This window comes from Mycobacterium sp. IDUB_19 (assembly GCF_055419445.1).
Map to the genome: position 1 here is coordinate 84,439 of NZ_JBVAXR010000005.1, position 56,178 is coordinate 140,616.

Below are 56,178 nucleotides of genomic sequence, written 5' to 3' on the forward strand. Positions count from 1 at the left end.
ATTGACGACCCGCTGGTGGGACGCCTGGATCCGGGCCCGGCCGGCCCGGCCAGCCGTGGACTGTTTCTGGTCAACGCCATCTCGGACCTGGTGCGCACCCACACCGCCAGCACCGGAACGACGATTCAGGCATATCTGCGGCTGAATTCCTCCGCCGGCCCGATCAGCTGAACAGGAAGGCGGCCCACCAGGAACCGAAGTTCCCGGCAGGCCGCCTTCGCCCGTCGGTTAGATGCAGACACCCGGGAGGGGGCAGACGGTACCACCGCCGCCGACTACGGGCGCGCCGGTGCCGCCCGCGGCCGTTGAACAGCCCGGTAAGAGCAACACCGCGGCCACGCCCGCGGCGGCTGCAACGGCTTTAACGCTTTTCTTGGTGCTGCTTTTGTTCATGATCGTTCCTTTCAGGCACTATTTGAAACATGTTGAGTAATAAATAGGCAGGGGTGCCACGACCAGTAGTTCCGGTACGGATTTTGGTCGCGGGGGCCATCCCGCAGCGAGAGCGCGCTTGTCCCGTTTGGCTAGATGCAAACGAGGGAGCAGCCGGTGCCACCGGCGGCTGTCGAGCATCCCGTCGGTACCAGCAACACGGCGATCACGCTCGTCGCTGCTGCAACTGCTCTTAGGGTTTTCTTGGTGCGGTTCGACTTCATTGTCTTGCCTTTCCGAGTGAGGGGACAACCTAGCCGTTGATGGCCAATGCGACGGAGCGTATTCCCCCTGTTAAACACGCGTAAACAAGATTTTTCTGATGTTTTTGTCGCCGTATCTTTTGTCATATCTGCACTGGCGCAACGTAATAGAGAACCTGCAGGCTGACGATCTGAATCGGTGCAGTTAATTCACGAAGCCACGCGGCGGCGATCTTCCTCTGCTGCCGCTACCCGCTCCCACGCGGATGACAATCTCGTCGGCACCAACAGCACTTCGATCAGGCCTATCGCAACTGTCGCCGCGTCAAGCGCCTTCTCGGCTGTCGTCGACTTCATTGTCATCGCCTTTCATCTGGGGGGATCGGTAGCCGCTGGCGGCTGAGGCGACGTCGGAGTAACCACTATTCGACACATGTAAACCTATTCGGTCCGGCTGGCCGCCCATCTGGTCCGAGCGTCGTCGCGCGGGCGCTAAAGGAAGTTGCACTCTCGACGGACGGCGTCTAGTGTCGCGCTCGTGCGTCTTCTCAAGAGTGCCGTAGTAGCCAGCACCCGCAGCGGGGTCTGATTCAGACCGACCCCCCGCTGTGGGTCGGAAGCTACTACCGTCGGTCGCTCCTGCTGACCAGAGAAAACCGACGCAATGCCTCTTACACAGCCCCTTTCCAGGCCTCTCTCCCTTGCAGAGCCGAACCCACCTGCCGTTCCGGCGCGCCAGTGCGACGCCAACGCGTGGTTCGGCGATCGCTTCGGGGTCGCATTGCCGCGCGGTCTGCGGGAACAGGCCGGCGCGATGTCCTGGGAGAGCTTCGTCACGAGCTACGGCCACACCGCCGGCCCACTGCGGCTAGGGCACTGGAAGTGTGCGGACACCGAGCGACCCACTGGGCGGCTCGGCGCGCAAGCCCGCAACTTCCGGGCGATGATCACCGTCGGTGATTGCATCAGTACCTCGACCGCTGCCGCCAGCGGGCCGATCGCCGCACTCACCGCGATGCTGCACGAGCGCGGGATCGCCATCGAGACACTGAAGTTCCATCAGATGGCTTCCGACGGGTGCACCGCCACGTTCATCTGCGGTAGCGATGGCATCCGCGCAGAGTGGGCGATGGGCCTATCCAAGGATCCGACTCAGTCGGCGTTGCGCGCGCTGATCGCGTGCGCCAACCGGCTCTTCGGTGAACAAGGCGCCGCCTGACTCGCCGAGATCAGAGCGGGCGCAACACAATTGGCATGCCGTCTTTCGGCACCGGCATGCCGCCGTAGTCCCACTCGGCCTGGTAGCCCGGGCGGGGCAGTTGGAGCTGATACTTGCGCAGCAGGCGATGAAGGATCGTCTTGATCTCCAACTGCCCGAACGTCATTCCGATGCACTTGTGGGCGCCCCCGCCGAACGGTGTGAACGCATAGCGGTGCCGCTTGTGCTCGTTGCGCGGTTCGGTGAACCGCTCCGGGTCGAATTTCAGTGGGTCCGTCCACAATTCGGGCAGCCGGTGATTCATTCCGGGGTAGGCGATGACGTTGGTGCCCTTGGGGATGTAGTAGCCCAGCAGTTCGGTGTCGCGCACCGTCTGCCGCATGGCCCACTGCACCGGGGTCACCAGCCGGATCGACTCGTTCATCACCAGATCGAGTGTCTCCAGCTTCTCCAGCGACTCGATGTCGACCGGCCCGTCGCCGAGCCGGTCCGATTCCTCGCGGCAGCGCTGTTGCCACTCCGGGTGCGCGGCCAGGTTGTAGGCCATCGTCGTCACCGTCGACGTCGACGTGTCGTGCGCGGCCATCATCAGGAAGATCATGTGGTTGACGATGTCTTCGTCGGAGAACTTGTTGCCGTCCTCGTCTTCGGTCTGGCATAGCACCGACAGCAGGTCGGTGCCCTCCTTCGCGCGCTGCTCCTTGACTCGCTCGCGGAAGTAGTTCTCCAGCAGCTCGCGCGCCTTGAGTCCGCGCCACCAGGTGAACGGCGGCACGGGAGTGCGGATGATGGCGTTACCCGCGCGCGTGGTGATCGCGAACGCGTTGTTGACCTTGGTCACCAGCTCGTGGTCGGTGCCCGGCTCGTGGCCCATGAACACCATCGATGCGATGTCGAGCGTGAGCTCCTTCATCGCCGGGTAGAGCAGAAAGCGCGCGTCGTTGGCCACCCAGTCGTTGGCGATCGTCTGCGAAACGACCTTGTCCATCTGCTCGACGTAGCTGACGAGCCGGGAGCGGACGAAGGCTTCCTGCATGATCCGCCGGTGGAACATGTGCTCCTCGAAGTCGAGCAGCATCAGGCCGCGGTGAAAGAACGGGCCGATCACCGGCACCCATCCCTGCTGGGAGTAGTCCTTGTTGCGGTTGGAGTAGATGACCTGCGCGGCATCCGGGCCCAGGGCGGCGATGCCCGGGAGCACGGGTGAGTCCCCGAAGACGACGGGGCCCTGGGTTTGGTAGAGGTGCATCAGATAGTCGGGTCCGCCCCGCAGCATCTCGATGATGTGCCCAATGACCGGTAGTCCCGCGTCGCCGACGGCCGCCTTGAGGCCGCTGCCCGGCGGTGGGTCGGCGAGTTTGCGCTCCGGGAATTGAGTGTTCAGCAGCTTGCGCTCGACCATCCCCATACCGGGAAAGTTGTTGATCGACGGCGTAAGCCGGCGCCGCGCCTGGTCAAGCAGGTAATGCGGCGTGCTGATGGTGGCGGGCATGGACGCTCCTTTGCGGACCCGGGGCTGGTGACATCCGTCACTTGCCACTATCCTTCGATATAAAGTTGACGGCTGTCAAGTTTGTATTTGGAGCGGTGTGGTGCAAGGTCAGGGGATGAGCAGCCACGCGGAGCCGGGCGAGCCGGCCACGCGGCGACGCGGCGACAAGCACCGACTGGCGATCATGGCTGCGGTGCGCGAACTGCTGCAGGAGCGGCCATTCGCGGAGCTGTCGGTCAGCACCATCAGTCTTCGGGCCGGGGTGGGCCGGTCCGGCTTCTACTTCTACTTCGACTCCAAGTACGCGGTGCTCGCGCAGATCGTGGCCGAGGCCACCCAGGAGCTCGAAGAACTCACGCAGTTTTTCGCTCCCCGCCAGCCCGACGAGTCGCCGGAGCAGTTCGCCAAGCGGATGGTGGGCAGCGCCGCCGCCGTCTACGCGCACAACGACCCGGTGATGGCGGCCTGTAATGCCGCGCGCTACACCGATGTCGAGATCCGGGGCATTCTCGACCAGCAGTTCGAGGAGGTCGTGCGCGAGATCGTTGCCATCGTCGACGCGGAGATCAAGGCCGGGACCGCGAATCCGATCAGCGACGACATCCCGACCCTGGTGCGCACCCTGACCGGTACCACCGCGCTGATGCTGACCGGTGACCCGGCCTTCATCGGCGGAGCGGACGACGACATCGACCGCCGCGTTCGCCTTCTCGAGCAGTTGTGGCTGAACTCCTTGTGGGGTGGCGGCCGCGGGTAACGCGGCCCAGCCGTTACCGGCGGTATCGTCACCACCATGGCGCAGAGGGGATCAGCGCGATACTTCGCGGGGAAACGCAGTCTCATCACCGGTGCGGCCAGCGGCATCGGCCGGGCCACCGCGTTGCGGCTGGCGGCGCACGGTGCCGAGCTGTTTCTGACGGATCGCGACGGGGACGGGCTCGCGCAAACCGCGGCCGACGCCCGCGCATTGGGCGCGGAGGTGCCGGAGCACCGGGTGCTCGATATCGCCGACTACGACGAGGTCGCGGCGTTCGGCGCCGACATCCACGCCAAGCACCCGAGCATGGACGTCGTGATGAACATCGCCGGAGTGTCGGCCTGGGGGACCGTCGACCGGCTGACCCACGAACAGTGGAGCAAGGTCATCGCCATCAACCTGATGGGGCCCATCCACGTCATCGAGACGTTCGTCCCGCCGATGATGGCCGCCGACCGGGGTGGGCATGTGGTCAACGTGTCGTCGGCGGCGGGGCTGGTCGGGTTGCCATGGCATGCGGCCTACAGCGCCAGCAAGTACGGATTGCGCGGAATGTCGGAGGTGCTGCGCTTCGACCTGGCCCGGCACCGCATCGGCGTGTCGGTTGTGGTGCCGGGCGCGGTGAAGACGCCGCTGGTCAAGACCGTCGAGATCGCCGGCGTGGACCGCGAGGATCCGACGGTGAGCCGCTGGGTGGACCGCTTCGGTCACCACGCCGTGTCGCCGGAAACGGCGGCCGAGAAGATCTTGGCCGGCGTCGCGAAAAACAGATACCTGATCTACACGTCGCAAGACATTCGGGCGCTCTACGCATTCAAACGGCTGGCGTGGTGGCCCTACAGCGTGGCGATGCGGCAGGTGAACCTCATCTTCACGCGGGCACTTCGGCCCAGCCCGGCCCAACTAGGCCGGCATTACCAACTCGAGCCGGACCCCGAGTAACCGGACCGGACGGTCGAGTTCGAACAGATCCAAGACGTTGCGCGCCGCGGCGACGATGACGTCGGGATCGGTGCTGGGCGCCGGCAGCTTGCGAATTTTGGTGCGGGTGTAGAACGTCGCGGTGCGCACGGTGACCGCTACCCGGTTCACGATGCGTGCCGACGCCACGACTTCATCCAGGGCTCGCCGCGCCAATTCCGTGACAGTCGAGTCCATTTCGGAGCGGTCGATGAGGTCGCGCGGGAACGTGACGACGTGGCTGCGAGAGCGCGGTATCCACGGCTGCGCGCTGACCTCCGCGTCGCCACCGCCCTTGGCGAGCAGCAGCAGCCACAGGCCCGTGCGGGGTCCGAAGGTGGACGTCAGTAGCTCGGCATCGCTATGGGCCAGCTCTCGTACCGTGGTGATGTCCAGCACTGCAAGCTTTTTCGCGGTCTTGGGACCGACGCCCCACAGTGCGTCGACCGGGTGATCGGTCATCACGTTCATCCAGTTCTCGTCGGTGAGCACAAACACGCCACCCGGTTTGGCGAAGCCGGTGGCCACCTTGGCGCGCTGCTTGTTGTCGCTGATGCCGACCGAACAGGACAGCCCGGTTTCCGAAAAGACAACGGCGCGAATCTGTTCCGCGACTTCGGTGGGATCGGCTGCCGTCACCGACACATAGGCTTCGTCCCAGCCCCATACCTCGACCGGGCGCCCCAGGTCGCGCAGCAACCCCATCACCTGGTCGGACGCCTCGTCGTAGGCGGCCGGATCCGATGGCAAGAAGGTGGCCTCGGGGCAGCGCCGAGCGGCGGTACGCAATGGCATGCCCGCGTGCACCCCGAACTCGCGAGCCTCATACGAGGCGCAGGTGACGACCTTTCGCGGTTCGGTGGGATCCCCGCTGCCGCCGACGATGACGGGCAGTCCGGCCAGGTCCGGATGACGGCGCAGCTCGACCGAGGCCAGAAATTGGTCGAGATCGACATGCAGGACCCAGCTCGACGTCGGCGCGACCATGGCGGTCAGGTCACCGCCCGCATAGCTTGCGCGCCAGGCTCTCCCAGGCATCGCCCAGGGTCTCCAGGGTGTGTCCGCCGTAATTCAGTTGGTGCTCAACGTAATCCACGTCGAGCAGGGCCAGCAGCGCGTCGGTCTGCACATCCAGATCACCGCTGGTGTGGGCCGCCGCCAACAGCACCCGCACATGGGTGCGCTGCACCGCCGCGGCCCCGACGTGGCGGGTGGGCGGCTCGCCTTTGGCCGCCGACAGCAGTGCGTGATGGGTGTGTGCGAAGCACAGGCGATCGCGGCCGAACGCAGCCAGTCGATCCATCGGCGGCGCGTCGGGACCCAGCGGCGGCGGCCCGAACAGGAAGGCCTGCTGACTGGCGCGCTCGTCCTCGTCCAGCAGCACCATCATCAGCCCGGCCCGACTGCCGAACCGACGGAACAGTGTGCCCTTGCCGACGCCGGCGGCCGCCGCGACGTCGTCCATGGTGACCGCGTCGGCGCCGCGCTTAGCGACCAAATGGCGGGCCGCCTGCAGCAACAGCTCCCGGTTGCGCGCCGCGTCCCCCCGCTCCTGGGGCGGCTCGCGCGGCGCCGACACCGGCAACTCGCCCAACCGACCTACACCGCTCACCACTGCACTTTAACGCGGCCGGAATAAAACGGACTATAGTCCGGTTAACCCGTGCGAAGATGTAGACAAGACCGGAGGGAAACGAAACAGTGAGCGATATCAAAGTCTTGGCGTTGGTGGGCAGCCTGCGCGCGGCATCGATAAACCGCAAGATCGCGGAACTGGCGGCTGACGTGGCACCCGACAATGTCACCGTCACCGTGTTCGAGGGGCTCGGCGAGCTTCCGTTCTACAACGAGGAGATCGACGACTCGATGAACCCCGAGGCCGCCGCGCTGGCTCCCGTGCAGGCGCTACGCGCCGCGGCGGCCGCAGCAGACGCGGCCCTGGTGGTCACCCCCGAGTACAACGGCAGCATTCCGGCCGTCGTCAAGAACGCGATCGACTGGTTGTCTCGCCCATTCGGCGACGGCGCGTTGAAGGACAAGCCGCTGGCGGTCGTTGGCGGGGCGTTCGGGCGGTACGGCGGCGTCTGGGCGCACGACGAGACGCGCAAGTCGTTCGGCATCGCCGGCGCGCGGGTCGTGGAGGCGATCAAACTGTCGGTGCCGTTCGGGACGTTGGAGGGCAAGGCCCCCGCCGAGCACGCCGAATTGGTGGCCAATGTGCGCGACGCCGTCGGCAAGCTCACGGCCGAAGTCGGCTGAATTTAGCGGTATTCAACAAGCCGCTCACTGGGTGACCAGCAGCATTCCGGAAAGTTAATAGCTAAAGCCGCCAGCTAGTGCTGGCGGCTTTGCTAGCGGCGGCCGGGCGAGCAGTGAGCGCCGCCGTTGTCGGTGGCCGCTGCTATACCAATACGCATGGACGTCCGGGACGGGGTTTGTGATCTGCGACACGCCGGGGCACGGATGCGTGTCAGCCCTTACGACCAGGGAATTTCAGAATTGTTATTCAGAACATCTTGTATCTGGAGATCTTGTCAGCCACTAGGTGTAGTGTTTCGAAAGCCGGCAGATCCCAGGTTCACCAAGCCAGTCCGGCCGAGTGAACCTCCCGGAATCGGTTCGAACATGTCGAAGCCAGGGCTTCGAAGTGACAGCCGCAGGACGGGAATCTGGGGCCTTGACGGATCGCTGAACATAGCGGCGATGTAGTGCCCCAAGCAGTTGCCAGTCCGTAACAAAATTTCCGACCTTCCTTCCCCGCAGAGGAGCGGCTTCCATGAGCATCACCGTGTACACCAAGCCGGCATGTGTGCAGTGCAGCGCCACCTACAAGGCTCTCGACAAACAGGGCCTTGCTTACGAGAAGGTCGACATCAGCTTGGACGCCGAGGCGCGCGATTACGTGATGGCATTGGGATATCTGCAGGCTCCCGTGGTGGTGGCAGGAAACGACCACTGGTCGGGCTTCCGGCCCGATCGCATCAAGGCGCTTGCCGGGGCCGCGCTGAGCGCTTAGTGCAATAGATGAACAAGTAAGGAGGTTGCGGTGCCATGGACAGCACGCAGCGCAACCTGGTCTATTTCTCGTCGGTGTCGGAGAACACCCACCGCTTCGTTGAGAAGCTGGGTGTTCCCGCCACGCGAATCCCGCTGCATGGCCGCATCGAGGTCGACGATCCGTACGTATTGATATTGCCCACGTACGGCGGCGGCCGGGCCACACCGGATATCAACGACGGTGGATACGTCCCCAAGCAGGTCATCGCCTTTTTGAACAACGAGCACAACAGGTCGTTGATCCGCGGCGTCATCGCCGCGGGCAACAACAACTTCGGTACCGAATTCGCCTACGCGGGCAACGTGGTTTCCCGCAAGTGTGGCGTCCCCTACCTCTACCGCTTTGAACTGATGGGAACCCCGGACGACGTGGAAGCCGTTCGCGTGGGCCTTATCGAATTCTGGAAGGAACAGACGTGCCACCAACCGTCACAGCTGCAGAGCCTGTAGCCGCCCCGCACGCCCTTCCGGGCGAGACGGACTACCACGCGCTCAACGCGATGCTGAACCTGTACGACAAGGACGGCAAGATCCAGTTCGACAAGGACCGGGAAGCCGCGCATCAGTACTTCCTGCAGCACGTCAACCAGAACACGGTGTTCTTCCACAATCAGGACGAGAAGCTCGACTACCTGATCAAGGAGAACTACTACGAACGCGAGGTGCTCGACCAGTACTCGCGCAACTTCGTCAAGACGCTGCTGGATCGGGCCTACGCCAAGAAGTTCCGGTTCCCGACGTTCCTCGGCGCGTTCAAGTACTACACCTCGTACACACTGAAGACCTTCGACGGCAAGCGCTACCTGGAGCGCTTCGAGGACCGCGTCGTCATGGTGGCGCTGACCCTGGCCTCCGGCGACACGGTGCTGGCCGAGAAGCTCGTCGACGAGATCATCGACGGCCGGTTCCAGCCGGCCACCCCGACGTTCCTGAACTCGGGCAAAAAGCAGCGCGGCGAGCCGGTGAGCTGCTTCTTGCTGCGCATCGAAGACAACATGGAGTCCATCGGGCGGTCGATCAACTCCGCTCTGCAGCTGTCCAAGCGCGGCGGCGGAGTTGCGTTGCTGCTGAGCAACATTCGCGAGCACGGCGCGCCCATCAAGAACATCGAGAACCAGAGCTCGGGCGTCATCCCGATCATGAAGCTGCTCGAGGACTCGTTCTCCTACGCCAACCAGCTCGGCGCGCGCCAAGGTGCGGGCGCGGTTTACCTGCAGGCGCACCACCCCGACATCTACCGGTTCCTGGACACCAAGCGGGAGAACGCCGACGAGAAGATCCGCATCAAGACGCTGAGCCTGGGCGTGGTGATCCCCGACATCACCTTCGAGCTGGCCAAGAAGAACGAGGACATGTACCTGTTCTCGCCGTACGACGTCGAGCGCGTCTACGGTGTTCCGTTCGCCGACATCTCGATCACCGAGAAGTACTACGAGATGGTCGACGACGCGCGCATCCGCAAGACAAAAATCAAGGCGCGCGAGTTCTTCCAGACGCTGGCCGAGCTGCAGTTCGAGTCGGGCTACCCGTACATCATGTACGAGGACACGGTGAACCGGGCCAATCCCATCGAGGGCAAGATCACCCACAGCAACCTGTGCTCGGAGATCCTGCAGGTGTCGACGCCGTCGCTGTTCAACGAGGACCTGTCGTATGCCAAAGTGGGCAAGGACATTTCGTGCAACCTCGGCTCACTGAACATCGCCAAGGCGATGGACTCGCCGGACTTCGCCCAGACCATCGAGGTGTCGATCCGGGCGCTGACCGCGGTGAGCGACCAGACGCACATCTGGTCGGTGCCCTCAATTGAGCAAGGCAACAACGACTCTCACGCCATCGGTCTCGGCCAGATGAACCTGCACGGCTACTTGGCCCGGGAGCGGATTCTCTACGGCTCCGAAGAGGGCATCGACTTCACCAACATGTACTTCTACACCGTGCTGTATCACGCGTTGCGGGCATCGAATCGCATTGCGATCGAACGGGGTAGGGCGTTCGGCGGGTTCGAGCGCTCGAAGTACAAGTCGGGGGAGTTCTTCGACAAGTACACCGAGCAGGTGTGGGAGCCGGCCACCGCGCGGGTGCGGGAGTTGTTCGCCGAGGCCGAGATTCGGATTCCGACGCAGGACGACTGGAAGCGGTTGAAGGAGTCGGTGCAGGCGCACGGCATCTACAACCAGAACCTGCAGGCCGTCCCGCCGACGGGGTCGATCTCCTACATCAACCACTCGACGAGCTCGATCCACCCGGTGGCGAGCAAGATCGAGATCCGTAAGGAAGGCAAGATCGGGCGGGTTTACTACCCGGCGCCGTACCTGACCAACGACAACCTGGAGTACTACCAGGACGCGTACGAGATCGGCTACGAGAAGATCATCGACACCTACGCCGCGGCCACTCAGCACGTGGACCAGGGGCTGAGCCTGACGCTGTTCTTCAAGGACACCGCCAACACCCGCGACGTCAACAAGGCGCAGATTTACGCCTGGCGTAAGGGAATCAAGACGCTGTACTACATCCGGTTGCGGCAGATGGCGCTGGAAGGAACCGAGGTCGAGGGCTGCGTGTCCTGCATGCTGTAGCCGCCGACGGGCAGTCTGCGCAGGTCAGCGCCTACAACGGGGTAAGGTGCTTTAGGTGGTGAGAATTCCTCGACCCCACCCGAGCGTGAAGCCCGGGGCGAAGGTCGATGCGCGCAGCGAACGTTGGCGTGAGCACCGCAAGAAAGTGCGCAGCGAAATCGTCGATGCGGCATTCCGCGCGATCGACCGCCTGGGGCCTGAGCTCAGTGTGCGGGAGATCGCCGAAGAGGCCGGCACCGCCAAGCCGAAGATCTACCGTCATTTCCACGACAAGTCCGACCTGTTCCAGGCGATCGGCGAGCATCTGCGCGACATGCTGTGGGCGGCGATCTTCCCGTCGATCAACCTGGCCACCGACTCGGCCCGCGAGATCGTCCGGCGCAGTGTCGACGAGTACGTGACGCTGGTCGACGAGCATCCCAATGTGTTGCGCGTTTTCATTTCGGCGCGCTCCGGAGCGACCACCGAGTCGACGGTGCGCACCCTCAACGAGGGTCGTCAGATCACGTTGGCGATGGCGGACATGTTCGACAACGAGCTCAAGGAGATGAAGCTGGACCACGCAGCCTTCGAACTGGCCGCACACGCGGCCTTCGGATCGGCCGCGTCGTCCACCGAATGGTGGTTGGGCGAACCCGACAGCCCGCGACGCATGCCGCGCGACCAGTTCGTCGCCCATCTGACCACCATCATGATGGGAGTCATCGTCGGCACCGCCGAGGCGCTGGGCATCGCAATAGACCCCGACCAGCCCGTCCACAGCGCCGTGCGAAGCAATCCTGCCGCCAGCTGAGCAGCGGCGACGGCGTTGACACCGCCTGGGCATCGATAACACTCGTCGTATCCGATACCCTGGGTACTGGGTATTTGCGTGAGCTAGACGGGGTGTCTAGTAGATGCGCGAGCTGACAGGCCGATAGAAAGACCGATCCACTGTGACCGACGCATTGACACAAGCCGAGCCGACAACTGACGCGCAGGAACCGGTGCATACCCGTGCCCTGATCATCGGGACCGGATTCTCCGGCCTGGGTATGGGGATCAAGCTGCAGCAGCAGGGCGTGGATTTCGTGATCCTCGAGAAAGCCGACGACGTCGGCGGCACCTGGCGCGACAATAGCTACCCGGGGTGCGCCTGCGACATCCCGTCGCACCTGTACTCGTTCTCGTTTGAGCCCAAGCCGGACTGGAAGAACCCGTTCTCCTATCAGCCCGAGATCTGGGACTACCTCAAGGGAGTGACCGAGAAGTACGGGCTGCGCCGCTACATCGAGTTCAACTCGCTGGTAGACCGCGGCCACTGGGACGACGAGGAGAACCGCTGGCATGTGTTCACCACCGACGGACGCGAATACGTCGCGCAATTCCTGATCTCGGGCGCGGGCGCGCTGCACATCCCGTCGATCCCGGAGATCGAGGGCCGCGACGAATTCCGTGGTCCCGCTTTCCATTCCGCCCAGTGGGACCACAGCGTCGACCTGACCGGCAAGCGGGTGGCGATGATCGGCACCGGCGCCAGCGCGATCCAGATCGTGCCGGAGATCGTCGGGCAGGTTGGTGAACTGCAGCTCTACCAACGCACTCCGCCGTGGGTGGTCCCGCGGTCGAATCCGGATCTCCCGCTTGCGGTGCGCCGGGCCATGGAGAACGTGCCCGGGCTGCGTGCCTTGGTGCGTGCGGTGATCTATTGGGGGCAGGAGGCGCTGGCGATCGGCATGACCAAGCGGCCGAACCTGCTGAAATTCATTGAGGCGTACTGCAAATACAACATCCGCCGCTCGGTGAAGGATCGCGAGCTGCGCCGCAAGCTGATCCCGAACTACCGCATCGGCTGCAAGCGAATCCTGAACTCCTCCACCTACTACGCGGCCGTGGCGGACCCGAAAACCGAACTGATCACCGATCACATCACCCGGATCACGCCCGACGGCATCGTCACCGCCGACGGCACCGAGCACAAGGCCGACGTGATCGTCTACGGCACCGGCTTCCACGTCACCGATTCCTACACCTACGTCCAGATCAAGGGACGCCATGGCGAGGACCTGGTCGACCGCTGGAACCGGGAGGGCATAGGTGCGCACCGCGGCATCACCGTCGCCGATATGCCCAACCTGTTCTTCCTGCTCGGCCCCAACACCGGGCTGGGGCACAACTCGGTGGTGTTCATGATCGAGTCCCAGATCCGCTACGTCGCCGACGCGATCAAGACCTGTGACAAATTCGGCGCTCAGGCTCTGGCTCCGACCCGTGCCGCGCAGGACAAGTTCAACGACGAGCTGCAGGAGATGCTGAAGGACTCGGTGTGGAACAGCGGGGGGTGCAGCAGCTGGTACCTCGACGAGCACGGCAGGAACACCGTGCTGTGGGGCGGCTACACCTGGCAATACTGGCGGACGACCCGCTCGATCAAGCCCGACGAGTACCAGTTCTTCGGTGTGCGTAGCGGCTCACGCGCCAAGCGCGCCGCGGTGGCCGCTCAAGGCTGACGCCCGCCCGGTAGGCAAACCCCAGGCTATTCACCAATTCGTGTTCGTCTGGGACACTAGGAGGGAAATGAGCGCCTATCAGACCGTCGTGGTCGGCACCGATGGCTCGGACTCGTCGCTGCGCGCAGTGGACCGCGCAGCTGCGATCGCTGCGGGTAACGGCGCGAAATTGATCGTTGCGACGGCGCATACCCCCGTCCCCGAGGAACGCGGTCGCTACGCCATCCCGCCGGGGAGCGACCACGGCCAGGACTATCGGACGGTGGGCGAGGCCCCCTTCTACGCGATCCTGCACAACGCCAGGGAGCGGGCGCACCAAGCCGGGGCCCAGAACGTGGAGGAGAAGGCGATCGTCGGTGCCCCCATCAACGCTCTGGTGCAGCTCGCCGAGGAGGTCCATGCCGACCTGCTGGTCGTCGGCAACGTCGGGCTCGCCAGCGTCGCCGGGCGGCTGCTGGGATCAGTCCCGTCCGAAGTCTCCCGCAGGGCCAAGATGGACGTCCTGATCGTCCACACCGCCGACTGAAGGCTCTTTGTCGGTTATGCTCCGGGCTGATCGCCTAGACATCGGCCGAAGCCGTTGCAGCGCTCGGCTTTTCACTTGGCTGCGAGCCCTTCGCAAAGGACCGAAGGTTGCGGCGCACGATCCGGTCGAGTACCCGGTCGGAGACGAGGCGGCTGATCCGCACGAGGATCGCTGCGTCACGCCCGATCGTGTAGCGAGTCCGGGGATGAGATGCGGTCGCGGCCTTGGCGATCACTTTTGCGGCGTGCTCGGATGAAACACCAGTCTCGGTGAAGGACTGAGCTTGCGCCGTAACGGCCTCCGTGAGGTCGCCGTAGCGTGCGAGTTGGGCAGCGGTCATGTTGGCCTTCAGTCCCTCCGCGGTGGCGATTCCCCGTTCGACCATCTCGGTTTTGACTGCGCCGGGTTCGATGACGACCACCTTGATGCCGAGCTCAGCGACCTCACGCCGCAAGGCGTCGCTGACGGCCTCGAGGGCGAACTTCGAACCGGCGTACGCGCCATAGGTCGGCAAGACCACCTTGCCGCCGACGGAACTGATGTTGACGACGGTGCCCGAGCTGGTTAGTAGCGCCGGCAACAGCGCCTGGGTCATCGCGACGTGGCCGAACAGATTGACCTCGAACTGCTGGCGCCACTGCGCCAGTGGCAGGGCTTCGATCGGTGCATTGATCGCGGTCCCGGCGTTGTTGATCAGCGCGCGCAGGGGACGACGCAGCGGATCGCGGACGACACGCTCGGCGATCGCGGCCACGTCTGATTCGACGGTGATGTCGAGGATGTGCGGTTCGATGCCCTCGGCCCGCAGCGCTTCGGCGTCGGCCTCGCGGCGGACACCGGCGAGCACGTGAAAACCCTTCCGGGCCAATTCCTTAGCCGTTGCCGCGCCCATCCCTGTGGAGGCGCCGGTCACGACGATCAGCTCCTGACGGTCGGCGCGATTCGAGGAATTCATGGCGGTCTCCGTCCGGTGGTGGGCCTTTGAGTTGACGTTGTCAACTGAAGTTAGGCGCTTGAGTTGACATTGTCAACTGAAACGCTGACTTATGCTCGGCGGGTGACGACACGAGCGGAGAGTGCTGCGGCGACACGCCGCTCGCTGCTCCAGGCGGCCGAGGTCTTACTCGACCTCGGCGGAGTCGAAGCGGTCACGCTGCGCGAGGTAGGCGCTCGGGTCGGTGTTTCGCACTCTGCGGCGTATCGCCACTTTGCCGACAAAGAATCGCTGCTCGCGGTCCTGGCCACGAACGCGTTGAGCGAATTGGGCGATCTACTCGAGGCTTTGGTCAATAGCGACGATTCACCCGAGGAGTCGTTGCGCTCCGGTCTACTTTCGCTGATCACCCTCGGCCGCACCCGGCCCCATCTGTACCGGCTGATGTTCACCCCGCCGGCGGGGGACCCGACCGAAGCTATGCGGGTAGCCGAACGCGCGCAGGATTTGTTTCTCGACGTCGTGGGTCGCATTACGGGTCCTGCGCAGGCGCGACGGTATGGAGCGCTGCTGTTGACCAGCGCCCACGGGATCACGGGTTTGGATTTGAGCGGCCACATGGATCTGGACAAGTGGCACACCAACGCCGAGGAACTCGTCGACACGTTGATTTCGGTGTTGCCCAAGGCGAAGTGACTAGTCGCGCGACGCGGCCTTGAGCAAGTCGATGAAGGCATTCGCGGCCGCGTCGACGCCGGCCTCGTCGTTGGTGGCGACGAGATCCAGCAGCAGACCGCGGGTGACGGCCAGCCCGAGTCGTGCCATCGCACCGTCGTATGCAACGCCGGCCGCCGATGTCTCGACCTGGCGAAGCCAGCCGTCGACGGCACCGGGAACCATTCGCGTGAAAGGCTTTTCGCCTTGGGCGGCGCGGGCGTAGCACTCGAAGAAGAGCCGTTCCAGTCGGCGTAGCTCGGGCCGGTGCAGATCCGCCCACATTGCGGCGAAGCCTTCGGCGGGATCGGTCGGCAAGTCGGGGACGAGCGCCATCTGTCGGCGTTCGGCCTCCTCGACGATGGCAATCAGCAGGTCTTCACGAGAGCCGAAGTGATGCAACAACATTCGATGACTGGTTCCGACCGCGGCGGCGACGTCGCGCAGCGAGCGGTCTCCGATGCCGCCCGCGGCGAACTCCTCGAATAGCGCATCCAGTAGTTGCCGGCGCCGCGCAAGGTCAGGGGTGCGGACCATTGGCTCGGCTGAGCTGCTCCGATCGGGCCTTGAGTCCTTGGGCTTCCAGTTCGAGAAAGCGCTTGGTCTTCTTCACCATCAGCCGCCCGACGAGAGCGCCGAGGAAGCCGCCCTGGTCGAGTTCCTGGCGCACGCGGGTGCCGCCGCCGGGCTGGGCGGTCACATGGTGGCGTGCGATCACGTTCACGCCGGGGGAGCGTTGCACCCACGTCCAGGACGAGCCGGGATCGATCTCGGTGACCGTCCATACCAGCTTCTGCATGCCGGGCTGCTTGATCGCGAACCGTCGGCCCACGGCGAGGACGGGTGCATCCAGCCCTACCAGTGACGTCACCGAAGAGGTCCACTCGGGCCAGTGCTCGACGTCGCTGAAGACATCCCATACCAATTGCGGCGCGGCATCGATCTCGATGCTGTCTTCGGTAACCATGTACCAAATGGTACATGGTGCGGAGTGTGCTGAAAAGAGGCCGCGGCCGCCGTAGCCCTAGCCCTACGCTTGCGCGACGCGTGCGTTGAGATGCTCGAGCGCAGCCTCGGCGCCGTTCCACCCCGGGATGCCGGTGACTCCCGGACCGGGGTGGGTGCACTGGCCGCACAGGTACAGTCCGTCGACCGGGGTGGCGAACTTGTCGGCTCCCTCGACGACGCGGCCGGTCCACAGTTGGTTGGGCTGCAGCAGGCCATGCGAGTAGTCACCGGCGTGCGCGCTGAAGGTGCTGCCGAAGTACCGGTTGGAGAACACGACGCGGTTGGTGACCGAGTCGGCGAACCCGGGCGCATACTTGTCGAAGATTCCCACGCAGGTATCCGCGTATTGCTCTTTCCAGCTTCGGTTTTCGTCGGCGTCCAGCCCGGTCGGGAAGTAGGGCGTGAAAATCGTTGCGCTGTGCTTACCTTCGGGCGCCAGCGACGAATCGACCATGCTGGGTATGTAGAGGTACGTGGGAGGTGCATCGGGTAACTGGCCCTTGCGGTATTGCTCCCACGCATCGCTGATGTATTCCGGCGACGGTGCGTAGGCGACGGTCGGACACCACTGGCCGTTGTCCTGCATATAGGGCTGCAGGCGCTCGATCCATTGCGGCGCTTGATCAATGGTGAGATGCGCCTGGATGTAGCCCAGGTTGAAATTGATCTCCTTGATCTTGCGGATGTAGTCGGGCGGAAAGTTCCGCGCGCCGGCCAGATTCACGAAGGTGGTGTACGGGTCGAGCGAGGACAGCACGGCGTCGGCGGAAATCGTTGTGCCATCGCGCAACTGGACCCCGGTGGCGCGCCCGCCCTCGACCAGGATCTCCTTGACGTGCTGCTTGAGCTGTACCTCGGCGCCCAGCGACTCGGCGCGCCGGCACAGCGCGGCGCTCAGTGCGCCGATGCCGCCGCGCGGCATGATGTATTCGACGTTGCCGCCACCGATCAGGTAGTGGTACAGCGTCGACGCATTCGAGCCCGGAGTCCAGGGACCGCCGTCGAACGCGTCAATGGACATCGCGGCCAGCGAGCCCTGGATGCAGCGGCCCTGATCGGGCGCCAAGAAGCGGCGGACCGTGTCCATCGTGCTGCCGTACCACATCTGGGCGAAGTCGTGACGGTCCGCAGCCGTGGGCTGGGAGGCGATCACCTCGATGATGTCGAGCGGTGGCCCGAAAGCCGAGTCGACGAAATACGGTGCGAATCGCCCGATGTGCGCGAACAGGCCGCCGAGGCCCGCCGCGACGTCGGCTCCGTGATCCTCGAGCAGATGACGCCCCATCCGTTCCAGGTCGTTGTACATCACGAACGGGGTGTCGGCCGCATCGCCGAAGGTGCACGTCGACGTCCACTGATCCATCAGCTCGAAGCCCCACTTGGTCAGCTCCAGGCGTTCGGTCATCTCCTGGCGCCAGATCAGCACGGCCCACGCGCCGACGCTGTGCTTGTAGCCGTCGAAGAGTTCCCGGGTCGCGGCCATCCCGCCGAGGAAGTGCGCACGCTCCAGAACGAGGACTTTCGCGCCGCCCTTCGCCAGCACATTCGCGGCGACTAAACCATTGTGACCTGCTCCGATGATGATCGCGTCATAGTCGGCCATGCTGACTCCTCCGGTGAAGATCGCTCGACAGAGGCACAATGTCATATCTGACATATTTGCGTCAATGGTGACATTTGGTGTCTGCTTACAGCGTGGAATCTCGTAGTCGGCGCACGCGTCAGGCGTTGTTGCAGGCGGCGATGAAGCGCTTCGTCGCCGATGGCGTGCACCAAACCAGCGTGTCCGACATCGCCGCCGACGTCGGGGTGACCGAGCGAACGTTCTATCGGCACTTCCCGTCCAAGCACGCGGTGATCTTTGCCGACTACGACATCGGCTTCGAATGGTTCGCTCGCGCGCTGGCGTTGCGCCCGCACGGGGAACCCATCACCGCGTCGGTGCGAAAAGCGGTGGACGCGTTTCCTTTTGACTTCGCGATGGTCCGTGAAGCGGCCACCATCCGGTCGCGCGACCTCGATCAGGACATCATCACCACGCACATTCGGCGGATGCGCGATCAGGTCGCCGACGAGATCGCCCGCTTCATCCACGAACGGTCCAAGCCGACCGCCGACGGCGCGATGATCGCTGACATCGCGGCGCACAGCCTGGCGACCGCGGTGTTCGTCGCCCTGGAAGCGTGGATGGGCAAGGGCGGGGAGGATATCGACGAACTGAGCCGCCTCACCGACATTGCGTTGAGCGCGCTGGAAGACGGGCTCACGCACACTTTGCGCGACGCCGGATTGGACTAAACTCGGATGAGACGCCGCGACACGTAGACACAACTACTTGTGTTGCCACGGGTTGTCGTACCCCAGGGGTAGTGTCTGGAGCCTGACATCCCTCAGGCAAAACGGCGTGTGAAGTGGGGTTCTGGTGACCGAAAACATGAAGCTGATCGACCGCGCTTCGGCGATCAACTGGAACCGGGTGCAAGACGAGAAGGACGCCGAGGTCTGGGACCGGCTGACCGGAAACTTCTGGCTGCCCGAGAAGGTGCCGGTGTCCAACGACATCCCGTCCTGGGGAACGCTGACCGCCAACGAGAAGCAGCTCACGATGCGCGTCTTCACCGGGCTGACGTTGCTGGACACCATCCAGGGCACCGTCGGTGCGGTCAGCCTGATTCCCGATGCGCTGACGCCGCACGAGCAGGCCGTCTACACCAACATCGCGTTCATGGAGTCGGTGCACGCCAAGAGCTACAGCTCGATCTTCTCCACGCTGTGCTCGACGGGCGAGATCGACGACGCGTTTCGCTGGTCGGAGGAGAACCCGAACCTGCAGCGCAAGGCCGAGATCGTCATGCAGTACTACCGGGGCGACGAGCCGCTCAAGCGCAAGGTGGCCTCCACGCTGTTGGAAAGCTTCCTGTTCTACTCGGGCTTCTACCTGCCCATGTACTGGTCGAGCCGGGCCAAGCTGACCAACACCGCCGACATGATCCGGTTGATCATCCGCGACGAGGCCGTGCACGGTTACTACATCGGCTACAAGTTCCAGAAGGGCCTGGCGCTGGTCGACGAGGTCAAGCGCGCCGAGCTCAAGGACTACACCTACGAATTGCTCTTCGAGCTCTACGACAACGAGGTGGAGTACACCCAGGATCTCTACGACGAGGTCGGGCTGACCGAGGACGTCAAGAAGTTCTTGCGCTACAACGCAAACAAGGCGCTGATGAACCTGGGTTACGAGGCGCTGTTCCCGCGTGACGAGACCGACGTGAACCCGGCGATCCTTTCCGCGCTCTCGCCCAACGCCGACGAGAACCACGACTTCTTCTCCGGCTCCGGGTCGTCGTACGTGATCGGCAAGGCCGTCAACACCACCGACGAGGACTGGGACTTCTAACGCCGCAGGTCGCCAGCCGGTGCGGAATCTGTTTTCCTGCAGGCTGATTGACGTTGCCCCGGGCAGGATGCCTGTATGCAGAGCAGTGAGAACAGCGTGGGCGCGGCAGACTTCCGTCGCGCCTTGGCGCTCATTCAGCACGGCGAGCGCGGCGACGAAGCGGGCATGCGCGTCATCATCGACGATGAAGTCATTCCGGCTGACCGGCTTCCGCAGCTGATCCGCGCTGCCGTGTCGATCCTGTGGCAACTGGTGGCGCAGCTGTGCGAGCCGGAAGAAGTCGCGGAGATCGGCGAAACCCTGACGCTGGCGTCTGCCTCCGACGAGGTCGATCTCGACCGCGACAACCGGCTGGTGGCCCGGATCGCCATGGCACAGCACTTGGAAGATCAGGGCGCCGAGTATGACGTGCTCCGCGACGCAGCCTCGGAGCCTGACGGTCTGGTCCAGCTCGCGCTCACCGCAGCCGGTGTCGTCTCCGCGCTTTTGCCCCAGCTACGCACCGATGTTGGCCGGCAACTGCTCAACAACTTGGCGATGCAAGCCCTGCGCGACGAGAACAGCTGATCGGCAATGCGGGCTTAGCTAATACCGCAGACCCCGGCGCCGGCCGGGCAGTCGATAGTGCACCCAGCGGTCGCGGAGGCGGCGAAGGCGAGAACCAGGGCGACGACGAGTTTGCTCGTGAGACCAGACATGACCACTCCGTTCTTCCGGGCCGGGCCCGGGCCCCCGTTGTCGGCTCGCTCATCGTAAATCGCTTCACCAGCAAACACGGCGGATTTCGAGGGAAGGCCCGCGGCGCCCCTTCCGATCGGTCCGCGCCGCGAATTTCAAGGGCCAGATGTTCAGGTCGTGAACGGCATATGAATAGTGACCATGGTGTGCCGCCACGGCGGCGCACCTACCGTGAGACTGAGTGGGTGTCGGAAACTCACTCTCACAAGCACGCGAAATTTCTCAAGTCAGTGATCCGCTGGCTTGACGTCGGCTACCCCCAAGGCGTTCCCGGCCCGGACCAGGTGGCGTTGTTCGCCCTGCTGCGGAGCACACCCCTTACCCAGGACCAGCTCGAAGAGGTCGCTCACAAGATCGCTGCGAAAGAGTCGCAGCCAGGAGCTGACGGCGTCGTCAGCCGCGAGGAGATCGCCCAGTTCATCACCAAGACCACCAACCACGACGCCGGCCGAGAGAACATTGCGCGCGTGGCCGCGACGCTGGCCGCCGCCGGCTGGCCGCTGGCCGGCATCGACGTCAGCGAGGTGATTCCCGGTGACGAGCACGGGGAGGCGGCTGAAGAGATCGCCTGCCGCCGCGACGACGTTCCCGAGGGCGTCTCACAGGGTTGAGATGTCGATGACGAAGCGGTAGCGCACGTCACTGGCAAGCACCCGCTCGTAGGCCTCGTTGACGTAATCCGCTTTGATGACCTCGATTTCGGGGGTCACATCGTGCTCGGCGCAGAAGTCGAGCATCTCCTGGGTTTCGGCGATGCCGCCGATGTTCGACCCGGACAGGCTGCGGCGTGCCAGCGCCAGCGGGAACGCCCCCACCTCCATGGGGTGCTCGGGGATGCCCAGCTCGACGAGCGTGCCGTCGACGTCGAGCAGGTTCACATAGTCATTGAGGTTCAGGTTCACCGAGACGGTGTTCAGGATCAGATCGAAGCTGCTGCGCAACTTCTTGAAGGTGTCGCGGTCGGCGGTCGCGTAGTAATTGCTGGCGCCCAACCGCAGCCCGTCTTCCATCTTCTTCAGTGACTGCGAGAGCACGCTCACCTCGGCACCCATCGCCGCGCCCAGCTTGACGCCCACGTGCCCGAGGCCACCTAGGCCGATGATCGCCAGCCGCGTGCCCGGGCCCGCTTTCCAGTGCCGAAGCGGCGAGAACAGCGTGATGCCCGCGCACAGCAGGGGTGCCGCTTTGTCGAGCGGGAGCGAGTCGGGGATGTGCAGCACGAAGTTTTCGTCGACGACGATCGCCTGGCTGTAGCCGCCCAGCGTCGGGGTGCCGTCCTTGTCGACGGAGTTGTAGGTGAAGGTCGCGCCCCGTTTGCAGTACTGCTCGAGGCCGGCCTTGCAGCTACTGCACTTGCCGCAGGAGTTCACCATGCACCCCACGCCGACGTGGTCGCCCACCTCGTGCTTGGTCACCTCGGAGCCGACGGCGGTCACCACGCCGGCAATCTCGTGGCCGACGACGACGGGGTAGTTCGGCATGCCCCACTCGCCTTTGGCGGTGTGGATGTCGGAGTGGCAGATCCCGGCGAACTTGATGTCGATCACGACGTCGTGCGGGCCCGGGTCGCGGCGGGTGATGGTGGTCTTGGTCAACGGTTCCGTCGCCGACGTGGCGGCATACGCGGAAACAGTGCTCATGGAAATCCCTCTTCGATTCGATTGCGTCCTAGAAAAGCTTAGCTAAGGTAAAGGTTTCAGGCCAATCGTGCCCGACCCGCATGTGAGCGTATGACGATGTGTGCGTACCTGACCTGCGGCGTTAGTTGATCGCGGCGTTGACCAGACGCAGGTCATCCACGATGCCGCGGGCGGCGATAACGCCCTCACCGGTCTGCCATACCTCGTCGTTGACGATGTAAACCCGGTTGTCGCGGTTGGCCGAGAGCTTGCGCCACGGGGCGCTGTCCAAGATCGTGGCGGCGCGGTCGGCGGCGGCGCGGGTGGCGCACGACATGTAGATGACGTCGGCATCGGCCGCCGAGAAATCCGGCGCCTTCGCCAGATCGGCGTCGGTGGCGCCGATCTCGATGTACGGCTTGTCGGTGAACCGCTGGGAAGCCGGCCGGTCCACCCCGACCGCGCTCAGCACACTGGCCGGAAAGTTGTTGGCGCCGTAGATCCGCAGGCTGTTGACGGTCAGCTGGACAACCGACGCCTGGAAATGGGCGGCGTCGTGACTGGCCCCGATCTGGCCGGCCCGTTGGGTGAAGCTACCGATCAACCCGTCGACGGCACCGCTGCGCGCCGTCGCGGAACCGACAATGCGCAGGTTGTCCTCCCACGCCGCACCGGGTGCCCCGGTGAACACCGTCGGGGCGATCGCGGCCAGCTTCGGATACGTCCGCGGCGTCAGCGCGACCGAGCCCAGGATCAGATCCGGGTGAAGCGCGGCGATCCCGCGCAGGTCGGGATTGTCCCGGGGGCCGACGCCGGGCAGCGCGTGCACGACGTCACCCAGATAGGACGGCTGACTCGACGAGTCGTCGGGCAGTGCCGCGGCGATCACTCGCGATTGCAGGCCAAGTGCGCACAACGCGTCGAGCTGGTCGCCGGAGAGGACCACGATGCGCTGCGCTTCCGCGGGCACCTGGACCGAGTCCGGAGTGACCCCGGCGACGTTGTGGGCCTGGTGAGTCGCCGACCCCGAATCGGCCGGCGCCGCGTCACGCGCGCACGACTCGTCGGGCTTGCGGTCGTTGCCCAGCACCCCCGCGCCGGCGATCTGCGTGGTGGGCGTTACCAGCGGTCGAGTCGACGGCCCTTTGGAACCGGACTGCCCGGACCCGCAACCGCTGCATGCCAGGACCGCGGCTGCCGCGATCGCGGCGACGGCCGCCAGTCGTCGTGTGATGGGTCCTTCGATGGGGCTCTGGGTGGGTCGCGTACCGCCGGATTGCACGCGTTCGACGCTAACATCTGACCAGCTGGGAACCGGTCCGCCGACGCGGCCGGCCGCCTGCGATGAGCCAATTACGACAGTTTGTAGGACCAGCACTGCCCGCGGCCAGATCGGGGGCTAAGATTCGAGGGAACCCCTGTCTGGGATGGATGTTTGGAGGAGCTGTTGACAGCCGAAGCGCCCCCGTTGGGAGAACTTGAGGCCGTTCGGCCGTACCCGGCCCGCACCGGTCCCAAAGGGAACCTGATCTACAAACTGATCACGACCACCGATCACAAGCTGATCGGCATCATGTACTGCGTCGCGTGCTTCATCTTCTTCTTCATCGGTGGGCTGCTCGCGCTGCTGATGCGTACCGAGTTGGCCGCGCCGGGTCTGCAGTTCTTGTCGAACGAACAGTTCAACCAGCTGTTCACCATGCACGGCACGATCATGCTGCTGTTCTATGCCACCCCGATCGTGTTCGGTTTCGCCAACCTGGTGCTGCCGCTGCAGATTGGCGCGCCTGACGTGGCATTCCCGCGGCTGAACGCCTTCTCGTTCTGGTTGTTCCTGTTCGGCGCCACCATCGCGATGGCCGGTTTCATCACGCCGGGCGGGGCCGCCGACTTCGGCTGGACCGCCTACACGCCGTTGACCGACGCGATCCACTCACCCGGGGCCGGCGGTGACCTGTGGATCATGGGCCTGGCCGTCGCGGGTCTGGGCACGATCCTCGGTGCGGTCAACATGATCACCACCGTGGTCTGCATGCGTGCCCCCGGGATGACGATGTTCCGGATGCCGATCTTCACCTGGAACATCCTGGTGACCTCGATCCTGGTGCTGATCGCCTTCCCGCTGCTGACCGCGGCGCTGTTCGGACTGGCCGCCGACCGCCACCTAGGCGCCCACATCTATGACTCGGCCAACGGCGGAGTTCTGTTGTGGCAGCACCTGTTCTGGTTCTTCGGCCACCCCGAGGTGTACATCATCGCGCTGCCGTTCTTCGGCATCGTCTCGGAGATCTTCCCGGTGTTCTCCCGCAAGCCGATCTTCGGTTACACCACGCTGGTGTATGCGACGCTGTCGATCGCCGCGCTCTCGGTCGCGGTGTGGGCGCATCACATGTTCGCCACCGGAGCCGTTCTGCTGCCGTTCTTCTCGTTCATGACCTATCTGATCGCGGTGCCGACCGGGATCAAGTTCTTCAACTGGGTCGGCACGATGTGGAAGGGCCAGTTGACCTTTGAGACGCCGATGCTGTTCTCGGTCGGCTTCATGATCACCTTCCTGCTGGGTGGACTGACCGGGGTGCTGCTGGCCAGCCCGCCGCTGGACTTCCACGTCACCGACAGCTACTTCGTGGTCGCGCACTTCCACTACGTGCTGTTCGGCACCATCGTGTTCGCCACCTACGCCGGCATCTACTTCTGGTTCCCCAAGATGACCGGGCGGCTGCTCGACGAGCGGCTGGGCAAGCTGCACTTCTGGCTGACGTTCATCGGTTTCCACACCACGTTCCTGGTGCAGCACTGGCTGGGTGACGAGGGCATGCCGCGCCGCTACGCCGACTACCTGCCCACCGACGGCTTCCAGGGGCTGAACATCGTCTCGACGGTCGGGGCCTTCATCCTCGGCGCCTCGATGTTCCCGTTCGTCTGGAACATCTTCAAGAGCTGGCGCTACGGCGAAGTGGTCACCGTCGACGACCCGTGGGGCTACGGCAACTCGCTGGAGTGGGCAACGAGTTGCCCGCCGCCGCGGCACAACTTCACCGAGCTGCCCCGAATCCGTTCGGAGCGACCGGCTTTCGAGCTGCACTACCCGCACATGGTGGAGCGCATGCGAGCCGAGTCGCACGTCGGTCGAAACCATGGCAGAGAAGGTCACGACGTCACCCGACTCGACGACGTAGACGTCCGCAGCTAATGGCCCATCGCGGGGGCAATCGCGAGTGAATACACCACCCAAGGTGTCGGTGCTGATCACCGTCACCGGCGTGGATCAACCGGGTGTGACGTCGGCGCTCTTTGACGCGCTGTCCGGGCACGGAATCGACCTGCTCAACGTCGAGCAGGTGGTGATCCGGGGCCGGCTGACGCTGGGTGTGCTGCTGTGCTGTCCACCGGACGTCGCCGACAGCATCGTGTCCGGCGACGATGTCGAGGACGCGATCCACGGGGTGGGCCTCGACGTCACGATCGAGCGCAGCGAGGCCGTGCCGATCATCCGCGAGCCCTCTACCCACACCATCTTCGTGCTGGGCCGGCCGATCACCGCCGGGGCGTTCGGCGCGGTGGCCCGGGAAGTGGCGGCGCTGGGTGTGAACATCGACCTGATCCGCGGCGTCTCCGACTACCCGGTGACCGGCCTGGAGTTGCGGGTCTCGGTGCCGTCGGGAGCCGACGGCCAGCTGCGGACCGCGCTGAACAAGGTGTCCTCCAACGAGGGCGTCGACGTGGCGGTCGAGGACTACAGCCTGGAGCGGCGGGCCAAACGGCTCATCGTGTTCGACGTCGACTCGACGCTGGTTCAGGGCGAGGTCATCGAGATGCTGGCGGCCAAGGCCGGCGCCGAAGGCAAGGTCGCCGCGATCACCGAGGCCGCGATGCGCGGTGACCTGGATTTCGCGGAATCGCTGCAGCAGCGGGTGGCGACCCTGGCGGGCCTGCCCGCCACGGTGATCGACGAGGTCGCCGACCAGCTGGAGCTGATGCCCGGCGCCCGGACCACCCTGCGGACACTGCGGCGCCTGGGCTATCACTGCGGCGTGGTGTCCGGCGGGTTCCGGCGGATCATCGAACCGCTTGCCGAGGAGCTGATGCTGGACTTCGTCGCCGCCAACGAGCTCGAGATCGTCGACGGCAAACTCACCGGCCGGGTGGTCGGCCAGATCATCGACCGCCCCGGCAAGGCCAAGGCGCTTCGCGACTTCGCCCATCAGGCGGGGGTGCCGATGGCGCAGACCGTTGCCGTCGGAGACGGCGCCAATGACATCGACATGCTGTCCGCGGCCGGGCTGGGGGTGGCGTTCAACGCGAAGCCGGCGCTACGGGCCGTCGCCGACGCGTCGCTGAGCAGTCCGTACCTGGACACGGTGCTGTTTCTGCTCGGCGTGACCCGCGGCGAGATCGAGGCCGCCGACGCCGTCGACGGCGAAGTGCGCCGCGTCGAGATTCCCCCCGAGTAGATGAGCTCTGAACCGACCCGGCAGCCGTCGCACTCGCGCGGTACGGCACGATAATCGGGTGCTCGAAACCGGCACTGCCGCAGCCGACCCCGATCTGTTGATCGACTTCAGGAACATCTCGCTGCGTCGCGGCGAGCACGTGATGGTCGGGCCGCTGGATTGGGCAGTCGAACTCGACGAGCGCTGGGTGATCATCGGTCCCAACGGGGCCGGCAAGACGTCACTGCTGCGCATCGCCGCGGCGGCCGAGCACCCGTCGTCCGGCATCGCCTTCGTGCTCGGCGAGCAGCTGGGCCGGGTCGACGTGTCGGAATTGCGGGCCCGGATCGGGCTCAGCTCATCGGCTTTGGCGCAGCGGATCCCCACCGATGAAGTCGTGCGGGATTTGGTCATCTCGGCCGGCTATGCGGTGCTGGGCCGCTGGCGGGAGCGCTACGAGGAGGTCGACCAGCAGCGGGCGCTCGACATGCTGGAGAGCCTGGGCGCCGAGCACCTCGCCGACCGCACCTACGGGACGCTGTCCGAAGGGGAACGCAAACGGGTGCTGATCGCGCGGGCGCTGATGACCGATCCCGAGCTGCTGCTGCTCGACGAACCCGCCGCCGGCCTGGATCTGGGCGGCCGCGAGGAATTGGTGTCCCGGCTGACCGACCTCGCCGCCGATCCCGACGCGCCCGCCCTGGTACTGGTCACCCATCACGTCGAAGAGGTTCCGCCCGGCTTCAGCCATTGCATGCTGCTGTCGGAGGGACGGGTAGTGGCGGCGGGATTGCTGCCCGACGTGCTGACCGCCGAAAACCTGTCCGCCGCATTCGGTCAGTCGATTGCCCTCGACGTCATCGACGGCCGGTACTTCGCGCGGCGCATCCGCACTCGCGCGGCTCACCGCAGGAGGCAGGAATGAGCACCACCCCCGAGCCGCTGCCGACCCGACCGGCCGCCACCGTGATGCTGGTCCGCGATGTACCCGGCGGCTTGAAGATCTTTCTGATGCGCCGCCATTCGAAGATGGAGTTCGCCCCGGGCACGATGGTTTTCCCCGGCGGCGGGGTGGACGACCGCGACCGCAATGCCGATATCGCGTGGGCCGGTCCGCCGCCGAGTTGGTGGGCAGAGCGGTTCGGCATCGAGACCGACCTGGCGGCGGCGCTGGTGTGCGCGGCGGCCCGGGAGACCTTCGAAGAATCCGGGGTGTTGTTCGCCGGCCCGGCCGGCCAGTCCCTTTCTGCACCGGACGGGATCGTCCGCGACGCCTCGGTCTATGCCGATGCCCGCCGTGCCCTGGACGACCGGACGCTGTCGTTCGCGGACTTCCTGCGCACCGAAAACCTGGTGCTGCGCTCCGACCTGCTGCGGCCGTGGGCCAACTGGGTCACCCCGGAGGCCGAACGCACCCGCCGCTACGACACCTACTTCTTTGTTGCGGCGCTGCCCGAGGGTCAGCGCGCCGACGGGGAGAACACCGAATCCGACCGGTCCGGCTGGGCGTTGCCGCAGGATGCCATCGACGACTTCGAGGCCGGTCGCAACATCCTGTTGCCGCCGACCTGGACCCAGCTGGACTCGCTGGCCGGCCGCAGCGTCGCCGACGTGCTGGCCGTCGAACGCCAGATCGTCACCGTGCAGCCGCTACTCGAGAAGCGGGGCGACAACTGGGTCTTCGAGTTCTTCGATTCCGACCGCTACCACCAGGCCCGCAAATCGGGCGGATCCATGGAGTGGCCGCTTTGAGCGAGTTCGTCCACGTCGTGGTCAGCGACGGCACGCAGGACGCCGGCCTTGCCGTCCTGCTGCTCTCGCGCCCGCCCACCAACACGCTGACCCGCCAGGTCTATCGGGAGATCGCGGCCGCGGCCGCCGAGGTGGGGCGCCGCGACGACGTCGCCGCGGTGATTCTCTTCGGCGGCCACCAGATCTTCTCCGCCGGCGACGACATGCCCGAGCTGGCGACACTGACCGCGGCCGAGGCCGACATCGCCGACCGGGTGCGCGCGGAGGCCGTCGATGCCGTCGCGGCCATACCGAAGCCCACCGTCGCCGCGGTCACCGGCTACGCCTTGGGTGCGGGCCTGACGCTGGCGTTGGCCGCCGATTGGCGGATCAGCGGCGACAACGTGAAGTTCGGCGCGACCGAGATCCTGTCCGGCCTGATCCCCGGTGGCGGCGGGATGACCCGCCTGACCCATGCGGCCGGGGTGAGTACGGCCAAGGAGTTGGTGTTCAGCGGGCGCGTCGTCGACGCCGAGGAGGCCCTGGAGCTGGGCCTGATCGACGAGATGGTGGCGCCGGACGACGTGTACGACGCCGCCGCGAATTGGGCGCGGCGCTTCCTCGACGGCCCGCGAGGCGCGCTGGCCGCCGCGAAAGCCGGCATCAATGCCGTTTTCGAACCTCGGGCCGACGACTTCGCCCCTTAGAGCCTCGGCATTGGGTCGGGATTTCTCAGGGCGACTTAATCGCTCACCGATTTCTCTTCGGACCCCGCCTGCGTCAGACCGACGGCGCCTCCGCACGGCAGTTCAGAATTAACTGGAAACCTTTCAATCAGTCCTGCCTTGGCCACGCCGAATAGTAAGCCCCTATTGCATTTTCGATGGCTCGCCCACGCTCATTAGGCTGCCAATCTGGCCCAAAATTGTTCACCATCTCGTTGATGAGGACGTCCACCACGGCGCGAGTCTGTTCGCTGCTCGGCTCTTGTGTCGCGCGAAGTTCAGTCAGCATTGTCGGGTTCAGGCGTGTCAATTCGTCGATGATCACCGCGCGATGCTCCGGTGAGGTGGCGTCCAGAACATTTCTCACGGGTGTCTGTATCCGTTTCGGTTCTTAGCCCAGGCGGTCACCACTTGGCCGTCCTTATTCGGCACGACAACCGCGTCTGGGCCTTCGCATACGTACGAACCGCGGCCCTGGTCGTCCAGCTTAAATCTCGGTGGATTGACGGGGTGCTGGACTGCATCGTTGAGCGCGCCGTCGTTGACGCGAATTGGGCGCGGCGCTTCCTGGACGGCCCGCGCCACGTGCTGGCCGCCGCGAAGGCCGGGGTTTCTGAGACCAACCTCTGAGACGGTGCGGCCCGAAAAAGATGGCGAGGGTTGTCAACGCTGGCTGGGTGTCTCGAATGTGGTCTGTTCCGAGACGTGACTGCGCTACGACGGCCGTCTCAACGATGGTTCAGCGAAATTAACCCAATGAGGGAGGCGAGTAGTCCCGGAATTCGGTCATTAGCCCGGCGACGATGTCTTGCACTTCGTTCTCTTCGTCCTGACTCAACTGGACCCGTCCGTCATCAAGCACTAAAGCATAAATGATTTCAAGCTGACCCCACTGTCGGAGTAATGACTTCGTCCAGGATGGGTCCGCGATATCACCGAGCGTTCGGATTATCGACTTGAGGTCTCGATCCAATTGTTCGAGTTGTGCGAAACCGCCGCTGTAATTGTTTAGACACTCTATCGCCAGTTGTCGGAGTAGGGCGACGCGGTCTTCTGGACTCTCGTCAGTCGTCATCGCAGGTCTCCATAACTTACCGTGACGATTGATCCACTCGGAGCTTGCACGACACTGATGTTGTTGGCGGGATCATAAAAAACCGTTGTGCCTCCTCTGCTAGGCGCCGACAGTCCGGTTCGAAGAACATTGTTCACGACACTCGCGGGAATACCGTCACTTTGCATTTCGTCGAGTGCGTGTCCGCTAAACGATCTCCCATCAATTACCGCGGGAGCGTTTGTTCCGCGTGGGACATCCATTGGGCTGCCGCGCTTGCCGGTCGGCGCGGACGGCTGCGGTGGGCCCTTTCCTCCGATCGGACCGCCGCCGCCCTGGACCGTTCCGGTTTTCGGATCGAACTGGGTGGGACCCGGCGTGACCGGCTCGAATGGCCCATGCGCGGGTTGATCGGTGTAGGGGTCCCACTCGTGGTCCAGCTTGAAACCGGCGCCGAGCGCCCGAGCCATGGGTGGCGCTTGCGGTTCAGCGAAAGAGACACTGTTCAAAGGTGCGCTGGCGGTGGTGATCTTGGCGGCGATTGCTTCGTCGTGGGCGACGAGTTGTGCGGCGCGTTGTTGGATGTCGGCGGCGTACTGCTGCGCTTGGGCCTGAGCTGCCACACCGGATCGCGTCGGCGTTACCGAAAGGTCTTCGCCCACAACGTATCCGGCGCTGCTGGCTTCCTCGACCGCATCCAGCACGCTGCGCTTGGCGGAATCGAGCGTCTCAGCTCCACGGCGAGCTATCGCTGCGGATTCGTGCAGGACATCAGCCAGCCCTCGTACCTTCACAAGATCGGCGAATGCTCGTTCCTGAGCCGCCTCGGCAGCGACACCCTCCCACACCGTCCCACCCGGCGACACAGTAGCCCGATGAATCGAAGTGAATGAGGACTCCCAATGCCCGGCAGTAGCTTTCCAGTCCGTGGCTGCACTTTCTAAGTGCGCGACATCCCAGGCTTGGATCTCGGCGAAGGACGGCACTCCCACGCCACCGACCCCCGACACTGGTCACACCTGGGGTATCGAGGTACCGATAGCGGCGGCTCGCTGTGCACCGGCAGCGTCCGTCATTGCAAACTCGGCGCCCGCCACGGCCGACTTGATTGCGCTTGTTTGCGCTCGTCGGGCTAAGACGGTGATGGCTCCGTGAAGGGCCGCATGAGCAGCACCGACGGCTCCAGACGTCGCCTGGATTGGCAGCCCAACTCTGGGCAGCGGAGTCGCCGCCACCAACTCCGCCGACACCATCTCACAATGCGCAGCCAATACCTCCAGCCCCGCATCACTGACCCGAAAAACCTCGGCCACATCGTTGAGTTTAGGCCGACACCGCCGCTTGGCACTTCACCTCATGCCGGGGCGGATTCCGCCGGCGTCATCGCCGGGGCCAGATACCCCGAATCCGCCAGGCAGTTAGGCTGCCCTGCATGACGAGCAGTTCGAAGACCGACCCTGACGCGGCTCCCAACCCGCATGCCACGGCCGAGCAGGTGGCCGCCGCGAGGCTCGACAGCAAACTCGCGCAGGTGCTCTACCACGACTGGGAAGCGGAGAGCTACGACGACAAGTGGTCGATCTCCTACGACCAGCGTTGCGTCGACTACGCGCGGGGCCGGTTCGACGCGATCGTGCCCGACGAGGTCATCGCGGAGCTGCCCTATGACCGCGCCCTCGAACTGGGCTGTGGGACCGGGTTTTTCCTGCTCAACCTGATCCAGTCCGGTGTCGCGCGGCGCGGATCGGTCACCGACCTGTCACCCGGCATGGTGAAGGTCGCCACCCGCAACGGGCAATCGCTGGGACTCGACATCGACGGCCGGGTCGCCGACGCCGAGGGCATCCCGTACGACGACAACACCTTCGACCTGGTGGTCGGGCATGCCGTGCTGCACCACATTCCCGATGTCGAGCTGTCGCTGCGTGAGGTGATCCGGGTGCTCAAGCCCGGCGGCCGGTTCGTGTTCGCCGGCGAGCCGAGCACCGTCGGCAATGGCTACGCCCGCGGGCTGGCCGACCTGACGTGGAACATCACCATCCGAGCCGTGAAGCTGCCGGGACTGGGCGGCTGGCGGCGGCCGCAGGCCGAGATCGACGAGAACTCACGAGCGGCGGCCCTGGAGTGGGTGGTCGATCTGCACACCTTCGAGCCGAAAGACCTGGAGCGGATGGCGTCCAGCGCCGGCGCCGTGCAGGTTCGCACCGCCAGCGAGGAGTTCACCGCCGCGATGTTCGGCTGGCCGGTGCGCACCTTCGAAGCGACCGTACCGCCCGGGCGGCTGGGCTGGGGTTGGGCGAAATTCGCCTTTACCGGCTGGAAGGCGCTGAGCTGGGTCGATGCCAACATTTGGCGGCACGTGGCGCCCAAGGGCTGGTTCTACAACGTGATGGTCACCGGGGTCAAACCCTCCTGAGCGCTGGCCTGCGCTTCACCACCGCCGACGTCGTCTACCTGCGGTCGGAACCGGGTGTCGCGGCGCTTGCCGCGGTCGCCGAATTCCCGTTGACGGACGCCACCCGGATCGCCGATATCGCCGCAGCGCGCGCCCGCTTCGGCGACCGGGCCCGGGTGCTGGTGGAAACCACGCTGCTGCGCCGGCGTGCCACCGAGAAGCTGGGCCAGTTGAGTGACGTGTCGTGCTGGCTCTTCACCGACGAGGCACTGCAGCAAGCCACCGCGGCGCCGGTGGCGGCGCACCGGGCACGAAGGCTCGCGGCGGCCGGCGCTCTCGTGCACGACGCGACCTGTTCGATCGGTACCGAAGTGGCGGCGCTGCGCGACGCCGGCGCTGACGCGGTGGGCAGCGATATCGACCCGGTGCGGCTGGCGATGGCTGCCCACAACCTGGGCGCCGGCGCGCGTCTGTGCCGCGCCGACGCCCTGCACCCGGTGACCCGCGACGCGGTGGTCGTCGTCGACCCGGCGCGCCGTCGCGGTGGGCAGCGCCGGTTCAATCCCGCTGACTACCAGCCCGGCCTCGCCGAGCTGATCGACTGCTACCGGGGCCGCGATCTCGTCGTAAAGTGTGCTCCCGGAATCGATTTCGACCACGTAGCACGCCTCGGTTTCGACGGCGAGATCGAGGTAACGTCCCATCGCGGGTCGGTGCGCGAAGCGTGCCTGTGGTCGGGTCGGCTGGCCGAGCCCGGGGTTCGCCGGCGGGCGAGTGTCCTCGATCGCGGCGAAAAGCTGACCGACGCCGAGCCCGACGACTGTCCGGTGCGGCCGGCCGGGCGCTGGATCGTCGACCCGGACGGCGCCGTGGTGCGGGCCGGCCTGGTGCGCCACTACGGCGCGCGGCACGGGCTGTGGCAACTCGATCCCGACATCGCCTACCTGTCCGGCGACCGGTTGCCGGCGGGCGTCCGCGGCTTCGAGGTGCTCGAGCAGTTGGAGTTCGATGAGCGCCGGCTCCGCCACGCCCTGTCCGCGGCCGATTGCGGGGCGCTGGAGATTCTGGTGCGCGGTGTGCAGGTCGATCCCGACGCGTTGCGGCGCCGGCTGCGGCCCCGCGGCGGCCAGTCCTTGTCGGTGGTGATCACCCGCATCGGCACCGGGCCCGCCGCCCGTGCGACGGCCTATGTCTGCCGTCCGTCGCGGTAGCGCCCTGTACGCTGTCGGCGGTCACTTTCCGGGGGACCTCGCCAGTTGAAGTCGACGAGGACAATTCGAGTTATGCGTTATCTGATCGCGGCCGCGGTGCTGATTACCGCGGCTCTGCTGGGCTGGCCGGCAGCTGCCGAGCCGCCAACCTGCGCCAGTCTGGGCGGAACCGTCGAGGCCGGGCAGCTGTGCCACGTGCGCGGCACTGGCCCGATGTACACGCTCACCATGACCTTTCCGGCCGACTACCCCGACCAGCAGCCGCTGGACGACTACATCACCCAAAACCGCGACGGTTTCATCGCGGTCGCGCAGACGTCCGGGCCGCGTGACCAGCCCTATCAAATGGAGGCGACGACCGAGCAACACAGCGCCGGTGAACCGCCGCACAACACCCGCAGCGTGGTGCTCAAGTTCTTCCAGGACGTCGGCGGATCGCACACGTCCACCTGGTACAAGGCGTTCAATTACAACCTCGGGACCAAGCAGCCCATCACGTTTGACAACCTGTTCGCCCCGAACACGTCGCCGCTGGACGCGATCTTCCCGCTGGTCCAGCGCGAGCTGGAACGGCAGAACGCGCTGGGTGCCGCGATATTGCCCTCGTCGGGCCGCGACCCCTCGCACTATCAGAACTTCGCCATCACCGACGACCAGCTGATCTTCTATTTCGCTCCGGGGGAGATGCTGCCGGCCTTCGCCGGCCCGTGCCAAGCCTCGGTGGCCCGCAACGCGATCCCGCCGCTGGCCATTTAGGCCGGGGCGAAGCCGTATACCTGACCGTCACTGGTCGCGGCCACCACCCGGCGATCGTTGCCGACCGCTAGTCCGAGGGGGTAGCCGGTGGCCGCTGGAAGCGGATAGCTGTTGATCGTGTGGCCGTTGCCCGGATCGAACGCCAGCAGCGACATCCCCGCAGCGTCGGGGCCGCCGGCGACCGCGTAGCCGACGCCGCTGCCGGCCAGGGCCGGTGACGACAACGGGGTGACGTCGTCGCGGCGCCAGGCCTGATCGGCATGATCGCCGCCGTCTTTGAAGGCCACCAGCCGGGTGTCGGGCCCACCGCCGGACACGATCAGTCCCTGCGGGGTGACCGCGGGCGGCGTCTGGGCCAAAAACCCCAACGGCACCGACCACTTCGGTTTCCCGTCGGCGGCGGCCAGGGCCCACAAGCGTTGGTCGCGGCCGTTGACGTAGACGGTCGATCCGTTGGCGGACAGCACCGGGCTGGCAATGACGCCGGCGCCGACGGCGTCGCTGGTCCACTCGCGGGTCAGCAGCGGAGTCTGGCCGCGGTGGTATTTGAGCCCGACCAGTCCGGCCGCCGGAGCGCCCGGCTGCCAGACACCGAGCACCGCCATCCCACTGGCCGCCGAGAAGGCGGGTGCGGCAGCGACCGGGCAGCCTTGGCGCGCCGGGGCGCAATCGGCCAGCCCGCGCGTCGCATCCGTCGGGTCGATCCCGTCCACCAGGTCCAGCGGACTGCCGACCACCATGCCGCGATGCGCGTCGAAAACCAGCACCTGCCCCAGGTGTGTGCTGACCAGTAGTTGACCATCCCCGAGAAACCTTGGGGTGGAAGGCATTCCGATCACCGGCTGACGCCACCGGGTCCACTGTGTCACCGGGAAGGACAGGAAAGCTCCCGGCTGGCCGACATACAGATTGTCGAAACCGTCGAACAGGGGACCGCCGAAGCCGCCGCCTTGGAACAGCCGCACGCACCAGCGTTGCCGCCCCTTGTCGTTGTTCTCCCACTCCATCAGCGAACATCCGGCCGGGGTTTGCGCGTTCAGGGCGAGGTAATTGCTCGAGCTGAGCGCGGCTCCGGCGCCCAGGCTGCCCTTGACCGACCGGGTCCATTGCAGTGACAGCTTGTTGGCGCCGCCCGTCGTCGTGTAGCTGCTGTTGGCCGCGTCGCCGTACTGCGCCGACCAGCCTTGCGCGGCCGCGGCCTGCACCCACGAGTCGGTGTTGCCGCAACCGCCGAGCCCTACCGCGAGCACGGCCGTCAGTACTACGGATGAGCAACGCCGAAGCCCACTGACGAGTTGTCGGGCAAGCACCTTCGGTTTCCCAGATCCTTCTTTCAGCGCGGGCCGCTCGAGGGCGGACCCGGCTGTTCGGCAGCGATTGAGTACAGGTGAGGGTAACCCGTGGCGGTTCGCGTGCTCGTCATTGACCGCGTTAGGCTTTCGGGCTGTGACGAGCATGTGGGGTGCCCCCGTCCATCGCCGCTGGCGGGGCCACCGGCTGCGTGACCCACGCCAGGCTAAGTTCTTGACGCTGGCTTCGCTGAGGTGGGTGCTGAGGAACCGTGCCTACACGCCGTGGTACCTGGTGCGCTATTGGCGGCTGCTGAAATTCAAGCTAGCCAACCCGCACATCATCACCCGCGGAATGGTGTTCATCGGTAAGGGCGTCGAGATCCACGCGACCCCCGAGCTGGCGCAGCTGGAGATCGGCCGCTGGGTGCACATCGGCGACAAGAACACGATCCGCGCGCACGAGGGCTCGCTGCGGTTCGGCGACAAGGTGGTGCTGGGTCGCGACAACGTGATCAACTGCTACCTCGACATCGAACTCGGCGATTCGGTGCTGATGGCGGACTGGTGCTACGTCTGCGATTTCGACCACCGGATGGATGACATCACGCTGCCCATCAAGGATCAGGGCATCATCAAGTCGCCGGTCCGGATCGGGCCGGACACGTGGGTCGGGGTGAAGGCGACGGTGCTGCGCGGAACGTCGATCGGGCGCGGCTGCGTGCTCGGTTCACACGCGGTGGTTCGCGGCGTCGTCCCCGACTACTCGATCGCGGTCGGTGCGCCGGCCAAGGTGGTCAAGAACCGGCAGCTGTCCTGGGAGAGCTCGGCCGCGCAGCGCGCCGAATTGGCCGCTGCCCTGGCCGATATCGAACGCAAGAAGGCGGCCCACTGACCCCGCCGGGCACGGGTACCAGGCCGGCACGTCCCGGGTGGGATGTGGCGCTGTCCATCGTGCTGATGGTGGTTGCGGTCGTCGGCTGGGGCGTGGCCGCGGGCATGGAGTTCATGTTCCTGGCCTTCACGGACTACTGCCCGCCCGAGCATTGCAGCGCGGACCGCGCCGCCACGTCCGTCTTGGTGTCCGTATCGGTGGCGGCCGCGTGTGTGGTCATCGGGTGTATCGCGACGGTCGTCCAACTGGTTCGCCGACGGTGGGCCTGGCCCTACGCTGTCGCGACGTTAGGCACGTCCGGCCTGGCCGAACTGCTTGGCATCGTGGGTTACTTTGCGGCGGTTGGCCATTGATCGTTGTGGGCGGGTGTTACGGCGCTGACGGCTGGTCGTCGACGACGAAGTGGTAGTCGACCGTGCCGGCGTCGACGCCCGTGACGGACACGTTCACCCCGTAGGTCTTGCCGTCGGTGACCAGCTTGCAGCGCAGCGTCGCGCCCGCCACGCCCTTCAGGTTGTCGGGGCACTTCACCGATTCGGGCTTGCTTCCCACCTGCTGCGTGAGGTTGTCGCTGATCGCCTGCTCGACCTGGCTCTTGTCCACCGTTTCCACCATGTCGAACTTGACGTCGCTGCCGTTGACGCTGGTCACAGTCACATTGACGTTGTAGGGGGAGCCTTTGACCTTCATCGAGCAGTTCAGCTGAGCGCCGACGTTCGCGGGCAGATCGCCCGGGCAGTCGACCGACTCGGGCTTGTTGCCCTGGGCATCGGTCATCTTCTGGGTGATCTGGCTCGCGACATCGCTCTTGGCGACCGCGTGCGACGACGATCCGATCGAACACGAGCAGGCGCCGGCGCTGGCCATCAGCCCCGCGGCAGCCCCTGACACCAGCAACGTCCGAACGATCGAGTGGGCCATATCGCCTCCCTGGCGCATTGACAACTGTGAATCGGCTGATAATTACATGCCAAACAGCTTCGGTAGGTGATTTCGGCAAAAGATTGTTTCGGTACCGCACCACGCTGTGCTCCGACGGCGGCGCCCGCTCCGGCGAGCCGCCGGGCTAGGAACTGATGTCCTGATAGCGCTTCAGCGCTTCGGCCCGCTCGGCGCCGTGGTCGACGATGAAATCCGGATACCCGTGCGGACGTTCGCCTTTGCGTAGATGGACGTCAGCGGTGTCATTCAGCTCGGGGACCCAGCGCCGGACGTAATCGCCTGCAGGGTCGAACTTTTCACCCTGGGTGATCGGGTTGAACACCCGAAAGTACGGCGCGGCGTCCGTGCCACACCCCGCGCACCACTGCCAGCCGTGTTGGTTGCTGGCCATGTCGCCGTCGGTGAGTTGATCCAGGAACCATTCGGCACCCCACTGCCACGGCAGGTGAAGGTCCTTGACCAGAAACGATGCGACGATCATCCGCACCCGGTTGTGCATGAAGCCGGTCTCGCGCAGTTGGCGCATGCCCGCATCGACGATCGGAAATCCGGTTTTGCCCGCCTTCCACGCCTCGAAGCGACGTCTGGCCTCGGCGCCGGTGTCGGTCGAGATGGCGTCGAAGTCGCTGTTCCAGTTTCGCCAGATGCTGGCCGGCCAGTGATGCAGCACCCCGGCGTAGAAGTCACGAAAGGCCAACTCCCGCAAATATGTTTGCGCTCCGGCAGTACGCAGGTTCATCGCCGCGAGCATGGTTCGGGGGTGGATGGTGCCGAACTTCAGGTGTGCCGACATCCGGCTGGTGCCCATCAGGTCCGGCCGGTCGCGGTCTTGGGCGTAGCGGTCCAGCGCGTCGTCGACGAAATCCTCCCATTGCGAAAGTGCGGCCGCCTCACCGGCATCGACGTCGAGCTCGATGCCAGGGTCGGGGATCTTGCACTGCTTGACCACATGGGCCGGATCGAGCCAGCGTGCGGAATCGGCACTCGATTGCGCGGGCTGGCGCCATCCGACTTCCCGCCACTTCCGCAGAAACGGCGTGAATACCTTGTAGGGTTCGCCATCGTCCTTGGTGACGCGGCCGGGCGACACCAGATAGGGCGATCCGGTCGCCACCAGGGGCACCGAACCCAGTGCCGCACGCACCTTTTCGTCGCGGCGCTTTCCGTATGGCGCAAAGTCTTCGGAGATGTGTACCGCGGACGCGCCGATCTTCTCGGCAATGCGGGGAATCTGTTCTTCGGCCGTCCCGCGGGTCACCAGCAACCGCCCATCCAGGTCGTCGCGCAGTTGTCGCAATGTGTCGCCCAAGAATTGCAGGCGGCGCCGGCCCGACGACTTCTCGAGACGTGGATCGACGACGAAGCAGGCGAGCACGTCCTCGGTTTCGGCGGCGGCGAGCAGCGCGGGATGATCGCACAAGCGCAGGTCGCGGCGAAACCACAAGAGCGCGGGCATTATTGAACGCGGCGGTTGAGTCGCCAGATATGGGTGGACAGCACGGTAGCAAACGCGCACCACAGCGGGTAGGGCGAGAGCGCCGCGCCGGCGCGTGGGTCCGCCGCGGCGGCCCGGCGGGCAAGGTCGGCGCTGCTGACCGTCAGTGCGGCCGCGCCCAGCACGGATGCCCCGAGTTTGTGGAAGCGGAAGAAGAGCCAACTCCATCCGGCGTTGAGCAGCAGGTTGACGCTCAGTGCCGCGGCATAGCCGCGCGCCTTGTCGTGCTGTCCCGCCGCGCGAAACTTGTCGATTGTCACCGCGGAGGTGGTGGCGATGTCGGCGTAGAGGGTCGTCCAGACGATGGGGAAAGCGGCACCGGGTGGCTGGTAAGCAGGTTTGCGCAGCCGCGAGTACCAGGCGGGAACGCGACGTGGGCTGGCGATGCTACCGGTGCCTGCGGCCACCGCGACGGCGAGTGTCGTCGCGGCCAGGGTCGATCGCTTCACAGTCTGCTCCGCTCTTCTTGTAGGGAATTCATTTGCCGGTCAACGGTTTTGGTATGGGTCGGGTCGGCGGGCCACCAGATGCGATCGCCGATCAGGGCGAACAGCGCGGGGATGACGAGCGTGCGCACCACGAAGGTATCCAGCAGGATCCCCAAGCCCACGATGATGCCGAGCTGGGTCAGCACGATCAGCGGCAATACTCCGAGCACGCAGAAGACCGCCGCCAAAACGATTCCCGCGCTGGTGATCACGCCGCCGGTGGCCGACACCGCGCGGATCATGCCCTCGCGCGCTCCGTGCTGCGCGGCCTCTTCGCGGGCGCGGGTGACCAGGAAGATGGTGTAGTCCACCCCGAGGGCCGCCAGGAACAGGAACGCGAACAGCGGGGTGCTGTTGTCCAGCGCCGGAAATCCGAAGACGTGCATGCTCGTCCAGCCGCCGAGACCGAGCGCGGCCAGCGCGCCGAGGATCGTCGCGGACAGCAGGCTGGGTGGCGCGAGTGCCGAGCGCAGCAGTACGAACAGGACGATCAGAATCACGGCCAGGATCGCCGGGATCAGCATCAGCCGGTCGTGGACCGCCGCGTCGCGAACGTCAAGGGCCGCAGCGTCGGCACCGCCGACCAGCGCGCCGGGGGAGACGGATTTGGTCGAATTGCGCAGTGCGGCAATGGTTGTGAATGCGCGATCCGACGACGGCGGGGAATCGGTGACCACCGACCAATTCGTCAAGCCGGATGTCGACTGACCCGCGTCGGTTGCCGACACCACACCGGGAGTCGCGACGATCGCGGCCCGCACCTGCGTTGCCTGGGCGGTGGGAGCGACGACCAGTGTGGGGTTGGCCAGGCCGGCGGGAAAGTGCGCGGCCACCACGTTGTAACCGGACACCGAGTCTGCCTGGACCCGGAACTGCTGGGTCTGCGACAAGCCGATTCGGGTTCCCAGTAGGCCGCCGGCCAGGGCCGCCAGCACCGCGATCGAGACGGCGGCGACGACGCCGGGACGGCGGGCGACCTGTTCGGCGACCCGGTGCCAGGCTCCGGTGTCGAGGGTGGCCGCGCCGTCGGGCGGGGGGACCAGCGGCCAAAACAGTCGCCGGCCGCACAGCGCGAGCAGCGGCGGCAGCACCACCAATACCGAGAGGGCCGCGACTACCAGTCCGCAGGCCGCCAGCGCTCCCAGGCTGCGGGTGCTGGGCGTCGACGCGAAGAGCAGGGTGAGCAGCGCCAGGACCACGGTGGCATTGCTGGCGACAATGGCCGGCCCGGCCCGGCGCACCGCGCGGCGCAACGCGGCGCGATGCTCGGCGTGGCTCCGAAGTTCTTGCCGGTAGCGGGAAATCAGCAACAGCGCGTAGTTGGTGCCCGCGCCGAACACCAGCACGCTGGTGATGCCGGACGTCGCGCCGTCGAAGCTCAATCCGGTCAGCGACGCCACCGCGGTGCCCACCGCCGCCGCGACCCGGTCGGCGAATCCGATCACCAGCAGCGGTGCCAGCCACAGCACCGGCGAGCGGTAGGTGGCGATCAGCAACAGCGCGACCACCGACGCCGTCACCGCCAGCAGAGTGATGTTGGCGTCGGTGAACGCGTTGGCGATATCGGCGCCGAAGGCCGGGCCCCCGGTGACGTGGGCCCGCAGGTCCGCGGGCAAGCCGGCGTCGGCGGCGGTGCGCAGCGCGGCGACCCCCTCGTTGAGCACCATGCCCGACAAGTCGGCGCGGATGGGCACCACGGCGATGGCCGCCTTGCCGTCCGCCGACACGATCGGTGGCTGCGGGCTGGCGGCGCCGAAGGGCGCCACGACGGCCTGCATCCGGTCGCGGGCCGCCCCGACCGCGGTCACGTCGGCGGCGTTCAGCGGCGCGCCGTCGGCGCGATTGACGACCAGCAGCAGGGGAACCCGATCGCCGCCGGGAAATTGCCGGGCTGCGGCGTCGACCTGCGCGGAGTCCGAGTCGACGGGCACCGACAGCGGTGCCTGGCCGGCTGCCGCGTTCCCGCCGATGACCACCATGAAGCCGATACCCAGCAGGACCGCGGCCAAGCCCAGGCGCCATGAACGCCGGCCTGTCACGGCCGCCGCCAAAGCATTCCACATCACGACACCAACTTTTCCACCATTTCAGTCAATTAAACATTAATGAACTGAAATGACCAGCCCGTGAAGATATGCTGCTGTCGGATATGAACGCTGACGAAGTCCGCTGGAGCCGCGAGGCGCTGGAGTCGCTGATGTCGGCCGATCTGCGTGAGATGTCAACCGAATCCGACCAGATCGGCCGCTTGTTCGCGACGTCTCAAGACGTGCGCCCCACCGATTTCCGTGCCCTGCTGCACATCATGGTCGCCGAATCCAGCGGGCGGCCGATGACGTCGGGAGACCTCAGCCAGCGGATGGGGCTGTCGGGTGCCGCGATCACCTACCTGGTCGACCGGCTGATCGAGTCCGGCCACATCTGGCGCGACTCGCATCCCAAGGACCGGCGCAAGGTCATCCTGCGTTTTTCCGAGCCTGGCCTCGACACGGCCCGGTCGTTCTTCACCCCCCTGGGCGCACACACCCGCGCGGCGCTGCAAGGCCTGCCCGACGCCGATCTCGCGGCCGCCCACCGCGTCTTTGCCGCGCTGATCGCGGCGATGCAATGCTTCCAGGGTGAATTGGGCGCTCCCCAGCCCTGATTCGCGCGGTATTTCGTGCGGTTCACCGCTGGGTGCGCCCGAGTAGGTGACGCAAGGCCTGGTCCAGGTCGGGTTGGCGGAACCGGTGCCCCGCCTGGCTGAGCCGCTGCGGGACGACGTGTTGACTGGCACAGGCCAACTCGCGGGCGCCCTGCCTGCCGAGCAACAGCCGGGGCCCGAGCGACGGAACGGGCAATACCGCGGGCCGGCGCAGCACGCGGGCCAGGGTGCGGGTGTACTCGGCGTTGCGAACCGGTTGCGGGGCAACGGCATTCACCGGCCCGGACAGCTCGGTGTCCCAGAGTGCGCGGTGATACACGTCGAGCAGATCGTCAATCCCTATCCAGGACAACCACTGTCGGCCGTCACCGAGGCGGCCGCCCAGCCCGGCGCTGAACAACGGACGCATCAGCTTCAGCGTGCCGCCGCGGGGGGATTGCACGATGCCGGTGCGGACCTGCACCACCCGCACCCCGGCCTGTGCGGCCGGCGCGGTCGCGTCCTCCCAGTCGGCGACGACGTCGGCAAGGAACCCGTCGCCGCGCCCGCTTGCCTCGGTGAGTTCCTCTTCGCCGCGGTCGTATCCGTAATAGCCGACCGCCGAGGCCGAGATCAGGACCGTCGGGCGGACGGCGGTGCGCGCCACCAGTTCGGCCAGTCGGCGGGTTGGGCCAATCCTGCTGTCGCGCACCGCCTTGCGGTGGCCCTCGGTGAACCGGCCGGCGATCGAGGCACCGGCCAGGTGAATGACCGCATCGACCCCGGCCAGCAGATCTGGGTCGGGGTCGTCGGGATTCCACTGGCGTTCGTCGCCGCCGCCTGCGGCATGGCGAACCAGCTGGATGACGCGATGCCCGCCGGTACACAAAAACGCGGACAGTGCCGAACCGACCAGTCCCGACGACCCGGTGATCGCGACGGTCAGCGGAGCCAGACCGTGCTCGGCCGCCAGCCGGTGCGCGGCCAAATCATCGGCCAGTTGCCGGTGCCGATAGATGAACATCGGACGCAACGCCGCGCCGGGCACCGGCGTTTGGACCCGGTCGATCACCCGGGTGCGGTTGTCGCCGAGGTCGTCGAATTCGTGGATATGTCGCCACCGCACGGCGATGCGGGCCGGCAGCGAGGTGAGCCCGTCACTGCCGATGCTGTCGACGAAGCGGCGCGGCGGGTCGTAGCCGTCGGCCTGGTGCTCGGCTATCCAGCGCAGGCCGCCGGGCAGGGCGAGTTCGGCGCGCCCGTCCCGCAGCGATGAGGCCTCGGTGACCAGCCGCATCGGCGCCCACGGCGGCGACAGCCGTTCGAAGGCACCCGGTCGGGTGTACCAGGCGAACACGTCTTCCCGCGGCGCGTCGACCACGCTCGAATATTCCAGTCCCATGGTTTCCAAAGTTACCCACGACGGGAGCATGCCTTGCGCCATCGTGGGTAACAGGGATGCATGAGTATTCACAGCGGACTGCGGTCCCTGCTCGACACCGCCCTGGATCGGACGATCGTCGGGGGGTATACCCGCATCGGCTATCAAGTGCGCCAGTGGGGGTGGCCCGACGACCGGCAGCCGAATGCGTTGAAGGGGCGAACGGCGCTGGTCACCGGTGCGAATCGGGGAATCGGCAAAGCGATCGCCACGGGCCTGGCGCAGCTGGGCGCGACCGTGCTGCTGACCGTCCGCGACGAGGCGAGCGGCGAGGAGGCCCGAAAAGAGATCGTCGACGCCAACCCCGACGCCGATGTGCAGGTCGAGGTCTGCGACGTGTCCGACCTCTCCGCGGTCCGTGCGTTCGCGGCCGACTTGTCCGCCCGGGTGTGGGGATTGGATGTGTTGATCCACAACGCCGGGGTGTTGCCGTCCGAGCGGACCGAGACCGCTGACCGGCACGAGGTCACCCTGGCCACGCATGTGCTGGGTCCGGTGCTGTTGACCGAGTGCTTGCTGCCGGTTCTGCGCGGCGCCGAGGACCCGCGGGTGATCTTGATGTCCTCGGGTGGGATGTACACCCAGTCGCTGCCCGCCGACGACCCCGAATACTTCGACGAGCCGTATAGCGGCGTCACCGCCTATGCGCGCACCAAACGAATGCAGGTGGCGCTGACGCCGATTCTGGCCCGCCACTGGGCCGACGACAACATCCGCGTCTACGCCATGCACCCCGGCTGGGCCGATACCCCGGGGGTGGCCACGTCGCTTCCGGCGTTCCGCTCACTCACCGGCCCGCTGTTGCGCACTCCCGAGCAGGCGGCCGACACCGCCATCTGGCTGGCCGCGACCGAGCCGCCGCCACCGAGCGGCGGCTTCTGGCACGACCGGCGGCCCCGCCCGGAGCACTATCTGCCGTTGACGAGGTACGGCGTGGGCGAGCGCGAACGGCTCTGGCGGTACTGCGCCTATTCGGTCGGCATCGACGATGCGTGAGGCTCAGCGGTCGGGCAGCGCGTGCTCGACGATGGGCAGTCGGGGCAGTTGCTGACGCTCACCGCGCTTGGCCGCCAGATACACCTGTGCGGTCTGGCCGGCCACCGTCTGCCAATCGAAGTCTGAGGTGAGCCGTTCGCGGGCGGCGCGAGCGCGGAGCTGCGCGGCGTCCGGATCGTCGAGCACCGTGCGCACCGCCGCGGCCAGTCCGGCCACGTCGCGGGGCGGACACGACACCCCGGTCTGCCCGTTGATCACCGCTTCACCCAGGCCGCCGATGTTGGACGTCACCAACGGGGTACCGGCCGCGGCGGCTTCCAGCGCTACGAGCCCGAACGGCTCGTAGTGGCTGGGGAACACCGCGGCGTCGGCCCGATGCAGCGCCGCCAGCAGTTCGTCGTGGTGCAGATGCCCGACGAACCGAGTTGCCTTGACTACCCGGTGTTTACGAGCCTGCTCGACCAGCCAGTCCTGCTGAGTGCCGTCACCGGCGATGGTCAACGTGGTACCCGGGTTGGTGCGCCTGATCCGCGGCAGCGCGGCGATGAGGTCGTGCACGCCCTTCTCGTACTCCAGGCGCCCGACGTAGAGCAGTTCGGCGGGCCCGGTGCGTGCGCGCCGCGGCGCGAACGGCCAGCGCGCCGCGTCGATCCCGTTGCGGATCACGGTGGTTTCGGCCAGGCCGGGGCCGAACAGTTCGGTGATCTCGTCGCTCATCGACGCCGAACATGTGATCAGCGAATCGGATTCACGCACCAGCCACGACTCGACCGCGTGCACCTGGCGGCTGATCGCTCCGGACACCCAGCCCGAATGCCTGCCCGCCTCGGTCGCGTGGATCGTGGAAACGATTGGCACGTCATAGTATTGGGCCAGCGCAACGGCGGGGTGGGCGACCAGCCAATCGTGTGCGTGCACCACGTCGGGACGCCAGGACCGGTCGGTGCCGTATTTCTTGAGCGGCAGACCGGCGCGGATCATCGCGTGGCCCATCGCCAGCGTCCAGGCCATCATGTCTGTGCCGAAGGCGAATTCGTGCGGATCCTGCGCGGCCGCGATCACCCGGACGCCCTCACTGATCTCGTCGGACGACGGGTGCGTGCTCGGATCGGTGCCCGACGGGCGCCGCGACAGCACGACCACGTCGTGGCCGGCAGCTGCCAGCGCGGTGGACAGGTGATGCACGTGGCGGCCCAGCCCGCCGATCACGACCGGCGGGTACTCCCAGGACACCATCAGGATTTTCATCGGGGCAGCCTTCGGGCATCCAGGGCGCCGAACACGCTGTCGGCGCGGTTCCATCCGTCGGCCAGTCGTTGCGCGGTGTCGCGCCGGCCCGAGGCCAGTGCGCCGGCGATCTCGCGGGTGGCGTGTGCGTGCAGGTGTGCGCGGTAGCGGGCGTAGTCGGCGGCCGAGTCCTTGCTGACCATGAACGGCCAGTCGCTGGACACGGTCAGCAGGGTCTCGCGCAGGATCTGGTCGGCGACGCGATCGCGGGGGGTCGGCCCGTCCGAGGTCTGTGACAGCGCCTTGTCGACCGTGCTCAGCGCGGTGTCGACCACCTCGGTGTTGAGCTGGACGAGGTCGGCGACCTTGTCGCCGGCCCACACCTGCCAGTCCTTGCCCGAGCCCCACGAACTGGGCGGCAGCGCCACCGGCTCGCCGACGAATCCGCCCGCGAGCGCGTCGCGCAGCGTGCCCACCTGCACACCGGCGGCGGGCAGTGCCCGCAGCACCCGCGCCAGCCAGGTCGGTCCCTCGTACCACCAGTGGCCGAACAGTTCGGTGTCGAAGGCCGCGATCACGTGAGCGGGACGCCCGATGCGCTCGGACTCGCTGCGCAGCCGGTTGCGGACCACGTCGACGAAGTCGGCGACATGGACGTCGACGGCGCGGTCGGCGCGCTCGGGGTCATACGGCGACTTGGCGTCCGAGGACACGTTGCGGCCGGTGACCCGCGCCGGCTTGAGCCCGGTCAGGTGGTCGTAGGTGTGGAAGTCGCGGTAGGCGGCATGCCCGGGGTAGCCGGATTTCGGCGACCACACCCGGTAACTGACCTGCAAATCGCGCCCGAAGGCCACCACGTCGCTGTCGCCGACGGTCCGGCCCAGCGCGGTGTCGCCATGCAGCGACGGGCCGTCGACCATGAAGTGCGTGATCCCGGCGGCGGCGTAGTCGTGTTCCATGCCGGGGGCGTAGGCGCACTCGGGCGCCCAGATGCCGCCGGGGCTTTGCCCTTTTCGCATCCCTAGGCGATGCTGGGCGTCGGCCAGGCCTTCACGCAACGCGAACTCGCGCAGCCGGGGCGCGAGCAGCGGCTGGAACGGGTGGGCCAGCGGGCCGCCGAGCAGCTCCACGGTCCCGGCATCGATCAGGCTGCGCAGCAGCGGGCTTCCGCCGTGCCGCCACCGGGTCGCGAACTCGTCCAGCGCTTGGTCGGCCTCCGCGCATTCACGAATCCCGAACTCCCGCAACGCTTCCGGTGTGCAGGATTGGTAGCCGGCCGACTTCGATTTGGGTATCGACCGCACGCTGGCGGCTTCGGCCGCGCGCAGCCGCCAGTTGGCCAGCCAGTGATGCATGCCGTCGAGGCAGTACGGGTCATCGAGCTGGGCGTTGACCACCGGGGTGACGCCGAGCGTGATCAACCGGTGGCGATCCTCGTCGGCCAGCGTGCGCAGCACCCGCAACAGCGGAAGGTAGGAGGCTGCCCAGGACTGGTAGAGCCATTCCTCGCCGACCGGCCAGCGGCCATGGTGGGCCAGCCACGGCAGGTGCGTGTGCAGCACCAGCGTGAACATGCCGGGCACCGGCGTGCCGGATGTGCTCACGGCCGCACCGCGATTGCGATCAGATCCAGGCTGTCATCAATAGGGCGGACGTTGCGGTCGCCGGCGGCCACCAGGTCGAAGTCGTCGATGGTGACCGCGGCGACGTCGGCGGCCAGCTCGGGCGGCCACGGCACTCCCTCGTCGCTGGCCACCGCCAGTGCGATCTGCGCGTCGATGATCGAACCGCCGTGGCGGGCATCCATCTCCCGCAGGCGCGCACCGTGGAACAGTCCGCTGACCGCCACCTGGGAGAAGCCCGCGCCGACCAGCAGTTCCGTCAGCTCGTCGGCGTTCAATTCCCTGGTGTGAAAAGGGTTGATCGGGGTGTCACGGCCCGGGGAGAAGGTGATCCGGTTGGGCGTGGACATCATCAGCAACCCCGAGGGACGCAGTACCCGGGCGCATTCCTTGACGAACTGGGTCTGGTCCCATAGGTGCTCGATGACCTGGAAATTCACCACAACGTCCATCGACGCATCCGGCAGTGGCAGCTCGGCCAGGTTGGCCTGCATGACTTCCACCCGGGGATAGCGGCCGCGGACGTGGGCCACCGCCGCCTCGTCGTAATCCACCGCGACGACCCGCCGAGCGCGCTCGGCGATCAAATCGGCGCCGTAACCTTCGCCACATCCGGCCTCGAGCACGTCGCGGCCCACACAGTGCGTTGCCAGCCGCTGGTACACCACTTGATGGCGGCGGAACCAGTAGTTCTCGATGTCCAGGTCAGGGATGGTGCGCTCGCCCGTCAGCGTCAACACCGCTGGGGTCGCAGGCAAGACCGCCGGTGAGGTGCCGTCGGGGATGCCGAGGGGAACGTCGGGGACGAATGCGCTCATTGCATAGGGAGGCTAACGCGAAGTATCGGATTCGCGAACCGTCCCGCGGGGTAGCCCCCGGTCGCAGGAGAGGCAGGCCGCAAGAACCTGCAGTACGACCCGCTATGGTGTGATGGCAGGCCGCACAAAGTTACCGAGTAGTAACACGACCGTGCGCTGCAAAACGCGTACTGAAAGTCTCGTAGCTGGCTGCTGCGAGACTCCTTCAAGGAGGACGAACCACACTCATGACGAACATCGTGGTCCTGATCAAGCAGGTCCCAGACACCTGGTCGGAGCGCAAGCTGACTGACGGCGACTGGACGCTCGACCGCGAGGCCGCCGACGCGGTCTTGGACGAGATCAACGAGCGCGCCGTCGAAGAAGCCCTGCAGATCCGTGAGCGAGAAGGCGGCGAGGGCTCGGTGACCGTGTTGACCGCGGGTCCCGAGCGCGCCACCGAGGCTATCCGCAAGGCGCTGTCGATGGGGGCCGACAAGGCCGTTCACCTCAAGGACGACGGCCTGCACGGCTCGGACGTGATCCAGACCGGATGGGCGCTGGCGCGCGCGCTGGGCACCATCGAGGGCACCGAGCTGGTCATCGCCGGTAACGAGGCCACCGACGGCACCGGCGGTGCGGTCCCGGCGATCATCGCCGAGTACCTGGGGCTGCCGCAGCTGACTCACCTGCGCAAGCTGTCGCTCGAGGGTGACAAGGTCACCGGCGAGCGCGAGACCGATGACGGCTTGTTCACCCTGGAGGCCACACTGCCCGCGGTGGTCAGCGTCACCGAGAAGATCAACGAGCCGCGCTTCCCGTCCTTCAAGGGCATCATGGCCGCCAAGAAGAAGGAAGTCACGGTGCTGACCCTGGCCGAGATCGGCGTTGAGGGCGACGAGGTCGGTCTGGCCAACGCCGGATCGACCGTGCTGGCGTCGACCCCGAAGCCGCCGAAGACCGCGGGTGAGAAGGTCACCGACGAGGGCGAGGGCGGCAACGAAATCGCCAAGTACCTGGTCGGCCAGAAAATCATCTAACCCACATTCCCTTAAGACGAGAAGAGCGAGATAACGCATGGCTGAAGTACTGGTGCTCGTCGAGCACGCTGAAGGCGCGGTGAAAAAGGTCACCGCCGAATTGATCACCGCCGCACGCGCTTTGGGCGAGCCGTCCGCCGTCGTCGTCGGTGCGCCGGGCACGGCCGCGCCGCTGGCCGACGCACTGAAGGAAGCCGGCGCCGCCAAGATCTACGTCGCCGAGTCCGACGATGTCGACAAGTACCTGGTCACCCCGGTCGTCGACGTGCTGGCCTCGCTGGTCGAATCTGCTTCTCCGGCAGCGGTTTTGCTGGCTGCCAACGCGGACGGCAAAGAGGTCGGCGGCCGGCTCGCGGCCCGGCTCGGTTCCGGTCTGCTGGTCGACGTGGTCGACGTCAAAGAGGGCAACAAGGCCATCCACTCCATCTTCGGTGGCGCGTTCACCGTCGAGGCGCAGGCCAACGGCGACACCCCGGTGATCACCGTGCGCGCCGGTGCGATCGACGCGGAGCCGTCGGCGGGTGCGGGTGAGCAGGTCACTGTCGAGGTGCCGGCCGCCGCCGAGAACGCCACCAAGATCACCGCTCGCGAGCCCGCGGTCGCCGGCGACCGCCCGGAGCTCACCGAGGCCAGCATCGTGGTCTCCGGTGGCCGTGGCGTCGGCAGCGCGGAGAACTTCAACGTGGTTGAGGCGCTGGCGGACTCGCTGGGCGCGGCCGTCGGTGCCTCGCGTGCCGCCGTCGACTCCGGCTACTACCCGGGCCAGTTCCAGGTCGGCCAGACCGGCAAGACGGTCTCGCCCCAGCTCTACATCGCGCTGGGCATCTCCGGTGCGATCCAGCACCGGGCGGGCATGCAGACCTCGAAGACCATCGTCGCGGTCAACAAGGACGAAGAGGCGCCGATTTTCGAGATCGCCGACTACGGCGTGGTGGGCGACCTGTTCAAGGTTGCGCCTCAGCTGACCGACGCGATCAAGACCCGCAAGGGCTGATCTCCGCCTTACCCAAAAGCCCCCGCGCGCATGTCGCGTGGGGGCTTTTGGCGTGATTTTCGCCACTGCGCGCGGGTGCGGACCACTACTCGGTCGCTGAATCCGACATCGCGGGTGATATCGCTTTCGAAAGTCGCCGGTAGGTACGGCTCGACTAGTCACGCATCACCGCGCGGCACGAAGAATCGTTCGCCCCGAACATGATTCGGGTTTCCGCCGATGGCGCACCCCGCTCCGGGCGACCGCCGCCAAATTGGCGAGAACGTTAACTGCGAGAAACGCGCGGGTGTTTATCACGTTGCCGCTCTTACGAATACGCGGGCCAAACTCGCTCGCCACACTTGCGCCCTGCAACACATTTCGTCATCTTGCGTGCACCAACACGTCATAGCGCCGATGCCGATTAGCTCCTCGATTGCGTCACGTTGTTTCTCATGAGCATTGCTTCTGTCCTGATACCGAGCGATAAACCGGACGGAGCGGCGACCAGCTCTTCTGGTCCGCGGTACTCGCTGTTGTTGTCCACCGACCCCAGCCTGGTCGAGGCGGCGCAGCGGCTCCGATACGACGTATTCACCAGCACACCCGGCTTCGCGCTGCCGGCATCCGGTGCCGGGGAGCGCGATGTGGACCGCTTTGACGAGTTCTGCGACCACCTGCTGGTCCGTGACGACGACACCGGCGAGCTGGTGGGTTGCTACCGGATGTTGGCACCGGCGGGTGCGATTGCGGCCGGGGGCCTGTACACGGCGACGGAATTCGACCTGCGCGCGCTCGACCCGCTGCGGCCGTCGCTGGTGGAGATGGGCCGTGCCGTGGTCCGCGACGGCCACCGCAACGGTGGCGTCGTGCTGCTGATGTGGGCGGGGATCCTGGCCTACCTGGACCGCTACGGCTACGACTACGTCACCGGGTGTGTCTCGGTGCCGATCGGCGGCGACCCGGGGCCGGAATCGGACCGGGACGCGCCGGGCAGCCAGCTGCGCGGCGTGCGCGACTTCGTCCGGAGCCGGCACGCCGCGCCGCCGCAGTACCAGGTGTTCCCGCACCACCCGGTGGTCGTAAACGGCCGGACTCTCGACGAGATCGCGCCGCCGCCGCGGCCCACGGTTCCGGCGCTGATGCGCGGCTATCTGCGGCTGGGGGCCAAATGTTGCGGCGAGCCCGCCCTGGACTTGGACTTCGGGGTCGGCGACTTCTGCGTGCTGCTGGACAAAGGCCAGGCCGATACCCGATATCTGCGAAGACTGCGGTCGGTATCGGCGGCTTCCGATATGAGCCGCGAGATGGTGGGCGGCGCCCGATGAGCGCTCCCGCAGTCGTCACCGACCACGCCTGGCTACCGCGCGCGACATGCGACAGCACCTGCGTGGGTGTCGGCGCCGCGTCGGCGCGGTGGCTGGTGGCGCTGCGGGTAACGCTCCGCATCATGCTGGCGCTGCTGCTGTTGCTGGTGGCGCCGTTGGCGCTGGTGCCCGGGCCGGGCCAGATGCGCGTGCGACGGTTCTGCTGCGGGATGGTGCTGCGGGTTTTCGGGGTCCGGATCAGCGCGTCGGGCGCTCCGATCCGCAACCTGCGCGGGGTCTTGGTGGTCAGCCCGCACATGTCCTGGTTGGACGTCTTCGCCATCGGTGCGGTGGTGCCCGGGTGGTACGTGGCCCGCGCTGACATGTTCGGCGAGCTCACGGCGCGTCTGCTGAAGATCATTCCGATCGACCGAGCCAGCCTGCGGCGGCTACCCGCGGTGGTGGACACCGTCGCGGACCGGCTGGCTACGGGTCAGACCGTGGTGGCCTTTCCCGAGGGCACCACGTGGTGCGGCGTGGCCTGCGGTTCGTTCTACCCGGCGATGTTCCAGGCCGCAATCGACTCGGGCCGCCCGGTGCAGCCACTCCGGTTGACCTACCACCACGTCAACGGCCTGATCTCGACCGCTCCGGCCTTCGTCGGGGATGACACCCTGTGGGCGGCGATGTGCCGGCTGATCGCCCAGCGCCGCACCCTGGCGCATGTTCACGTGGAATCTCTGCAGCTGCCGGGCACCGACCGGAAGGCGCTGGCACGCCGCAGCCAGTCGGCGGTGGGCGTCGGAGTGGCGCAGCGCCCAGGTCAACGCCACGTGCTGGTCGCTTAGGGGTCTCGGCCGGCCCGGTATCCTGGGGCGCGTCATGGTCTACCTCGATCACGCTGCCACCACCCCGATGCACCCTGTCGCCATCGAGGCGATGACGGCCGTGCTCGGCACCGTGGGCAACGCCTCGTCGCTGCACACCAGCGGCCGCACGGCGCGGCGCCGGATCGAGGAGTCTCGTGAGCTGATCGCGGACAAGCTGGGGGCGCGCCCGTCGGAGGTGATTTTCACCGCGGGCGGCACCGAGAGCGACAACCTGGCCGTCAAGGGGATCTACCGTGCCCGCCGCGACGCCGATCCGCGCCATCGCCGCATCATCACCAGTGCGGTCGAGCACCACGCGGTGCTGGACTCGGTGGACTGGCTCGTCGAGCACGAGGGCGCCCAGCTGACCTGGCTGCCCACCGCCGCCGACGGATCGGTGTCGGCTGCCGCGCTGCGCGATGCGCTGCGCAGCCATGACGACGTCGCGCTGGTTTCGGTGATGTGGGCCAACAACGAGGTCGGCACCGTCATGCCCATCGCCGAACTCGCGGCCGTCGCCGCCGAATTCGGCGTCCCGATGCACAGCGACGCCGTCCAGGCGGTCGGGCAGCTGCCCGTCGACTTCAGCGCCAGCGGGCTGTCGGCGATGAGCGTTGCGGCGCACAAGTTCGGCGGTCCGCCGGCGGTGGGTGCCTTGCTGCTGCGCCGCGACGTGACCTGTGTGCCGCTGTTGCACGGCGGTGGCCAGGAGCGCGATATCCGTTCCGGCACTCCGGATGTCGCGGGCGCGGTCGGGATGGCGGCGGCGATTCGGTTCGCCGTGGACGGCTTGGAGGCCAATACCGCACGGCTGCGCGCGTTGCGCGATCGTCTGGTCGAGGGCGTGCTGGTCGGCATCGACGACGTCCGGTTCAACGGATCCCGCGAATCGCGGCTTCCGGGCAACGCCCACTTCACTTTTCGCGGCTGCGAAGGCGATGCGCTGTTGATGCTGCTGGATGCCAACGGAATCGAATGCTCGACCGGGTCGGCGTGCACCGCCGGTGTCCCGCAGGCCTCCCATGTACTGATCGCGATGGGCGACGACGCGGCCACGGCCCGAGGGTCGCTGCGGCTGTCATTGGGGCACACCAGTGTTGACGCCGACGTCGACGAGGTGCTGCGCGTGCTCCCCGCAGCGGTGGATCGGGCCAGGCGAGCGGCGCTGGCCGCTGCGGGGGCGTCGGGGTGAAAGTTCTTGCCGCAATGAGCGGTGGCGTCGATTCGTCGGTCGCCGCCGCTCGAATGGTCGATGCCGGGCACGAAGTGGTCGGTGTGCACCTGGCGCTGTCGTCGGCGCCCGGCACGCTGCGCACCGGCTCGCGGGGCTGTTGCTCGAAAGAAGATGCCTCCGACGCGCGACGCGTTGCCGACGTGCTCGGAATACCGTTCTACGTTTGGGATTTCGCGGAGAAGTTCGCCGAAGACGTGATCGATGACTTCGTGTCGTCGTACGCGCGCGGCGAGACGCCCAACCCGTGCGTGCGCTGCAATCAACGCATCAAGTTCGCGGCGCTGTCCGCGCGTGCTTTGGCATTGGGATTCGACACGGTGGTCACCGGCCACTATGCCCGGCTGTCGCAAGGGCGGCTGCGCCGCGCCGTCGACCGGGACAAGGACCAGTCCTACGTGCTGGCGGTGCTGACCGCAGAGCAGTTGCGCCATGCCACTTTTCCGATCGGCGACACTCCCAAGCCGCAGATTCGAGCGGAGGCGGCTCGTCGCGGGCTAGCCGTCGCCGACAAGCCCGACAGCCATGACATCTGCTTCATCCCCTCGGGGGACACCCGCGCTTTTCTCGGAGAGCGCATCGCCGTTCGCCGCGGGAACGTGGTCAACGACGACGGCGCGGTGCTGGCCACCCACGACGGCGTGCACGGTTTCACGATCGGGCAGCGCAAGGGCCTGGGCATCGGCGGTCCCGGACCGGACGGTAGTCCGCGGTACGTGACGGCCATCGATGCCGACACCGCGACGGTGCACGTCGGCGGCGCCGCGGACCTCGAAGTGCATGCGCTGACCGGACGGGAGCCGGTCTTCACCGCCGGCGCCGCACCCCAAGGCCCGATCGAGTGTGTGGTTCAGGTGCGGGCCCACGGTGAAACCGAGAGCGCGGTGGCCGAATTGCTCGGCGACGAGCTGTGTGTTCGGTTGCGCGCTCCGCTGCGTGGTGTGGCGCGCGGCCAGACGCTCGTGCTGTATCGGCCGGATTCGGCCGGTGACGAAGTGCTCGGCAGCGCCACCATCGCCGGCACGTCGCGCTAGTTTTCCGCTCGCCGCCCGTCGCCGTCGCGTTCCAAGAATTCTCCAAGCGCTCTCGGAGACTATTCGTGTCGACAGTCGGGTGGTCCCAGAGTGAGAAGGAACGAAAGACGATGAGCGAAAACCAGGCCACGGCACAGGCAGTGCAGACCAACGGTCTCGCCGTTGCGGCATTCGTGCTGAGCATCATGGGCATGTACGCCAGCCCGATCTTGAGCGGCGTTCTGGCCCTGGTCGGAATGCGGCAGGTCAAACAGCGTGGCCAGCAGGGCTTCGCGTTTGCGGTCACCGCCCTGGCGGTCTCCGCGGCCGTCACCGCCCTGCATGTCGCGATGTGGATCGAATGTGGCCACCCGAACTTCGAATTGATGACGACGGCGCACTGGTGACGACGATAGCCCTTGCTCCACAAGCACTTTCATGAAGCCGCGCAGCCGCCTGGTGCCGCTCGACACGAGCCAGGCGGCTGTTGCGCACCGGCGCCGAGCCGCTACCGCGGGATGTTGGCGGCGATATTCGTCATCACGATGTCGGAGACCGATTGCGGGAAGCCGCAGAAGGTGACTTCCACCAACGCCACCGAGAGCACCCGGTAGTCGCGACCGCAGCCGCCGGGCCCCAGGTGCAGCGTGTTGGCATCGGCCTTCCAGTCGCCGACGATCAGCTGGCCGGCCGAGCCGTCGGCGCAGTCGGTGACAGTTGAGACCAGCGCGGTGAACGCGTGCTGCGCGGTCGCGGCATCGTGATAGGCCGCGGCGCCCTCAGAGATCAGCGCGCCGTCGGGCGGGTCCTGAAACGTGGTCTTGTGGAACTCTTCGATGTCGGGCCCGAACGTCGCGGTCTCGGCAAAGATGAACCGGCATGCGCGCGGCGTGGTGTTGGCGAGCGTGTCGATGTCGACCGGAGCGCTGCCGTCCATCGAAGGGATGATCGTCAGGTGCTCGCCGGCGCCGGTGATCGCACGCATCCGCGGCTGATCCAGCAGGATCGTGTCGACGTTGACCCCGTCGACACCCCTGGCCCCGCCGGTGAAACCCGGCAGTGCCGTTCCGTCGGTCACCCGGGTGCATGCGGCAGTCAGCACCACCGCGCCACATATCAGCAGCGGCCACGCGAATCTTGCCTTGCGCCACACCGTTTTGCACCCCTCTAAACCTTAGAGATTAGTCGCGCCGACCGTCGGCTAAACACCCCTGGCCACCGGGGCGCGATGTGACGTCGAATACGGTTGCCCGGTGAGTGTTTTCGCGACCGGCAGCGGCGTGGGTTCGTGGCCCGGCATCGCGGCGCGGGGATCGGCGGAGGTTGTCGTCGGCGAATTGGCGGCCGCGCTGGCCCACCTCGTCGAGCTGCCCGCCAGGGGAGTGGGCGCAGACCTGCTGGGGCGGGCCGGGGGGTTACTGATCGACGTGGCGATTGACACCGTGCCGCGTGGATACCGCATCGCCGCTCGCCCCGGCGCGGTGACACGGCGGGCCGT

57 protein-coding genes and 2 pseudogenes (1 of these 59 only partly in view) are annotated in these 56,178 nt (G+C 66.4%); 36 read left to right on the top strand and 23 right to left on the bottom strand.

The window, feature by feature from the left end:
* Positions 1-171, top strand: a pseudogene (locus tag ACZY0B_RS06685) (sensor histidine kinase); the annotation flags it as partial.
* A gap of 674 nt (positions 172-845) precedes the next feature.
* Here the strand turns inward: ACZY0B_RS06685 and ACZY0B_RS06690 are convergent.
* Positions 846-992, bottom strand: coding sequence for a hypothetical protein (locus ACZY0B_RS06690; RefSeq protein WP_463763247.1), 147 nt, complete (start codon positions 990-992; stop codon positions 846-848).
* Positions 993-1,299: 307 nt separating this feature from the next.
* On the opposite strand from ACZY0B_RS06690, the gene ACZY0B_RS06695 reads away from it, so the two are divergent.
* Positions 1,300-1,854: a homocitrate synthase gene (locus tag ACZY0B_RS06695; protein WP_463763248.1), complete on the top strand. Its 555-nt coding sequence runs from the start codon at positions 1,300-1,302 to the stop codon at positions 1,852-1,854.
* Between the two features lie 10 nt (positions 1,855-1,864).
* Here ACZY0B_RS06695 and ACZY0B_RS06700 read toward each other — a convergent pair whose 3' ends face one another.
* A complete protein-coding gene (locus ACZY0B_RS06700) occupies positions 1,865-3,346 on the bottom strand; it encodes a cytochrome P450 (protein ID WP_463763249.1) in 1,482 nt (493 codons plus the stop codon).
* A 115-nt stretch (positions 3,347-3,461) separates the two neighbouring features.
* On the opposite strand from ACZY0B_RS06700, the gene ACZY0B_RS06705 reads away from it, so the two are divergent.
* Positions 3,462-4,103 carry a TetR/AcrR family transcriptional regulator gene (locus ACZY0B_RS06705; RefSeq protein WP_463763250.1) on the top strand — a complete coding sequence of 214 codons (642 nt, stop codon included), beginning with the start codon at positions 3,462-3,464 and terminating at the stop codon, positions 4,101-4,103.
* A gap of 36 nt (positions 4,104-4,139) precedes the next feature.
* Positions 4,140-5,045, top strand: a complete 906-nt coding sequence (locus ACZY0B_RS06710) for an SDR family oxidoreductase (protein WP_463763251.1) — start codon at positions 4,140-4,142, stop codon at positions 5,043-5,045.
* Here the strand turns inward: ACZY0B_RS06710 and ACZY0B_RS06715 are convergent.
* Positions 5,007-6,050 carry a DNA polymerase IV gene (locus ACZY0B_RS06715; RefSeq protein ID WP_463763378.1) on the bottom strand — a complete coding sequence of 348 codons (1,044 nt, stop codon included), beginning with the start codon at positions 6,048-6,050 and terminating at the stop codon, positions 5,007-5,009. The two genes, ACZY0B_RS06710 and ACZY0B_RS06715, sit on opposite strands and share 39 nt — an antisense overlap.
* Positions 6,051-6,060: 10 nt before the next feature.
* Positions 6,061-6,675 (bottom strand): TetR/AcrR family transcriptional regulator, encoded by a 615-nt coding sequence (locus ACZY0B_RS06720; RefSeq protein WP_463763252.1) that lies wholly within the window; start codon positions 6,673-6,675, stop codon positions 6,061-6,063.
* Between the two features lie 89 nt (positions 6,676-6,764).
* On the opposite strand from ACZY0B_RS06720, the gene ACZY0B_RS06725 reads away from it, so the two are divergent.
* The 7 genes from ACZY0B_RS06725 (at position 6,765) to ACZY0B_RS06755 (ending at position 13,717) form a co-directional block, all read left to right on the top strand.
* Positions 6,765-7,322 (top strand): NAD(P)H-dependent oxidoreductase, encoded by a 558-nt coding sequence (locus ACZY0B_RS06725; protein WP_463763253.1) that lies wholly within the window; start codon positions 6,765-6,767, stop codon positions 7,320-7,322.
* A gap of 517 nt (positions 7,323-7,839) precedes the next feature.
* Positions 7,840-8,079: a redoxin NrdH gene (locus tag ACZY0B_RS06730; protein ID WP_445161359.1), complete on the top strand. Its 240-nt coding sequence runs from the start codon at positions 7,840-7,842 to the stop codon at positions 8,077-8,079.
* Between the two features lie 35 nt (positions 8,080-8,114).
* The gene (gene nrdI / locus ACZY0B_RS06735) at positions 8,115-8,570 is read left to right on the top strand and encodes a class Ib ribonucleoside-diphosphate reductase assembly flavoprotein NrdI (protein ID WP_463763254.1); all 456 of its coding nucleotides are present in this window, start codon (positions 8,115-8,117) and stop codon (positions 8,568-8,570) included.
* Positions 8,537-10,702 carry a class 1b ribonucleoside-diphosphate reductase subunit alpha gene (nrdE, locus tag ACZY0B_RS06740; RefSeq protein ID WP_463763255.1) on the top strand — a complete coding sequence of 722 codons (2,166 nt, stop codon included), beginning with the start codon at positions 8,537-8,539 and terminating at the stop codon, positions 10,700-10,702. Before nrdI ends, nrdE begins: the two co-directional genes overlap by 34 nt.
* Positions 10,703-10,757: 55 nt before the next feature.
* Complete coding sequence (locus ACZY0B_RS06745; protein WP_463763256.1) at positions 10,758-11,495, top strand: TetR/AcrR family transcriptional regulator; 738 nt, start codon at positions 10,758-10,760, stop codon at positions 11,493-11,495.
* A 142-nt stretch (positions 11,496-11,637) separates the two neighbouring features.
* Positions 11,638-13,191 (top strand): flavin-containing monooxygenase, encoded by a 1,554-nt coding sequence (locus tag ACZY0B_RS06750; RefSeq protein ID WP_463763257.1) that lies wholly within the window; start codon positions 11,638-11,640, stop codon positions 13,189-13,191.
* 67 nt (positions 13,192-13,258) lie between these two features.
* The gene (locus ACZY0B_RS06755; RefSeq protein ID WP_463763258.1) at positions 13,259-13,717 is read left to right on the top strand and encodes a universal stress protein; all 459 of its coding nucleotides are present in this window, start codon (positions 13,259-13,261) and stop codon (positions 13,715-13,717) included.
* A 34-nt stretch (positions 13,718-13,751) separates the two neighbouring features.
* Here the strand turns inward: ACZY0B_RS06755 and ACZY0B_RS06760 are convergent, their stop codons facing one another.
* Positions 13,752-14,672, bottom strand: a complete 921-nt coding sequence (locus ACZY0B_RS06760) for an SDR family NAD(P)-dependent oxidoreductase (RefSeq protein ID WP_463763259.1) — start codon at positions 14,670-14,672, stop codon at positions 13,752-13,754.
* A gap of 102 nt (positions 14,673-14,774) precedes the next feature.
* Between ACZY0B_RS06760 and ACZY0B_RS06765 the strand changes: the two genes are divergently transcribed.
* Entirely contained in the window at positions 14,775-15,347 is a 573-nt protein-coding gene (locus ACZY0B_RS06765; RefSeq protein WP_463763260.1) for a TetR/AcrR family transcriptional regulator, read from the top strand.
* Here the strand turns inward: ACZY0B_RS06765 and ACZY0B_RS06770 are convergent, their stop codons facing one another.
* The 3 genes from ACZY0B_RS06770 to ACZY0B_RS06780 form a co-directional block, all read right to left on the bottom strand.
* Positions 15,348-15,902 carry a TetR family transcriptional regulator gene (locus ACZY0B_RS06770; protein ID WP_463763261.1) on the bottom strand — a complete coding sequence of 185 codons (555 nt, stop codon included), beginning with the start codon at positions 15,900-15,902 and terminating at the stop codon, positions 15,348-15,350.
* A complete protein-coding gene (locus tag ACZY0B_RS06775) occupies positions 15,886-16,332 on the bottom strand; it encodes an SRPBCC family protein (RefSeq protein WP_463763262.1) in 447 nt (148 codons plus the stop codon). Before ACZY0B_RS06775 ends, ACZY0B_RS06770 begins: the two co-directional genes overlap by 17 nt.
* A gap of 63 nt (positions 16,333-16,395) precedes the next feature.
* Complete coding sequence (locus tag ACZY0B_RS06780) at positions 16,396-17,976, bottom strand: phytoene desaturase family protein (protein WP_463763263.1); 1,581 nt, start codon at positions 17,974-17,976, stop codon at positions 16,396-16,398.
* Between the two features lie 77 nt (positions 17,977-18,053).
* Here ACZY0B_RS06780 and ACZY0B_RS06785 point away from each other — a divergent pair, with 77 nt between their 5' ends.
* The 4 genes from ACZY0B_RS06785 (at position 18,054) to ACZY0B_RS06800 (ending at position 21,119) form a co-directional block, all read left to right on the top strand.
* Positions 18,054-18,671: a TetR/AcrR family transcriptional regulator gene (locus ACZY0B_RS06785; protein WP_463763264.1), complete on the top strand. Its 618-nt coding sequence runs from the start codon at positions 18,054-18,056 to the stop codon at positions 18,669-18,671.
* Between the two features lie 124 nt (positions 18,672-18,795).
* Positions 18,796-19,770, top strand: a complete 975-nt coding sequence (gene nrdF, locus ACZY0B_RS06790; RefSeq protein WP_463763265.1) for a class 1b ribonucleoside-diphosphate reductase subunit beta — start codon at positions 18,796-18,798, stop codon at positions 19,768-19,770.
* A gap of 75 nt (positions 19,771-19,845) precedes the next feature.
* Positions 19,846-20,337 carry a hypothetical protein gene (locus ACZY0B_RS06795; RefSeq protein WP_463763266.1) on the top strand — a complete coding sequence of 164 codons (492 nt, stop codon included), beginning with the start codon at positions 19,846-19,848 and terminating at the stop codon, positions 20,335-20,337.
* Between the two features lie 356 nt (positions 20,338-20,693).
* Entirely contained in the window at positions 20,694-21,119 is a 426-nt protein-coding gene (locus ACZY0B_RS06800; protein ID WP_463763267.1) for a DUF3349 domain-containing protein, read from the top strand.
* Here the strand turns inward: ACZY0B_RS06800 and ACZY0B_RS06805 are convergent.
* A complete protein-coding gene (locus ACZY0B_RS06805) occupies positions 21,108-22,148 on the bottom strand; it encodes an NAD(P)-dependent alcohol dehydrogenase (RefSeq protein WP_463763268.1) in 1,041 nt (346 codons plus the stop codon). The two genes, ACZY0B_RS06800 and ACZY0B_RS06805, sit on opposite strands and share 12 nt — an antisense overlap.
* A gap of 121 nt (positions 22,149-22,269) precedes the next feature.
* Positions 22,270-23,349, bottom strand: a complete 1,080-nt coding sequence (locus tag ACZY0B_RS06810) for an iron-siderophore ABC transporter substrate-binding protein (RefSeq protein ID WP_463763379.1) — start codon at positions 23,347-23,349, stop codon at positions 22,270-22,272.
* 225 nt (positions 23,350-23,574) lie between these two features.
* Here ACZY0B_RS06810 and ctaD point away from each other — a divergent pair, with 225 nt between their 5' ends.
* From ctaD to ACZY0B_RS06835, 5 genes and pseudogenes are all read left to right on the top strand, one after another.
* Positions 23,575-25,320 carry an aa3-type cytochrome oxidase subunit I gene (ctaD, locus tag ACZY0B_RS06815; RefSeq protein ID WP_463763269.1) on the top strand — a complete coding sequence of 582 codons (1,746 nt, stop codon included), beginning with the start codon at positions 23,575-23,577 and terminating at the stop codon, positions 25,318-25,320.
* Between the two features lie 25 nt (positions 25,321-25,345).
* Positions 25,346-26,581 (top strand): phosphoserine phosphatase SerB, encoded by a 1,236-nt coding sequence (gene serB / locus ACZY0B_RS06820; RefSeq protein ID WP_463763270.1) that lies wholly within the window; start codon positions 25,346-25,348, stop codon positions 26,579-26,581.
* A gap of 7 nt (positions 26,582-26,588) precedes the next feature.
* Complete coding sequence (locus ACZY0B_RS06825) at positions 26,589-27,485, top strand: ABC transporter ATP-binding protein (protein WP_463763380.1); 897 nt, start codon at positions 26,589-26,591, stop codon at positions 27,483-27,485.
* The gene (locus tag ACZY0B_RS06830) at positions 27,482-28,312 is read left to right on the top strand and encodes an NUDIX hydrolase (RefSeq protein ID WP_463763271.1); all 831 of its coding nucleotides are present in this window, start codon (positions 27,482-27,484) and stop codon (positions 28,310-28,312) included. The genes ACZY0B_RS06825 and ACZY0B_RS06830 overlap by 4 nt, the downstream gene beginning before the upstream one ends.
* Positions 28,309-28,971 (top strand): annotated as a pseudogene (locus ACZY0B_RS06835) (enoyl-CoA hydratase); the annotation flags it as partial. The gene ACZY0B_RS06830 and the pseudogene ACZY0B_RS06835, both read left to right, overlap by 4 nt.
* 154 nt (positions 28,972-29,125) lie before the next feature.
* On the opposite strand, the gene ACZY0B_RS06840 reads toward ACZY0B_RS06835, so the two are convergent.
* The 3 genes from ACZY0B_RS06840 to ACZY0B_RS06850 all read right to left on the bottom strand — a co-directional run bounded on the left by ACZY0B_RS06840 (position 29,126) and on the right by ACZY0B_RS06850 (position 31,056).
* Positions 29,126-29,341, bottom strand: coding sequence for a hypothetical protein (locus tag ACZY0B_RS06840; protein ID WP_463763272.1), 216 nt, complete (start codon positions 29,339-29,341; stop codon positions 29,126-29,128).
* Positions 29,342-29,764: 423 nt separating this feature from the next.
* Complete coding sequence (locus ACZY0B_RS06845) at positions 29,765-30,091, bottom strand: hypothetical protein (RefSeq protein ID WP_463763273.1); 327 nt, start codon at positions 30,089-30,091, stop codon at positions 29,765-29,767.
* Positions 30,088-31,056 carry a WXG100 family type VII secretion target gene (locus ACZY0B_RS06850; RefSeq protein ID WP_463763274.1) on the bottom strand — a complete coding sequence of 323 codons (969 nt, stop codon included), beginning with the start codon at positions 31,054-31,056 and terminating at the stop codon, positions 30,088-30,090. The genes ACZY0B_RS06845 and ACZY0B_RS06850 overlap by 4 nt, the downstream gene beginning before the upstream one ends.
* 446 nt (positions 31,057-31,502) lie before the next feature.
* On the opposite strand from ACZY0B_RS06850, the gene ACZY0B_RS06855 reads away from it, so the two are divergent.
* The 3 genes from ACZY0B_RS06855 to ACZY0B_RS06865 all read left to right on the top strand — a co-directional run bounded on the left by ACZY0B_RS06855 (position 31,503) and on the right by ACZY0B_RS06865 (position 34,432).
* Positions 31,503-32,486 carry a class I SAM-dependent methyltransferase gene (locus ACZY0B_RS06855; protein ID WP_463763275.1) on the top strand — a complete coding sequence of 328 codons (984 nt, stop codon included), beginning with the start codon at positions 31,503-31,505 and terminating at the stop codon, positions 32,484-32,486.
* A complete protein-coding gene (locus ACZY0B_RS06860; protein WP_463763382.1) occupies positions 32,444-33,676 on the top strand; it encodes a THUMP-like domain-containing protein in 1,233 nt (410 codons plus the stop codon). The genes ACZY0B_RS06855 and ACZY0B_RS06860 overlap by 43 nt, the downstream gene beginning before the upstream one ends.
* Before the next feature lie 72 nt (positions 33,677-33,748).
* Positions 33,749-34,432: an esterase gene (locus tag ACZY0B_RS06865; RefSeq protein ID WP_463763276.1), complete on the top strand. Its 684-nt coding sequence runs from the start codon at positions 33,749-33,751 to the stop codon at positions 34,430-34,432.
* Here the strand turns inward: ACZY0B_RS06865 and ACZY0B_RS06870 are convergent.
* Entirely contained in the window at positions 34,429-35,742 is a 1,314-nt protein-coding gene (locus ACZY0B_RS06870; RefSeq protein WP_463763277.1) for an outer membrane protein assembly factor BamB family protein, read from the bottom strand. The two genes, ACZY0B_RS06865 and ACZY0B_RS06870, sit on opposite strands and share 4 nt — an antisense overlap.
* 136 nt (positions 35,743-35,878) lie before the next feature.
* Here ACZY0B_RS06870 and ACZY0B_RS06875 point away from each other — a divergent pair, with 136 nt between their 5' ends.
* Complete coding sequence (locus ACZY0B_RS06875) at positions 35,879-36,616, top strand: acyltransferase (protein WP_463763278.1); 738 nt, start codon at positions 35,879-35,881, stop codon at positions 36,614-36,616.
* Between the two features lie 44 nt (positions 36,617-36,660).
* Positions 36,661-36,969 carry a hypothetical protein gene (locus ACZY0B_RS06880; protein WP_463763279.1) on the top strand — a complete coding sequence of 103 codons (309 nt, stop codon included), beginning with the start codon at positions 36,661-36,663 and terminating at the stop codon, positions 36,967-36,969.
* 16 nt (positions 36,970-36,985) lie between these two features.
* Here the strand turns inward: ACZY0B_RS06880 and ACZY0B_RS06885 are convergent, their stop codons facing one another.
* The 4 genes from ACZY0B_RS06885 to ACZY0B_RS06900 all read right to left on the bottom strand — a co-directional run bounded on the left by ACZY0B_RS06885 (position 36,986) and on the right by ACZY0B_RS06900 (position 41,604).
* Entirely contained in the window at positions 36,986-37,537 is a 552-nt protein-coding gene (locus tag ACZY0B_RS06885) for an anti-apoptotic protein (RefSeq protein ID WP_463763280.1), read from the bottom strand.
* 145 nt (positions 37,538-37,682) lie between these two features.
* The gene (locus tag ACZY0B_RS06890) at positions 37,683-39,014 is read right to left on the bottom strand and encodes a cryptochrome/photolyase family protein (protein WP_463763281.1); all 1,332 of its coding nucleotides are present in this window, start codon (positions 39,012-39,014) and stop codon (positions 37,683-37,685) included.
* A complete protein-coding gene (locus ACZY0B_RS06895; RefSeq protein ID WP_463763282.1) occupies positions 39,014-39,502 on the bottom strand; it encodes a TspO/MBR family protein in 489 nt (162 codons plus the stop codon). Before ACZY0B_RS06895 ends, ACZY0B_RS06890 begins: the two co-directional genes overlap by 1 nt.
* Positions 39,499-41,604 carry an MMPL family transporter gene (locus ACZY0B_RS06900; RefSeq protein WP_463763283.1) on the bottom strand — a complete coding sequence of 702 codons (2,106 nt, stop codon included), beginning with the start codon at positions 41,602-41,604 and terminating at the stop codon, positions 39,499-39,501. The genes ACZY0B_RS06895 and ACZY0B_RS06900 overlap by 4 nt, the downstream gene beginning before the upstream one ends.
* 71 nt (positions 41,605-41,675) lie before the next feature.
* On the opposite strand from ACZY0B_RS06900, the gene ACZY0B_RS06905 reads away from it, so the two are divergent.
* Entirely contained in the window at positions 41,676-42,185 is a 510-nt protein-coding gene (locus ACZY0B_RS06905; RefSeq protein WP_463763284.1) for a MarR family winged helix-turn-helix transcriptional regulator, read from the top strand.
* A 22-nt stretch (positions 42,186-42,207) separates the two neighbouring features.
* Here the strand turns inward: ACZY0B_RS06905 and ACZY0B_RS06910 are convergent, their stop codons facing one another.
* The gene (locus ACZY0B_RS06910) at positions 42,208-43,566 is read right to left on the bottom strand and encodes a TIGR01777 family oxidoreductase (RefSeq protein WP_463763285.1); all 1,359 of its coding nucleotides are present in this window, start codon (positions 43,564-43,566) and stop codon (positions 42,208-42,210) included.
* Positions 43,567-43,626: 60 nt separating this feature from the next.
* Between ACZY0B_RS06910 and ACZY0B_RS06915 the strand changes: the two genes are divergently transcribed.
* A complete protein-coding gene (locus tag ACZY0B_RS06915; protein WP_463763286.1) occupies positions 43,627-44,601 on the top strand; it encodes an SDR family NAD(P)-dependent oxidoreductase in 975 nt (324 codons plus the stop codon).
* Between the two features lie 3 nt (positions 44,602-44,604).
* Here the strand turns inward: ACZY0B_RS06915 and ACZY0B_RS06920 are convergent, their stop codons facing one another.
* The 3 genes from ACZY0B_RS06920 to ACZY0B_RS06930 are packed head-to-tail and all read right to left on the bottom strand — an operon-like array spanning position 44,605 to position 48,268.
* Positions 44,605-45,849 (bottom strand): glycosyltransferase family 4 protein, encoded by a 1,245-nt coding sequence (locus tag ACZY0B_RS06920; protein WP_463763287.1) that lies wholly within the window; start codon positions 45,847-45,849, stop codon positions 44,605-44,607.
* Positions 45,846-47,432: a 1,4-alpha-glucan branching protein domain-containing protein gene (locus tag ACZY0B_RS06925; RefSeq protein WP_463763288.1), complete on the bottom strand. Its 1,587-nt coding sequence runs from the start codon at positions 47,430-47,432 to the stop codon at positions 45,846-45,848. Before ACZY0B_RS06925 ends, ACZY0B_RS06920 begins: the two co-directional genes overlap by 4 nt.
* Complete coding sequence (locus tag ACZY0B_RS06930; RefSeq protein ID WP_463763289.1) at positions 47,429-48,268, bottom strand: class I SAM-dependent methyltransferase; 840 nt, start codon at positions 48,266-48,268, stop codon at positions 47,429-47,431. Before ACZY0B_RS06930 ends, ACZY0B_RS06925 begins: the two co-directional genes overlap by 4 nt.
* Before the next feature lie 227 nt (positions 48,269-48,495).
* Between ACZY0B_RS06930 and ACZY0B_RS06935 the strand changes: the two genes are divergently transcribed.
* The 7 genes from ACZY0B_RS06935 to ACZY0B_RS06965 all read left to right on the top strand — a co-directional run bounded on the left by ACZY0B_RS06935 (position 48,496) and on the right by ACZY0B_RS06965 (position 55,087).
* Positions 48,496-49,287, top strand: a complete 792-nt coding sequence (locus ACZY0B_RS06935; RefSeq protein WP_463763290.1) for an electron transfer flavoprotein subunit beta/FixA family protein — start codon at positions 48,496-48,498, stop codon at positions 49,285-49,287.
* Positions 49,288-49,324: 37 nt separating this feature from the next.
* Positions 49,325-50,281, top strand: coding sequence for an electron transfer flavoprotein subunit alpha/FixB family protein (locus ACZY0B_RS06940; protein WP_463763291.1), 957 nt, complete (start codon positions 49,325-49,327; stop codon positions 50,279-50,281).
* A gap of 434 nt (positions 50,282-50,715) precedes the next feature.
* Positions 50,716-51,588 carry a GNAT family N-acetyltransferase gene (locus tag ACZY0B_RS06945; protein WP_463763292.1) on the top strand — a complete coding sequence of 291 codons (873 nt, stop codon included), beginning with the start codon at positions 50,716-50,718 and terminating at the stop codon, positions 51,586-51,588.
* Positions 51,585-52,415 carry a lysophospholipid acyltransferase family protein gene (locus ACZY0B_RS06950; RefSeq protein ID WP_463763293.1) on the top strand — a complete coding sequence of 277 codons (831 nt, stop codon included), beginning with the start codon at positions 51,585-51,587 and terminating at the stop codon, positions 52,413-52,415. Before ACZY0B_RS06945 ends, ACZY0B_RS06950 begins: the two co-directional genes overlap by 4 nt.
* A 34-nt stretch (positions 52,416-52,449) precedes the next feature.
* A complete protein-coding gene (locus tag ACZY0B_RS06955; RefSeq protein ID WP_463763294.1) occupies positions 52,450-53,628 on the top strand; it encodes a cysteine desulfurase family protein in 1,179 nt (392 codons plus the stop codon).
* Positions 53,625-54,701, top strand: a complete 1,077-nt coding sequence (gene mnmA, locus ACZY0B_RS06960) for a tRNA 2-thiouridine(34) synthase MnmA (RefSeq protein ID WP_463763295.1) — start codon at positions 53,625-53,627, stop codon at positions 54,699-54,701. Before ACZY0B_RS06955 ends, mnmA begins: the two co-directional genes overlap by 4 nt.
* Positions 54,702-54,811: 110 nt before the next feature.
* Positions 54,812-55,087: a DUF4190 domain-containing protein gene (locus tag ACZY0B_RS06965; RefSeq protein WP_463763296.1), complete on the top strand. Its 276-nt coding sequence runs from the start codon at positions 54,812-54,814 to the stop codon at positions 55,085-55,087.
* A 101-nt stretch (positions 55,088-55,188) separates the two neighbouring features.
* On the opposite strand, the gene ACZY0B_RS06970 is transcribed toward ACZY0B_RS06965, so the two are convergent.
* Positions 55,189-55,833 (bottom strand): sensor domain-containing protein, encoded by a 645-nt coding sequence (locus tag ACZY0B_RS06970; protein WP_463763297.1) that lies wholly within the window; start codon positions 55,831-55,833, stop codon positions 55,189-55,191.
* Positions 55,834-55,933: 100 nt separating this feature from the next.
* Between ACZY0B_RS06970 and ACZY0B_RS06975 the strand changes: the two genes are divergently transcribed.
* On the top strand, positions 55,934-56,178 hold the start of the coding sequence (locus ACZY0B_RS06975; RefSeq protein WP_463763298.1) for a uroporphyrinogen decarboxylase/cobalamine-independent methonine synthase family protein. It continues 769 nt past the right edge of the window; 245 of the gene's 1,014 nt are visible here — the first part of the coding sequence; the start codon lies at positions 55,934-55,936; its stop codon lies off the right edge, out of view.

Coding starts and splice junctions, on each gene's coding strand:
- ACZY0B_RS06795 (WP_463763266.1), top strand. CDS start 19,846: ATGCAGAGCAGTGAGAACAGCGTGGGCGCGGCAGACTTCCGTCGCGCC.
- ACZY0B_RS06780 (WP_463763263.1), bottom strand. CDS start 17,976: ATGGCCGACTATGACGCGATCATCATCGGAGCAGGTCACAATGGTTTA.
- ACZY0B_RS06950 (WP_463763293.1), top strand. CDS start 51,585: ATGAGCGCTCCCGCAGTCGTCACCGACCACGCCTGGCTACCGCGCGCG.
- ACZY0B_RS06710 (WP_463763251.1), top strand. CDS start 4,140: ATGGCGCAGAGGGGATCAGCGCGATACTTCGCGGGGAAACGCAGTCTC.
- ACZY0B_RS06935 (WP_463763290.1), top strand. CDS start 48,496: ATGACGAACATCGTGGTCCTGATCAAGCAGGTCCCAGACACCTGGTCG.
- ACZY0B_RS06965 (WP_463763296.1), top strand. CDS start 54,812: ATGAGCGAAAACCAGGCCACGGCACAGGCAGTGCAGACCAACGGTCTC.
- ACZY0B_RS06945 (WP_463763292.1), top strand. CDS start 50,716: ATGAGCATTGCTTCTGTCCTGATACCGAGCGATAAACCGGACGGAGCG.
- ACZY0B_RS06900 (WP_463763283.1), bottom strand. CDS start 41,604: ATGTGGAATGCTTTGGCGGCGGCCGTGACAGGCCGGCGTTCATGGCGC.
- ACZY0B_RS06910 (WP_463763285.1), bottom strand. CDS start 43,566: ATGGGACTGGAATATTCGAGCGTGGTCGACGCGCCGCGGGAAGACGTG.
- ACZY0B_RS06770 (WP_463763261.1), bottom strand. CDS start 15,902: ATGGTCCGCACCCCTGACCTTGCGCGGCGCCGGCAACTACTGGATGCG.
- ACZY0B_RS06885 (WP_463763280.1), bottom strand. CDS start 37,537: ATGGCCCACTCGATCGTTCGGACGTTGCTGGTGTCAGGGGCTGCCGCG.
- ACZY0B_RS06865 (WP_463763276.1), top strand. CDS start 33,749: ATGCGTTATCTGATCGCGGCCGCGGTGCTGATTACCGCGGCTCTGCTG.
- ACZY0B_RS06755 (WP_463763258.1), top strand. CDS start 13,259: ATGAGCGCCTATCAGACCGTCGTGGTCGGCACCGATGGCTCGGACTCG.
- ACZY0B_RS06705 (WP_463763250.1), top strand. CDS start 3,462: ATGAGCAGCCACGCGGAGCCGGGCGAGCCGGCCACGCGGCGACGCGGC.
- ACZY0B_RS06905 (WP_463763284.1), top strand. CDS start 41,676: ATGCTGCTGTCGGATATGAACGCTGACGAAGTCCGCTGGAGCCGCGAG.
- ACZY0B_RS06690 (WP_463763247.1), bottom strand. CDS start 992: ATGAAGTCGACGACAGCCGAGAAGGCGCTTGACGCGGCGACAGTTGCG.
- ACZY0B_RS06845 (WP_463763273.1), bottom strand. CDS start 30,091: ATGACGACTGACGAGAGTCCAGAAGACCGCGTCGCCCTACTCCGACAA.
- ACZY0B_RS06940 (WP_463763291.1), top strand. CDS start 49,325: ATGGCTGAAGTACTGGTGCTCGTCGAGCACGCTGAAGGCGCGGTGAAA.
- nrdI (WP_463763254.1), top strand. CDS start 8,115: ATGGACAGCACGCAGCGCAACCTGGTCTATTTCTCGTCGGTGTCGGAG.
- ACZY0B_RS06955 (WP_463763294.1), top strand. CDS start 52,450: ATGGTCTACCTCGATCACGCTGCCACCACCCCGATGCACCCTGTCGCC.
- ACZY0B_RS06830 (WP_463763271.1), top strand. CDS start 27,482: ATGAGCACCACCCCCGAGCCGCTGCCGACCCGACCGGCCGCCACCGTG.
- ACZY0B_RS06730 (WP_445161359.1), top strand. CDS start 7,840: ATGAGCATCACCGTGTACACCAAGCCGGCATGTGTGCAGTGCAGCGCC.
- ACZY0B_RS06805 (WP_463763268.1), bottom strand. CDS start 22,148: ATGAGCACTGTTTCCGCGTATGCCGCCACGTCGGCGACGGAACCGTTG.
- ACZY0B_RS06700 (WP_463763249.1), bottom strand. CDS start 3,346: ATGCCCGCCACCATCAGCACGCCGCATTACCTGCTTGACCAGGCGCGG.
- ACZY0B_RS06760 (WP_463763259.1), bottom strand. CDS start 14,672: ATGAATTCCTCGAATCGCGCCGACCGTCAGGAGCTGATCGTCGTGACC.
- ACZY0B_RS06920 (WP_463763287.1), bottom strand. CDS start 45,849: ATGAAAATCCTGATGGTGTCCTGGGAGTACCCGCCGGTCGTGATCGGC.
- ACZY0B_RS06715 (WP_463763378.1), bottom strand. CDS start 6,050: ATGGTCGCGCCGACGTCGAGCTGGGTCCTGCATGTCGATCTCGACCAA.
- ACZY0B_RS06890 (WP_463763281.1), bottom strand. CDS start 39,014: ATGCCCGCGCTCTTGTGGTTTCGCCGCGACCTGCGCTTGTGCGATCAT.
- ACZY0B_RS06775 (WP_463763262.1), bottom strand. CDS start 16,332: ATGGTTACCGAAGACAGCATCGAGATCGATGCCGCGCCGCAATTGGTA.
- ACZY0B_RS06855 (WP_463763275.1), top strand. CDS start 31,503: ATGACGAGCAGTTCGAAGACCGACCCTGACGCGGCTCCCAACCCGCAT.
- ACZY0B_RS06695 (WP_463763248.1), top strand. CDS start 1,300: ATGCCTCTTACACAGCCCCTTTCCAGGCCTCTCTCCCTTGCAGAGCCG.
- ACZY0B_RS06930 (WP_463763289.1), bottom strand. CDS start 48,268: ATGAGCGCATTCGTCCCCGACGTTCCCCTCGGCATCCCCGACGGCACC.
- ACZY0B_RS06915 (WP_463763286.1), top strand. CDS start 43,627: ATGAGTATTCACAGCGGACTGCGGTCCCTGCTCGACACCGCCCTGGAT.